Consider the following 54298-nt stretch of genomic DNA (forward strand, 5'->3'; position numbering starts at 1 on the left):
AAATATAATCCCGTCTTAATTAATAATTGTTAAACTACCTTCTCCTTCTGGGGGGTGCGGGCCGGTTCGGCCCGCACCCCTGACACCACGAGGAGTCCCGCCATGCCGCGCACCCCGAAGCACTCCCGCACCGTCCTCATCTCCGGCGCCTCCGTGGCCGGGCCCGCCCTGGCCCTCCGGCTCCACCGCCACGGCTTCACCCCCACCGTCGTCGAGCGCGCCCCCGCCCTGCGCACCGGCGGCTACAAGGTCGACATCCGCGGCACCGCGATCGAGGTCTGCCGCCGGCTCGGCGTCCTCGACGAGATCCGCGCCCACTCCACGGACATGCGCGGCGGCTCGTACGTCGACGACGCCGGCCGCACCATCGGGGAGCTGCCCGCCGACGTCTTCGGCGGACGCGTCGAGGGGGACGACGAGATCATGCGCGGCGAACTGGCCCGCATCCTCCACGAGCGCACCCGCGACGACGTCGAGTACGTCTTCGGCGACTCGATCGCCGCCCTCGACGAGGACGCCGACGGCGTGGCCGTCACCTTCGAGAGCGGCACCGTCCGCCGCTTCGACCTCGTCGTCGGCGCCGACGGCCTCCACTCGAACACCCGGCGCCTCGCCTTCGGCCCGGAGGAGCGGTACAAGCGCCACCTCGGCGCGTACATCTGCATCTTCACCGCCCCGAACCATCTGGGCCTCGACCGCTGGGAGACGTACCACGCCCTCCCCGGCAAGCTCGTCTGCGTCTACAGCTCGGCCGGCGAGGCCGACGCCAAGAACCTCTTCGTCTTCGCGTCGCCCGACGAACTCACCTACCACCACCGGGACTTCGCGGCCCAGAAGCGGCTGCTCGCCGAGGCCTTCCACGGCGACGGCTGGGAGCTCCCCCGCCTCCTCGGCCACGCGGCCGACGCCGACGACCTCTACTTCGACTCCCTCTCCCTCATCGAAATGGACCGCTGGTCCACCGGCCGGACCGTCCTCCTCGGCGACGCCGCCCACTGCGCCTCCCCCGCCTCCGGCCAGGGCACCGGCCTGGCCCTCACCGGCGCGTACGTCCTCGCGGAGGAGCTGGCCCGCGCCGACGGCGACCACACCGTCGCCTTCGCCCGCTACGAGGAGCGGATGCGGCCCGGCGTGGAGCGGAACCAGCGACTGGCGGAGGGCTTCGTCAAGGAGATGACCGTCGACCGGAAGTGGAAGATCGCCCTGCGGATGCTCATGGTCCGCACGCTGCCGAAGACGCCCTGGAAGCACCTCGTCGCGAAGAAGATCCGCGACGACATCCAGGCCGCCGCGCACGCGGTCCCCCTCGACGGCTACGACACGGACCCCTACGCCACGGACCCGTCCGCCACCGACGCGCACGCCCCCGCCCCCGCCCCGCGCCCTACCGTGGCCGCATGACCGACTTCCACCACGCCCTGCGCTCCCTGCGCGTCTGGGACACCGAGCTGCCCGCCTTCGACCCGGCGGCCGCCCCGCCCGAGCCGCTCGCGCTCTTCCACGACTGGTTCACCGACGCGGTCGCCGCCGGGCAGAGCGAACCGCACACCCTCTCCCTGGCCACCGCCGACGCCGACGGCCGGCCCGACGTGCGGATCGTGATGCTGCACGACGCCGACGCGCGCGGCTGGCACTTCGCCTCGCACGCCACCAGCGCCAAGGGCCGTCAGCTCGCCGCCCGCCCCGAGGCCGCGCTCTGCTTCTACTGGCCGGTCCGCGGCCGCCAGGTCCGGGTCAGGGGCCGGGTCGTCACCGCCTCCCCCGAGGAGGCGTACGCGGACCTCCACGCCCGCACCACCGGCGCGCTGGCCGCCGCGCTCGTCGGCCGGCAGAGCGAGGTCCTCGACTCCCCCGAGGCCCTGGCCGCGGCCGGGGCCGCCGCCTGGCGGCGCGCCGAGGCCGAACCCGACGCGGACGCCCCCACCTGGACGCTGTACGTCGTCGAACCGGCCGAGGTCGAGTTCTTCCAGGGCGACGAACGCCGCCGCCACCTCCGCCTCCGCTACCGCCGCGAGCCCGCGGCGCCCACCGGAACACCCGCCGGACCGGCCGCCGGAACCTGGGTCCGCGAGCTGCTCTGGCCCTGAAAGCGGCGCACCATGGAGAAGGAGGTGGGAGAACGATGGCTACCTACATGGACGTGCACCACGGCATGACCGGCATCACCGAGGAGCAGCTCCGCGAGGCGCACCGGGCCGACCTCGCCATCGAGAAGGACGAGGGCGTCCACTTCGAGCGGGCGTGGGCCGACCCCGCGTCGGGCACGGTCTACTGCCTGTCGACCGGCCCGTCCGCCGACGCCGTGCAGCGGATCCACGCCCGCACCGGCCACCGGGCGGACGAGATCCACGAGGTGTCCCTGAGCGTGTGAGGCGGCGCGCCGCGGCGCCCTCAGCGGGCGTCCGGCGCCCCGTACATCTCGTCGATCTCCCGTGCGAAGTCCCGCAGCACGGCCCGCCGTCTGAGCTTGAGGGACGGCGTGAGATGGCCGGAGCTCTCCGAGAACTCGGTGGTCAGGACACGGAAGGAGCGGATCGACTCGGCCCGTGAGACCAGCCGGTTGGCATCGTCCACGGCCCGCTGCACGACGGCGAGGAGCTCCTCGTCCCGGGCCAGCTCCCAGAGCGCCAGGTGGTCCTTGTGGCGCATCCGCCGCCAGTGCACCAGGCCGTCGTGGTCGAGGGTCACCAGGGCGGTGACGTACGGTCTGCCGTCGCCGACCACCATGCACTGGGAGACCAGCGGGTGGGCGCGCAGCCAGTCCTCCAGCGGGGCCGGGGCCACGTTCTTGCCGGCCGTGGTGATGAGGATGTCCTTCTTGCGGCCGGTGATCCGCAGGTAGCCGTCCTCGTCGAGGTCGCCGAGGTCCCCGGTGGGGAACCAGCCGTCGTCGGTGTACGGCACGGCCGCGCCGCGCTGGGCGTCCCAGTAGCCCGCGAAGACGTGGGCGCCCTTCAGCCAGACCTCGCCGTCGTCGGCGATCCGCACCGACGTGCCGGGCAGTGGCCAGCCGACGGTCCCGGTGCGGGGCCTGCGCGGCGGGGTGACCGTGGCCGCGGCGGTGGTCTCCGTCAGGCCGTACCCCTCGAAGACCTCGACGCCCGCGCCCGCGAAGAACTCGGCGAGCCGGGCGGCCAGCGGGGAGCCGCCGCAGATCACGTACCGCACCCGGCCGCCGAGCGCCGCCCGGATCCGGCGGAAGACGAGCGGGTCGTAGAGCGCGCGGGCGGCGCGCAGCGAGAGCGAGGGCGCGGGCTCCCGTCCGTACCGGCGGGCGATCCGGGCCGCCCGGTCGAAGGTGCCCGCCCTCCCGCCGCGTTCGGCGGTGGCGCGGGCGCTGTTGAAGACCTTCTCGAGGACGTACGGGATGGCGAGCAGGAAGGTGGGCCGGAAGGCGGCCAGGTCGGTGAGGAGTTCGTCGCCCTCCACGGAGGGGGCGTGGCCGACGCGGACCCGGGCGCGGACGCAGCCGACGGAGACCATCCGCCCGAAGACGTGGGAGAGCGGCAGGAAGAGGAGGGTGGCCGGGGGCTCCGCGTCCCCCGCGTCCTCCGCGAAGACGGGGTGGAGGAGCCGGACCGCGTTGTCGACCTCGGCGAAGAAGTTGGCGTGGGTGAGGGCGCAGCCCTTGGGGCGGCCGGTGGTGCCGGAGGTGTAGACGAGGGTGGCGAGGGTCTCGGGGGTGAGGAGCCCGCGGCGGGCGGTGACGTCCTGGTCGGTGACCCGCTTCCCGGCCTGGCGGAGCTGCTCGACGGCGCCGCTGTCGATGACCCAGAGGTGCGAGAGGCCGGGGAGTTGGCGCCGCTCGGCGGAGACGAGCCGCCCCTGGCCGGCGTCCTCGACGACCGCGCCCGCGGCGCCGGAGTCCTGGAGGATCCAGCGGGTCTGGAACGCCGAGGAGGTGGGGTAGACGGGGACGGTGACGAGCCCGGCGGCCCAGGCGGCGAAGTCGAGCAGCGTCCACTCGTAGGTGGTGCGGGCCATCAGGGCGAGCCGGTCGCCGGGCCGCAAGCCGTGGGCGACGAAGCCCTTGGCGACGGCGTGGACGTCGGCGGCGAAGCGGGCGGCGGTGACGTCCTGCCAGCCGCCGTCCGGGCCCTTGCGGGAGAAGACGACGGCTTCGGGGGCCTCGCGGGCGTTGTCGTACGGGAGGTCGGCGAGCGAGCCGCGGCGGACGCGGGGTGCGAGGGCGGGGACGGAGACCTCCCGCACCCGCCCGTCGACCAGGCGCTTGTGCGGCTCGACCGGTTCGGTCCCGGATGCGGCGGTGACGACGGACACGGGCGGCTCCTCGGTCTACGGATGAACTGAGGTCGTGCGTCGGTACGGTGCGCCCTGACGGGTTTTTGACTAACCGGTAACCTTACTGCCCGGTAAGCTCAACGGGGAGACCAGCGCTCGCTTTTCATCAGATTCCCGAGCCCGGACCAGGCGAAGTTCATCAGCGTCGCCGCCGCCTCCCGGGCCGTCACCCCGGGCGTCCCGTTGGCCCACGTCGCCAGCGACTCGGCCGAACCGACCAGCGCCTGCGCCAGCGCGGCCACGTCCCGCTCGGTGATGTCGGCGGCTCCGTGCGCCGCCCGCGCGGCCTCGCCGATCAGCCCCGCCACGAACTCGGTGATCTCGTCCCGCATCCGCGTCGCCTCCGTGGCGAACGGCTCGCCCTGCGTCCGCGCCTGCCGGCTCAGCACCGCCCAGGCGTCGGGGTGCTCCGCCGCGTACGAGAAGAAGGCGAGCAGCCCCGCCCAGAGCCGCTCGTCCGGCGGCGCGTCCGCGTCGCCGACGGCCTCGGCCACCGCCCCGAGCAGCGCCTCCGCCTCCCGCCGGATGCAGGCGGTGAACAGCTCCTCCTTGGAGTGCAGGTACAGGTAGACCAGCGGCTTCGACACCCCGGCGAGCTCGGCGATCTCGTCCATGGACGCCGTCTGGTACCCGTGCCGCGCGAAGGTCCGCACGGCCGCGTCCAGCATCTGCCGCTCCCGCACGGCCCGCGGCAGCCTCTTCGTCCCCGCCACGCCTCTCCCGCCCCCCTGCTCACAAGATCGTTCCGACAGGCCCGCAAAGCCTACGTGCCCCCCGCCCGGACGGGGGCGAGGGGCACGTGGGGCCTTGCGCGGCGGGCGCGAGGCAGGCGTGGGACGGCGCGGGGCAGGCCCGGGGCAGCGGGGTCAGGCGGTGGCCGGGACGGCGACCTTCCGCTCGGCCTCGCGGGAGTCGGTCAGCTCGTCGATCGGGGACGCCGAGGCGTTCTCGTACGCGGTGAGATCCAGGATCTTCTCGCGGGCGGAGACGATGACCGGCACCAGGGCCTGGCCCGCCACGTTCGTGGCCGTACGCATCATGTCGAGGATCGGGTCGATCGCCATCAGGAGGCCGACGCCCTCCAGGGGCAGGCCCAGGGTGGAGAGGGTCAGGGTCAGCATGACCGTGGCGCCGGTGAGGCCCGCGGTCGCGGCGGAGCCGATGACCGAGACGAAGGCGATCAGCAGGTAGTCGCCGATGCCGAGCTGGACGTCGAAGATCTGCGCGATGAAGATCGCGGCGAGCGCCGGGTAGATCGCGGCGCAGCCGTCCATCTTGGTGGTCGCGCCGAACGGGACGGCGAAGGAGGCGTACTCCTTCGGGACGCCGAGGCGCTCGGTGACCTTCTGGGTGACCGGCATGGTGCCGACCGAGGAGCGGGAGACGAAGGCCAGCTGGATGGCGGGCCAGGCGCCCTTGAAGAACTGCAGCGGGTTGACCTTGGCGACCGTGGCGAGGAGCAGCGGGTAGACGCCGAAGAGGACCAGGGCGCAGCCGATGTAGACGTCGGCGGTGAAGGTGGCGTACTTGCCGATGAGCTCCCAGCCGTAGTCGGCGATGGCGAAGCCGATGAGGCCGACGGTGCCGATCGGGGCGAGTCGGATGACCCACCACAGGGCCTTCTGGAGGAGTTCGAGGACCGACTCGGAGAAGGTGAGGATCGGCTGGGCCTTGTCGCCGAGCTTGAGGGCGGCGACGCCGGCGACGGCGGCCATGAAGACGATCTGGAGGACGTTCAGCTCGGTGAAGGGCGTGATGACGTCCGTCGGGATGATGCCGGTGAGGAAGTCGATCCAGGAGCCCTCGCGCTTGGGCAGCTTGCCGTCCTGCGGGGTGAGGCCGGTGCCGGCGCCCGGGTTGGTGATCAGGCCGATGGCGAGGCCGATGCCGACCGCGATCAGCGAGGTGATCATGAACCAGAGGAGGGTGCGGGTGGCGAGCCTGGCGGCGTTGTTCACCTTCCGCAGGTTGGTGATCGACACCAGGATCGCGAAGAAGACGAGCGGGGCGACGGCCAGCTTCAGGAGCTGGACGAAGATGTCACCCACCTGGCCGAGGGTCTCCTTCAGCCAGGAGACGTCCTGGCTGCGGGCGATCCAGCCGAGCAGGACGCCGAGGACGAGACCGGCGACGATCTGGGCCCAGAAGGGGACCTTGGGTATCCGGGACGAGGGCTTCGCCTCGTCCTGGGTCGCGGGCGCGGACGCGGACACGGGCACACTCCACAGGTGCGTATCGGGAAATACGGGGACGGGGGTGCGGCTCACACGCGCTCGGGCGCGGGCCGCTGCATGATGCCGGAATCAGAGCGCGCGGCAACAGACCGCGGACATACAGCGGCACAGATCGACGTGCAGGCGCGCCACGAGCGGGAGGCCCGCGGCTTCGGAGTGGCGCACTGCTGTCTTCATGCCGAACACGTTAACACTTGAACTTTGAGAACCTCAAAGCCCTTCTTTGAGGGGGTGGAAGGACGTTCCACCTCAGAAACACAGAAAACCCCCGGTGAGAGCCTGGGAAGCTTCCACCGGGGGCAATGATCTGTGAGGAAGCTTACGCTCCCTTTACATGTGAGCCGGAGACGACTCGGAGACGGCTCAGAGAGCGTCCTCGCGGGTGCGGTTCGCGTCGAGGCGGCCCTTCGCCCGGTCGACCTTGTCGACGATCTCGGCGCTCATGTCGTCGCGCTGCTTGCGCAGCAGGACGAAGCTGAGCGGCGCGGAGACGACGACGGAGAGGACGAGCACCCAGAGCAGGTTGGAGTCGCCGAGTCCGCGCGGGACCGCGCCGACGTAGACGAGACCCCACAGGGCGAGGAAGCATCCGGCGAAGATGCCGAGACGCATCAGCGTGTAGCGGAGCATTGCCAGCCCACTCTTTCGTTCCGAGATTTCCCGATACGGGACGGCCGTCCTCCAGTGAAGCACGGTGCGGGCCCCCCGCCGGGACCGGGTCCTTGAGCGGCCCGGCACGTAATAAGTACGATGGCCACATGACCCTTACTTTCGAGGTGGATCCGGCGGTCGACCCCGCGCTGCGCGACGGCGTCGTCGCCCTGTGGACGGACGTGACCAACGCCGGCGGCGCCGTCGGCTTCGTCGCCCCGGTGACCCCCGACGCGATCCGCCCCGCGCTGCTCAAGCACCTCACGGCGATGGCCGCGGGCGACACCCGGCTCCTCGTCGGCCGGGACGAGGACGGCCAGGTCGCCGCCACCGCGTTCCTCACCTTCAACGGCCACCGGCTGATGACCCACTGGCTGTGGGTCTACACGCTGATGGTCCACCCCGGGCACCAGGGCAAGGGGTACGGCCTGGACCTGCTGGCGGCGGTCGAGCGGGCCGTCCGCACCGCCCCCGGCTTCGAGGGGATCGAGGCCATCCGGCTCAGCTGCCGCGGCGGCCTCGGCCTGGAGGACTTCTACGCCAAGGCCGGCTACAAGGAGGTCGGGCGCATCCCGGCCGCCATCCGCGTCGCCCCGGGCGACGACCGCGACGACATCCACATGTGGCTGACCCTGAACTGACCGCCCCCCGGCACGCCCTGGGCGGCCCGACCGCTCCGGGCACGGATCGTCGGGTCCGCCCGCACCCGCCCTCCCTACGGTGGGAGGCGCCGGAAGGAAAGGACGGACGACCTCGTGCTGGAGCGCTTCAACCAGGCCCTCGACCACATCGAGGAGCACCTCCGAGGCGAGCTCGACCCGGCGGACCTCGCCCGGATCGCGACCACCTCCGAGTACCACTTCCGCCGCGTGTTCTCCGCGCTGGCGGGGATGCCGCTGTCGGAGTACGTACGCCGCCGGCGGCTCACCCTCGCCGGTGCGGAGGTGCTCGCCGGCGAGCGGACGCTCCTGGAGATCGCGGTCCGGTACGGCTACGGCTCCGGGGAGGCCTTCGCCCGCGCGTTCCGCGCGGTGCACGGGGTCGGCCCCGGCGAGGCCCGCCGCACGGAGGCGGCGCTCCACGCGCAGCCCCGGATGTCCTTCCGGCTCGTCGTCGAAGGGAGCAGCAGCATGAAGTACCGCACCGTGACGAGGGACGCGTTCCGGATCACCGGCAGCAGGGCCCGGGTCCCGCTCGTCCACGAGGGCGAGAACCCGGCGATCGCCGCCCAGATCCGCGCGCTGGGGCGGGAGAGCCTGGACCGGCTCGCGGGCCTCTCGTCCGGGGAGCCCGCCGGGCTCGTCTCGGCCGTCGTCCACCTCAGCGGGAGCCGCGAGGAAGGGGCCGAGCTCGACCACTGGTACGGCGCGGTGACCGAGGCCCGGACACCCCAGCCACCCGAGGCCGCCGAAGCGTACGAGACGCTCGACGTCCCGGCCGGCACCTGGGCCGTCTTCGAGAACGAGGGCCCGTATCCGCAGGCGCTCCAGTACCTGTGGCGGGACGTCTTCACCCAGTGGTTCCCGTCCAACCCATACGCGAGCCGCCCCGGCCCGGAGATCGTGTCGGTGCGGCCCTCGCGGGACTGGTCGACGGCGGCGGCGGAGCTGTGGATCCCGGTGGAGCACACCGGGACCTGAGGGCCCGCCCCGGTCACGGCCTCGGGCACGGCACCGGGCACGCCCCCGGGTACGGAGAAGGCCCGGCGGGGATCCCCGCCGGGCCTTCCTCCCGTATCCGTCGGGCCGTGCCTCAGACGCGCATGGGCTGCGGCGACTCGCGCCGGTCCGCGTCCGGCCCCGGGTACTCGCGGATGATCTCGTACCGGGTGTTGCGCTCGACCGGCCGGAAGCCGGCGTCCCGGATGAGTTCCAGCAGGTCCTCGCGGGTCAGCTTGTTCGGCGTGCCGTAGTTGTCGGCGTCGTGCGTGATCTTGTACTCGACGACCGAGCCGTCCATGTCGTCCGCGCCGTGCTGGAGCGCCAGCTGCGCGGTCTGGACGCCGTGCATCACCCAGAAGACCTTGACGTGCGGCACGTTGTCGAAGAGGAGCCGGGAGACCGCGAAGGTCTTCAGGGCCTCGGCGCCGGTGGCCATCGTCGTGCGCGCCTGGAGCTTGTTGCGGACCTTGCCGTCCTGCATGTCCACGAAGTCGTGCTGGTAGCGCAGCGGGATGAAGACCTGGAAGCCGCCGGTCTCGTCCTGGAGCTCGCGCAGCCGCAGCACGTGGTCGACGCGGTGGCGCGGCTCCTCGATGTGCCCGTACAGCATGGTCGAGGGGGTCTTGAGCCCCTTCTCGTGGGCGAGCCGGTGGATGCGGGACCAGTCCTCCCAGTGGGTGCGATGGTCCACGATGTGCTGGCGGACCTCCCAGTCGAAGATCTCGGCGCCGCCGCCGGTGAGGGACTCCAGGCCGGCCTCGATCAGCTCGTCGAGGATCTCGGAGGCGGAGAGCCCGGAGATCGTCTCGAAGTGGTGGATCTCGGTGGCGGTGAAGGCCTTGAGCGAGACGTTCGGGAGGGCCTTCTTCAGCTCGGAGAGCGAGCGCGGGTAGTAGCGCCAGGGCAGGTTCGGGTGGAGCCCGTTGACGATGTGCAGCTCGGTGAGGTTCTCGCTCTCCATCGCCTTCGCGAGGCGCACGGCCTCCTCGATGCGCATGGTGTACGCGTCCTTCTCGCCCGGCTTGCGCTGGAAGGAGCAGTAGGCGCAGGAGGCGGTGCACACGTTCGTCATGTTGAGGTGACGGTTGACGTTGAAGTGCACGACGTCGCCGTTCTTGCGCGTCCGGACCTCGTGGGCCAGACCGCCGAGCCACGCGAGGTCGTCGGAGTCGTACAGCGCGATGCCGTCCTCGCGGCTCAGCCGCTCACCGGCGAGCACCTTCTGCTCCAGCTCCCGCTTGAGCCCAGCGTCCATCTCCGGCCGCCTCCCATATCTCCGTGAATCAGGCTCCACCACCGTACTCCCCCGCCCTCCGGGCGCGGGGACCCCCATGGCCGCTCCGCGTCAGCCCTCCTCGGGCAGGTCCCCGACCCGGTTCTCCCACTTCGTGGAGAGCACGATCGTGGTGCGGGTGCGGGAGACGCCCTTGGTGCCGGAGAGGCGGCGGATCGTCTTCTCCAGGCCGTCGACGTCGTTGGCGCGGACCTTGAGCATGAAGGAGTCGTCGCCCGCGATGAACCAGCAGTCCTCGATCTCGGCGAGGTCCTTGAGGCGGCGGGCGACGTCCTCGTGGTCGGCGGCGTCGGAGAGCGAGATCCCGATGAGGGCGGTGACGCCGAGGCCGAGCGAGGCGGCGTCGACGGTGGCGCGGTAGCCGGTGATGACGCCGGCGGCCTCAAGGCGGTTGATGCGGTCGGTGACGGAGGGGCCGGAGAGCCCGACGAGCCGGCCGAGTTCGGCGTACGAGGCGCGGCCGTTCTCGCGCAGGGCCTGGATGAGCTGCCTGTCCACGGCGTCCATAGGTATGAAGCCTTCCATTGTCCAGCGATACCGCGAGTTTAGGTATAGAATCTAAGGTACACAGGGGTCGACACCCTGTGAATCTTTCAGCAGATCAAAGACGATCTTTCAGGAGTGGTGTTCACCGTGTACACGATCGAGATGGCCTACGCCCGTATGCGCGAGCTGCAGGACCTGGCCAACCGCTCGCGTGCCCACCAGCCGTCCGCCGCCTCGAAGCGCGCCGCCAAGAAGCGCGCCAAGAAGCGCTAATCAGCCCGGAGAGCGGCACCCAGCTCTCCCTCCCACCGGCGGTACAGCCCGTGCGGCACCCCCGCCGCGTCGAGCACCCGCCCGGCGACGAAGTCCACCAGGTCCTGGATGTGCGTCGCCCCCGCGTAGAACGCCGGAGAGGCGGGCAGCACCACGGCGCCCGCCTCGTCCAGCGCCACCATGTGCCGCAGCGTCGTCCCGTTCAGCGGGGTCTCCCGCACGGCGACCACCAGCGGCCGCCGCTCCTTCAGCGTCACGCTCGCGACCCGCTGCAGCAGGTCCTTCGAGAGCCCCAGCGCCACTCCCGCCACCGCGGCGGTCGAGGCCGGCACGATCAGCATCCCCTTCACCGGGTACGACCCCGACGACGGCCCCGCCGCCAGGTCCCCGGCCGCCCAGTACCGCACGTCGTCCAGGGCGCCCGCGACGTCGAACGCGTCCGGCTTCCCGTCCGCGCCCCGCGCCAGCCAGGTCCCCAGGTCCTCGCGCCAGTGCGCGTCCCGGAAGGAGATCCCGGTCTCGTCGAGCAGGGTCAGCCGCGACGACCGCGACACGACCAGGTCGACGCTCTCCCCCGCGGCGAGCAGCCCCCTGAGCACGGAAGCGGCGTACGGAGTGCCCGAGGCCCCGGAGACCCCCACGACCCAGGGGGTGCGCTTGCCGTCGTTCATGCCGTCGAGCCTATCCGCCGCGGGCCGGACCGGGCGTCTACGGGGTCAGCCCGCGGACCAGCAGGTCGAGCAGCGCGCACACGAACAGCGCGATCCCGATGAAACCGTTCACCGTGAAGAACGCCCGGTTCAGACGGGACAGGTCGTGCGGCTTCACGATGGAGTGCTCGTAGCAGAAGGCCGCCGCCACGATCACCAGGCCGACCCAGAAGAACGCGCCCGCCTCCGTCGCCAGCGCGTACCAGACGAGCAGTCCCGTCGTGACGACCGCGGAGCCCCGCGCCGCCCACAGGGCGGCCGGGATGCCGAAGCGGGCCGGCACCGACAGCACGCCCTGGGCCCGGTCCGCCTGTACGTCCTGGCAGGCGAAGATCAGGTCGAAGCCGCCGATCCAGACGCCGACGGCGAGCCCCAGGATCACCGCGTCCCAGGACCACTCCCCCGTCACGGCCAGCCAGGCCCCGACGGGCCCGATCGACTGGGCGAGCCCGAGGATGGCGTGCGGGAAGTTCGTGAACCGCTTGCCGTACGGATAGACGACCATCGGGACGACGGCGAGCGGCGCGAGCGCCAGGCAGAGCGGGTTCAGGAGCGCGGCGGCGCCCAGGAAGACCACGACGGCGATCCCGGCCCCGGTCCACGCGGACCGCACCGACACCGCGCCGGTCACCAGCTCGCGGCCGGCCGTGCGCGGATTGCGCGCGTCGATCTCGCGGTCGATGATCCGGTTGCAGGCCATCGCGAAGGTCCGCAGGCCCACCATGCAGACGGTGACGAGGAGGAGCGTCCACCACTGGATGTTCCGGTCCTCCTGGAACATCGCGGTGAGGGCGGCGATGTAGGCGAAGGGCAGCGCGAAGACCGAGTGCTCGATCATCACCAGCCGCAGGAACGCCTTGGTCCGTCCCGGCTGCGCGCCCGGTACCGCGGCCGTGGTCACAGCCCGTACTCCTTCCAGCGGCGGTCCACCAGGGCCGCCGTCGCCGGGTCCGACTCCACCATGTCCGGCCAGCCGCCGTCCCGGGTGTAGCCCTCCTCCGGCAGCTTCTTCGTGGCGTCGACGCCCGCCTTGCCGCCCCAGAACTGCTGGTACGAGGCGTGGTCCAGATGGTCCACCGGGCCCTCGACGACCGTCAGGTCGCGGGCGTAGTCGGTGTTCCCGAGGGCCCGCCAGGCCACCTCGTGCAGGTCGTGGACGTCGCAGTCCTTGTCGACCACGACGATCAGCTTGGTCAGCGACATCATGTGCGCGCCCCAGATGGCGTGCATGACCTTCTGCGCGTGCTTCGGGTACTTCTTGTCGATCGAGACGATCGCGCAGTTGTGGAAGCCGCCCGACTCCGGCAGGTGGTAGTCGACGATGTCCGGCACGATGATCTTCAGCAGCGGCAGGAAGAACCGCTCCGTGGCCCGGCCGAGCGGCCCGTCCTCCGTCGGCGGCCGGCCGACGACGATCGACTGGAGCAGCGGACGCTTCCGCATGGTGACGCAGTCGATCCTCAGGGCCGGGAACGGCTCCTGCGGGGTGTAGAAGCCGGTGTGGTCGCCGAAGGGGCCCTCGGGCAGCGTCTCGCCGGGCTCCAGCCAGCCCTCGACCACGACCTCGGCCTGGGCCGGGACCTGGAGCGGTACGGTCTTGCAGTCGACCATCTCGATCCGCTTGCCCTGCACGAAGCCGGCGAAGAGGTACTCGTCGATGTCGCCGGGCAGCGGCGCCGTCGAGGCGTACGTGACGGCCGGGGGGCAGCCGAAGGCGATGGCGACCGGCAGCCGCTCGCCGCGCGCCGCCGCCACCGCGTAGTGGTTGCGGCTGTCCTTGTGGATCTGCCAGTGCATGCCGATCGTGCGCTTGTCGTGGCGCTGGAGGCGGTAGAGCCCGAGGTTCCGCACGCCCGTCTCGGGGTGCTTGGTGTGGGTGAGCCCCAGGTTGAAGAAGGAGCCGCCGTCCTTCGGCCAGGTGAAGAGCGCCGGCAGCGCGTCGAGGTCGACGTCGTCGCCGGTCAGGACCACCTCCTGGACGGGGGCGTCCTTCACCTTCTTCGGCGGCACGTGGACCATCGAGCCCAGCTTGCCGAAGGCCTCGCGGACCCCGACGAAGCCGTGCGGCAGCTCCGGCTTGAGCAGGCCGCCGATCTTCTCGCTGATCTCCGCGTACGACTTCAGGCCGAGCGCCTTGAGCAGCCGCCGGTCCGTCCCGAAGACGTTCATGGCGAGCGGCATGGCGGAGCCCTTGACGTTCTCGAAGAGGAGCGCCGGGCCTCCCGCCTTGTTCACCCGGTCGACGATCTCCCCGACCTCCAGGTACGGGTCGACTTCGGCCTTGATGCGCTTGAGGTCGCCTTCGCGCTCGAGGGCCCTGAGCAGCGAGCGGAGATCGTCGTAAGCCATACGGGCAAGTATCGGTCACGGGCTACCCTTGACCTGTCACCGGGGCCGCCGAAACGCGCTCCCGCCACCGCTTCCAGGGGGCTGCTCCACATGCTCAGGGTGCTGATGTTCATCCTGCCGCTGGCGTTGCTGATCTACGCCTTCATCGACTGCCTGAACACCCCCGAGGACGAGACCAAGCACCTGCCGAAGGTGATCTGGGTGATCGTGATCCTGCTCTTCCCGATCGTCGGGTCGGTGGGCTGGATCGCGACGGGCAAGGAGCGCCGGCCGCGCCGCCCGGCCCGGGGCGGCTGGGTGGCGCCCGACGACAACCCGGAGTTCCTCAGGTCCCTGCGGGACGACCGCGGCGAGGAGCGGCCCGGGACCGATCCGGACGAGAAGCGCGGTCCCGACGAGAAGCGCGGCGACCGGAACGACCGCGACGAGGAGACCGGGGGCTGATGGAGCTGCGGCTCCTGGCCACCTTCGAGAAGGTCGCCGACGTCCTCTCCTTCACCCGGGCCGCCGCCGAGCTCGGCTACGCCCAGTCCAGCGTCACCGCCCAGGTCCGGTCGCTGGAGTCCTCCCTCGGCACCGAGCTCTTCGAGCGCCTCGGCAGCCGCATTCGTCTCACGGAGGCCGGTGAGCGCCTCCTTCCGTATGCCCGCCGGATGGCGGAGCTGGCGGAGGAGGCCCGTCAGGCCGTCGCCGCCACCGCCGAACCGGCGGGCCGGATCGCCATCGGCACCATGGAGTCCCTGACCTCCTACCGGCTGCCGCCGCTCCTGGAGTACGTCCACCACCGCTACCCGAAGGTGCGGCTCGCGCTGCGCCCCACGCTCGGCGACGCGACCCGGCGGGCGCTGCGCGCGGGCACGTACGACATCGGCTTCCTGATGGAGGCCGAGACGGAGCACGAGGGCCTGGACACCGAGGTCCTGGCCGGCGAGCCGCTGGCCCTGGTCGCCGCGCCGGGCCACCCGCTCGCCGGCCGCGCCGGGCTGGGCACCGCCGACCTCGCGGAAACCGCGCTGGTCGGCACCGAGCCGGGCTGCGCGTACCGCGACCTGTTCGAGGAGGCGCTCGCCGCCGCGGGGCCCCCGGAGGCGGGGCGGCCGGAGTTCCTGGAGTTCGGCACGATCGAGGCGAGCAAGCGGGCGGTGGCCTCGGGGCTCGGGATCGCGCTGCTGCCCCGGATCACCGTCTCCGAGGAGCTGGCGTCGGGGCAGCTGGTGGCGCTCGACTGGGAGGCGCCGTTCACGCTCTTCACGCAGCTCGCGTGGCGGCGGGGGAAGGCGCTTCCGGCGCACGTGCGACTGTTCGTGGAGCAGGCGCTGCGGCTCGCGCGAGAGTGACCTTCAGGCTCGCGAGGACGATCAGCGGTACGCCGAGCGCCTGGACGAGCCCGATGTGGTGCCCGTACACGGCCCAGTCGACGCCCATGGCGACGGCCGGGTAGACGAAGGCCAGCACGGCGATCTTCGGGGTCGGCAGCTTCGCGTAGGCGGCGTACATCATCACGTACATCAGTCCGGTGTGGACGAGCCCGAGCCCGGCGAGCCACGCCCACCCGGCGCCGAGGTCCGCCGCGGCCGACAGGTCCGCGAAGGGCAGCAGCAGCGGCACTCCGGCGGTGACCTGCACGAGCGCGATCAGATGGGGCCGTACGCCGGTGATCCGCTTGGTGACGAAGGTGGCGAGGGCGTAGAGGACGGCCGCTCCCAGCGCGTATCCGAGCCCGGCGAGGGACGCGGTGTCACCGGGCCGGACGCCGGAGACGAGCACGAGCCCGGCGAAGGCGACCGCCAGCCACCCGAGCTTCGCGCCGGAGATCCGCTCCCGGAGGAAGACCGCGCCGAGCAGCACGAGGAAGAACGGCTGCGTGTGGTAGACGACCGTGGCCAGCGAGATCGAGGTGGCCTCGTACGCCTCGAAGAGCAGCACCCAGTTGAAGACGATGAACACCCCGCCGAGCACCGCGAGCCCCAGCTTCCGCGCGGTGAGGCCGTGCCCGGTGAAGAACCCCCGCAGCAGGCTGTACGCCCCGAGCGCGGCGGCCCCGAGCAGGCAGCGGAAGAACACCACCTCGAAGGGCGAGGCGCCCGACTCGACGACGAACACGCCGAGGGTGCCCGACAGCACCATGGCGAGGGTCAGTTCGACGGTTCCCCTGGTCTCGTTTGTCATGCCGTCGACGCTACGAACGGGGGCGCCCGCCGGTCCACGGGCCAGTGGCCCGTCCTGCCGATGGGATCCATCGGCCGGGCCGATGGGTGCCGGAATAGCGTCGCGGGGCGCCGAGTTGGCAACGGAACACGACCTTTGGCGGCGCACCCACGACACCGGAGCAGACAGCCATGACCCTCGACGCCGGATCCGGCTCGGACCGCTCGTTCCTCTTCGTCCTCGGCAGCTCCCGCTCCGACGGCAACTCCGAACTCCTGGCCCGCGAGGCCGCCTCCCACCTCCCGGCCGGCGTCCCGCAGCGCTGGATCGACCTCAACCGCCTGGACCTCCCCGACTTCCAGGACGGCCGCCACGAGGACGCCGCCCGCACGCCGGGCGAGACGGAGGAGCTGCTGCGCCGGGCGACGGAGGAGGCCACCGACATCGTGATCGTCTCGCCCCTGTACTGGTACAGCCTCTCGGCCCAGACCAAGCGGTACCTCGACTACTGGTCGGGCTGGCTGAACGTGCCGGGCTCGGACTTCAAGGAGCGCATGGCGGGCGGCACGCTGTGGGGCGTGACGGCGATGGCGCACGACGAACACGTGGTCGCGGACGGCCTGGTGACCTCCCTCCACAACTCTGCGGCCTACCTCCGCATGCGCTTCGGCGGCGTCCTCACGGGCACGGCCTCCCGCGCGGGCCACATCCGCAACGACGCCCCCGCCCTGATCCGCGCCAAGACCTTCTTCGAGGGCCCGACCCCGCCGGCCCTCTTCCCCTACGAGAAGGCGGACGCGGCGGCGTGAGCTTCTCCGAGTCCTCCCAGCCGAGCGGTCAGAGACAGGTCACCTGGAGGACGTAGCCGCATTCGTAGCGTGGGACGAGAAGGAAGACGAACATCCCACCGGGGACGCGCACGTGTTCGCTCCGGGGGTTCTCCCCCTGGAACAGGGCGCCGTCGAGGTAGAGGCATTCCGCCGCTCTCACCAGTTCGTCGGCCTTCTTCTCCACTTCGGCGACGAAGGCCGGCGGGGCTCCCCCGATGACATGCTCCTCGCTGGGGTCGTACTCCCACCGCCAGCTCACCCGCCCACCGCCTCGTGAGCGGCACGGAGGATCTCCCCGGCGGCTCTGACGTGCCGGCGACTCTCCTCCGGGGTCCCCGCGGTCTGCGCCAGGTACTCGGCGCGGCGCAGCGCGCGGGCGGTGTCGGGGAACCGCTCGATCTCGATGACGGCGGCCCACTGGATCAGGAACATCCGCAGGGGAGCGATGTCGCTCTGTTCGATGGCCTCCGCCACGGCTGCTCGCTGACTGGCGTCCATCTCGGGCACCCGCTCGGGAGCCACGACCGCGAGGGCTGCGCGCAGCGCGGCGGGCGTTCGCTCGGGGCGCGGGATGAGTTCTCCGGCGTGGTCGGGCTGCGTCGTCACCATGTCCTCCAAGGGGTGCCCCGGCCAGCGTATCCAGCCGGAGGCCCGTCCGTACCGGGACCTCGCCACGGAGTACGGCGTCGCCCACCTGACCGTCCGCCGCGCCGCCCAGGTGCTGCGCGAGCGGAGCCCGGTCCTGACCGTTCACGGCAAGGGCACCTTCGTCGCCGGCCCGCTTCCGGGGGACGAGGGTCCGCACGAGGGGTGACGCCCCCGCCCAGCGGGGGAAGGCTCCCCCCATGGATCCCATGGAGCAGGAACAGGCACGGGAGTGGCTCGCCGTCGCCGTGGCCGAGGCGCGGGGCGGGCTCGCCGAGGGGGGGATTCCCATCGGGGCCGCCCTCTACGGGGCCGACGGCACCCTGCTCGGGCGCGGGCGGAACCGGCGCGTGCAGGGCGGGGACCCGTCGGCGCACGCCGAGACCGAGGCGTTCCGCGCGGCCGGGCGGCAGCGGTCGTACCGGGGGACGACCATGGTGACGACCCTGTCGCCGTGCTGGTACTGCTCCGGGCTCGTACGGCAGTTCGGGATCTCGCGGGTCGTCGTCGGGGAGGCGGAGACCTTCCGCGGCGGGCACGACTGGCTCGCGGAGCACGGTGTCGAGGTCGTGGTGCTCGACGACCCCGCATGCGTACGCCTGATGCGGGAGTTCATCGCCGACCGGCCCGCCCTGTGGAACGAGGACATCGGCGACGAGTGAGGCGCGGGCGCCGCCACGGTCCGGCAACGCCTTCACAACGGACCCGAAAAGGCGACCGCTTTGCCAACACACCCTCGATATCCTGGAGTTCACTGTGACGGGGGTGGCAGGGCGTGGACAGGGAACTGTACGGCCGCGACGCGGTGCTCGATCCGGGGGGACTCGTCGCGCGGCTCGTGGGACTCACCCGGCACGGCGCCGCGCGCGTCGCGTACGAGCACGGGGACGACCCGCCCGTGACGGTCTTCACCGGCGGACGCGGCATGGGCAAGACGGTCCTGCTCAAGGAGGTCCGCAACCGCTACAAGGGGTACACCCCGCTCGCCCTGCTCGACTGCGCGCACATCGAGCCGCCGGCCGACCACGGGCCGGGCTGGACCCCGGTGACCGGCGCGCTCGCCGAGCTCGCGGTGCAGCTGTCGCCGAAGGTGCTGGCCGCACGGCCGGTGCAGTTCCCGCGGCTCTCGCTGGGGCTCGTCGCCGTCGCCGCGCTCGGCTGGTCCAGGGAGGACGACGAGCGGGCCCGGCGCGACCTCCAGCGGCTCGGGCCGCTGCTCGCGACCGTCGACGCGACGAAGGCGGCCGCCGCGACCTGGGTGAGCCGGGTCCTCGCCAAGCTCGCCGCCACCTTCGCCGAGTCCTCCGCGCCGCTCGCCGGGCTGGTCGCCGAGGCCACGGTGGAGACGGTCCTGGAGGAGTTCTTCGGCCGCTTCCGGCAGTCCCCGGACGCCTACTACGGCGGGTACCGCAACGCCGGCGGCCGCGGCAGGGCCGGACTCCAGCAGCTCGCCGTCGACTTCGCCCGGGACGACAGGCGCCGGGAGGCGGAGGACTTCCTCGTCGGCGCGCTGGTCGAGGACCTGGTCCGCGCCTACACCGGCATCCTGCAGCGCGGCGCCCGCATCGGACGGCCCGTCGTCCTCCTCGACAACGCCCACGAGCCGCTCGGCCGACGGCTCGTCGAACCGATTCTGCGGGCGCGCGCGGGCGGCCGCCGCGACCGGGTGGTCGTCCTCGCCACCTCCCGCGTCCCCACCCACGAGGGGCTGCGGAACGCCACCCGCGCCCGGCTCCCGGAGACCGCGCACCGGGCGCCCTGCCCGCGCGACACCCGCGTCGGCTCCGGCATCCTGGCCGTCGAGCTCACCCCGCTCTCCCCCGCCCAGACGCGGGCCGTCTTCGACCGGCACGACCCGGCCGGCCGCGCACCCGCCGAGCTGGCCCGCGCCGTTCACCGGCTCACCGGCGGCCGCCCCCTCGGCGTCGCCCTCCTCGGGCGGGCCGCGGGCGAGGCGCCGCCGGAGGTCCGGGCCCGCCTCACGCCGGGCGGGCTGCTCGACCTGACCGTCGAACTGCGCGAGGACACCGCACCGGTGCCGGTCGCGCCCACCCTGCTCGCCGAGCTGTTACCCGTACGGCGCCCCGGCCCGTACGCCGTGCTGGCCGCCGCCCACGACGAGGAGTCCGCCCGGATGCTGGCCCACGCCCGGCTCCCCGGCGAGTCCCTCGACGGCGACGTCGCCCTCCGCGTACGCGACGGGCTGCGCGCCGAGAACTGGGCCGAGGGCCCGGACCACTTCGTCGCCGACCCACTCCTGCGCGCCCTGCTCCTGCACCGGCTCCGCTTCGAGGACGACGACCATCCCCAGTACGCCTCCTGGCACGCCGTCCACGAGACCCTCCACCGGCACTACGGGCCCGCCACCGGCCCGCACCGGCTCCACCACGACCTGGCCCTCGGCCGCACCGAACCCGCCGTCACCCACCTGCGGCTCACCTTCCCCGAGCGGGACGTGCTCGGCTGGCTCGGCACCCTCCGGTTCCTCGCCGCCGCCCCGTACCCGCGCGAACGGCACGGGACCGGGCCCGACCCGCGCCGGGCCGTCGCCCTCGGTCAGGGTCCCGACGGTCCGCCCGCGGGCCTCGACACCGACGCCACCGAACTCCACCTGTCCGTACGGCGCCTGCTGCACGCCGTATGGCTGCTCACCGATCCGCTCGCCCTGCCCGACGAGGACGTGGCCGACCGCCTCGCGCACGAGCTGCGCCGGCTCTCCGGCCGGCACCTCACGGGCAGCGGTCCGCTGTGGGACGCGGCCACCCACTGGCCGCGCGACATCCGCGCCTGGCGGGAGCTGTCGCTGCCGCCGGGCCGCGAGGACGGAGTCTGACGCCATGCTGGAACGGCTGCGCCGCCGCGTCTTCTGGACGCCGCGCCAGAAACTGATCACCTCGACCGTCGTGGCCGCCCTCGTGCTGGGGCTCGGCGGCTACGGCATCGCCCGCCTCGGCACCCCGGAGGACCGTTCCTGCGCGCCGGGCGTCGCCCGCCCGCAGGACAGCTCCGAGTGCGTCGGCGTCAACGGCGACGGCTACGCCTTCGGGGTCCCCGAACTCGCCGAGATCGCCGGGGCCATCGGCAGCGAGAACGCCACCCTGAAGGCCGACGAGTACGCCACGGTCGCCCTCCTCCTGCCGCTGACCTCGCCCGACCGCGGCATGCGCGAGAAGGTGCTGCACGAACTCCAGGGCGCCTACGCCTACCAGTACCGGGCCAACCACCACTCCAACAGCGAGATGCCCCGCATCCGGCTCGTCCTCGCCAACACCGGCAAGGGCAACGCCCACTGGCGGACCACCGTCGACCAGCTCCGGTCCATGACCGGCGCTCCCGACCGGCTGCGGGCCGTCTCCGGCGTCGCCACCTCCTCCTCGGAGGTACGGGAGGCGGTCGCCGCGCTCACCGCGGACGACGGGATCGCCGTCGTCGGCACCACGATCACCGCCGACGACATCGCCAACGGGCCGGGCGCCGGGCACAACCGCTTCCCCGGCCTCGCCCGCGTCTCCCCCACCAACGGCGACGAGGCCAAGGCCCTCGCCCACTTCGGCCGGGTCGACGCCGCCAAGGCCTTCCTCGTCCAGGACACCCGGACCGGCGACCACTACACCGACACCCTCAAGGCGGCCTTCGCCGCCAACCTCAAGGGCGCCCCGCACGAGCCGGCCCTCTTCACCTCGCCCGCCGACCCCACCGAGGAGGGCACCACCGCCAACACCTTCCGGCAGATCACCCACCTCATCTGCGACACCCGCGCCGAGACCGTCTTCTTCGCCGGCCGCCACACCCAGCTCCGCCAGTTCATCAACGCCCTCGGCGCCCGCGGCTGCACCGATCGCGCCTTCACCGTCCTGACCGGCGACGAGGGCTCGTACCTCGGTGCGGACGAGCGGCTGAACCGGGCCGCGCTGCGGGCGAAGCTGACCGTCCGCTACGCCGCCCTCGCCCACCCCGACGCCTGGAAGCGGGCGCCCGGCCGGACGGTCCCGGCCACGGGCGGCTCCGTCGCCGCGTACGACACCTTCCTGGAGGACATCGCGCGCGCCTCGAAGAAGCCGGTGCCGCTCGCCGACGGGCAGGCGATCGTCGCGTACGACGCGATGGCGACGGCGGTCCACGCGATCCGGCAGGCCACCCCGAAGGACGCCCGCCACCCGGAGCTCGCGGACGTCGTCACCCAGTGGCCGCAGGTGAAGGGCTCGCTGCGGGTGGAGGGCGCGAGCGGCTGGATCTGCCTGGACAACTACGGCAATCCGTACAACAAGGCGGTGCCGATCGTGGAGCTGGCCCTGGACGGCTCCCAGCGCTTCGTCCAGATCGCCTGGCCGGAGGGCCGCCCGCCCGCGGAGTCCTGCCTGCCGCCGAAGAAGGGCTGACCGGCCGGGCGTCCGGGCGGACCGGTCCACCGGCCGCCCGGGGGCCCGTGCCGGCTCAGACGCCGGCGTAGGAGTGCTTGCTGCTGACGAAGATGTTGACGCCGTAGTAGTTGAAGAGGAAGCAGCCGAAGGCGATGAGCGCGATGTACGCGGCCTTGCGCCCCTTCCAGCCGGCCGTGGCGCGCGCGTGCAGGTACGCGGCGTAGCCGACCCAGGTGATGAAGGACCAGACCTCCTTGGCGTCCCAGCCCCAGTAGCGGCCCCAGGCGTCGCCCGCCCAGATCGCGCCCGCGATGATCGTGAACGTCCACAGCGGGAAGATCGCGGCGTTGACGCGGTACGCGAACTTGTCGAGGGTCGCGGCGGCCGGCAGGCGCTCCAGGACGGAGCGGGCGAAGGCGCTCGGGGTGCCGCCCGCGGCGAGCTTGTTCTCGTACGAGTCGCGGAAGAGGTACAGCAGGGTGGCGACCGCGCCGAGGTAGAGCACCGCGCCGCAGAAGATGGCGGTGGAGACGTGGATCCACAGCCAGTACGAGTCGAGGGCGGGAACCAGCTGGTCGCTCTCGGTGTAGAGCAGGGTGGTCGCCACGCCGAGGTCGAGCAGGACCGTCGTCACCAGCGGCAGGCCGATCCAGCGCACGTTCTTCCCGGCGAGGAGGAAGGCCAGGTACACGCCGACCGCCACCGTGGAGAAGGTGGTGGAGAACTCGTACATGTTGCCCCAGGGGGCGCGCTGCACGGAGATCGCGCGGGTGACCACGCCGGCCGCCTCGATCGCGAAGGCGAGGACGGTGAGGGAGATCGCGATCCGGCCGTACAGGTCGCCCTTGACCGTGCCGCCGGCGGCGCCGGGGCCGTCCGCCACGTCACGGGTGCCCGCGGCGGAACGCGTGACGACCTTCGGCTTGTCCAGGACGGCGGTGCCGCCCGCGCCCTTGGTGCGCACGGTCACCGCGGGTGCGGCCGCCGCGGTCTCCCGGGTCAGGGCGGCGGCGGTGCGGCCGACCTTGCTGCGGCTGCCGAACACCCACTCGGCGATGTGGGCCAGGAAGGCCAGGGTGTAGACGGCCATCGAGGAGTAGACGAGCGTGTTGCTCATCTGCGCCAGGCCCTCGTTGGTCGTGGCGGCGAGGATCACTTCTCGGCCCCTTCTTCTGCTGCTTCTTCGGCAGGTTCCGGCGCCGGGGGCGCCTGTGCGGTGAGCGTGACCGCGAGCTCGGCCAGCTCCTCGGGGAGCTTGGCGGAGTCACTCCGGCCGAGCCCCGCCATCTCGACGACGGTGACGCCGTCCTTCCCCCGTACGGCCCTGACCCAGATCCGGCGCCGCTGGATGAACAGCGAACCGGTCAGGCCGGCGATCGCGGCGACGGCGCCCGCGAGGGCCAGGCCGTTGCCGGGCTGCTGCGAGATCTGGAAGCTCGCCCACTCCTTGATCTCCTTCTCGAAGGTGATCGAGCCGGCACCGTCGGGCAGGGTCATCGTCTCGCCGGGCCGCATGCGCTGGGCGACTCCGGTGCCTCCGTCGACCTTGAACTGGGTCATCTTGGAGGTGTCCAGCTGGTACACGTTCTGCGGTAGACCGGAGTTGACGCGCAGGTCGCCGTGGTAGCCGGTGAGGGCCATGACCGGGAAGTCCAGGGCGGGGAACTGGGAGAACATGCTGCCCTGCCCGGCGCCCGCGAAGGTCGGCACGAAGAAGGCCTGGAAGCCCAGCTGCTCCTTCTTGCCGTTCTTGTCGCGGTAGCCGTCCATGACCTTGATCGCGCCGGTCGAGGTGATGTTGTTGTCGATCGGCAGGAGCGGCACGGCGCCGTGGAAGACGACCTTGCCGCGGCCGTCCTTGACGGTGACGACGGGCGCGTACCCGTGGGCGATCAGGTAGACCTTCGACTCGCCGACCTTCAGCGGCTCGTTGACCCGGATGATCGCCTTGCGGTCCTTCGCGTCTCCGTCGGAGTACGTGACGGCCGCCTCGAACGTGCGCGGGGTACCGCGCTGCGGGCCGCTCTGCTCGTACGTGCCGGTGAAGGTGTCCAGGGTGAAGCTGAACGGCTCCAGCTCGTCGGTGCCGAACTGGGAGCCGGACTTGAAGTCGTCGTACTGGGTGAGCGTGTTGGAGAAGCCGTCGCCCTCGACGACCAGCTTGCCGCCCTCGGACTTGAACAGCTGGCCCCAGGCGAAGGCGACCAGCATCACGATCAGGGCGATGTGGAAGACCAGGTTCCCGGCCTCGCGGAGGTAGCCCTTCTCGGCGGCGACGGCGTCGTCGACGGCGTGGGCGCGGAAGCGGCGGCCCTTGAGGACGGCGAGCGCGGCCTCCCTGACCTCCTCGGGCGCGGCCTCGGTCCGCCAGGTCGTGTACGCGGGGAGGCGGGTGAGGCGCCCGGGGGCGCGCGGCGGCCGGGAGCGGAGCTGGCCGACGAACTGCCAGGTGCGCGGCACGATGCAGCCGATGAGGGAGACGAACAGCAGGATGTAGATCGCGGAGAACCACGCCGAGCTGTAGACGTCGAAGAGCTGGAGCTTCTCGTAGATCGGGGTGAGGGTCTCGTGGGCCCGCTTGAAGTCCGCGACCTTCATCTCGTCCGCGCTGGTCTGCGGGACGAGCGAGCCCGGGACGGCGCCGAGGGAGAGCAGGAAGAGGAGGATCAGCGCGACCCGCATGGAGGTCAGCTGCCGCCAGAACCAGCGGATCCAGCCGACGACACCGAGGGTGGGGCCGCCGACGGTCCCGTCCCGGCCCTCCTCGTGGCCCTCCTCCCGGGGCGCGGTGGACAGCTGGGCCCCGGCGTCCCCGAGGTGGTCGGGGTGCTCCGCGTCGCCCCGGTCGTCCCCGTCGCGCTTCGTGTCGGTTGTGCTCATGGAACTCAGATCCCCACCGTGAAACCGTTGGACCAGCCCTGCATCGTGGCGACCATGCTGTCCCAGGCGCCTGTGAGGAGCAGGACGCCGGTGACGATCATCATGCCGCCGCCGATCCTCATCACCCACACGTAGTGCTTCTTGACCCAGCCGAAGGCGCCGAGCGCCTTGCGGAAGGCTATGGCGGCGAGGACGAAGGGCACGCCGAGGCCCAGGCAGTACGCGAAGGCGAGCAGCGCCCCGCGTCCGGCGCTGGCCTGCTCCAGGGCGAGCGCGTTCACCGAGGCGAGGGTCGGGCCGATGCACGGCGTCCAGCCGATGCCGAAGAGCGCGCCGAGCAGCGGGGCGCCGACGAGTCCGGCGACGGGCTTGCGGTGGAAGCGGAACTCGCGCTGGGTGAACCAGGGCATGAGGCCGAGGAAGAAGACGCCCATGAGGACCATGACCACGCCGAGGACGGTGGTGAGGGTCTCGCGGTACTCCTGGAGCGTCGAGCCGAAGTAGCCGAAGAGCGCGCCGCCGGAGACGAAGACGGCGGTGAAGCCGAGGACGAAGAGGGCGGCGCCCGCGGTCATCCGGCCGCGGCGGCTCTCGGCGAGGTCGGTGCCGGTGACGCCGGTGACGTACGAGAGGTAGCCGGGGACGAGCGGCAGCACGCAGGGCGAGAAGAAGGAGACCAGGCCGCCGAGGACGGCGACGGGTACGGCGAGCAGCAGGGCGCCGCTGGTGACCGTCTCGTTCACGGGCTCACTTCTCCTTGAGGAGCGGCTCGATCATCGAACGGAGCTTGCCCTCGTCGATCGCCATGAGCGCGCGGGCGGCGATCTTGCCCTCCTTGTCGAGGACGACGGTGGAGGGGATGCCCTGGAGGCTCAGGGTGCCCTTGGGGAAGCCGAAGAGGATCAGCTTGCCCTGTGGGTCGTAGAGGCTCGGGTAGGGGACCTGGTAGTCCTCTTCGAAGGTGAGCGCCTGCTGCTTGTTGGCGTCGCGGGTGTTGAGGCCGACGAACGCCACGTCCTCGCCCTTGAGGTCGTTGGCGACCTTGGCGAAGTGCGAGGCCTCGGCGCGGCAGGGGCCGCACCAGGAGCCCCAGGCGTTGAGCACGACGACCTTGCCCTTGAGGTCGGCGACGTCGAGCCGCTCCCCGTCGAGGGTCTCGCCGGCGATCTGGTTGATCGACTCGCGCTCGCCCTTGGCGACGGTGGAGATGCCGCCCTTGCTGGTGACGTAGTTGGTGTTGCCGCCGCCGGAGGTGCCGTTGCCGTCGCCGCCGCACGCGGAGAGCGCGAGGGCGGCGGACAGCGCTCCGACGGCGACCAGGGTGCGCCGGGTGCTCTGGCTCCGCCGGGTGCGTCGGGTGCGTCGAGGGGCACGGCTAAGGCTCATGTGAAAAGTTTCGCATGGGCGTTTGGGGGATCTTGGGCACCCCCCTACGTGCCCGTAACGCCCGTTGTCAAGATCGGCTAAGCGGCGGGGGTTCCGGTGGCGGCGGGGGTGAGGAAGCCGTTCCAGCCGCCGGCCGGGTTCTGACCGACCTCCAGGGTACGGAGCTTGGCGAGGATCTTCGGGTCCTGGACGTCCAGCCAGTCGGTGAACTGGCGGAAGGAGACGAGCCTCACGTCCTTCTTCCCGGCCATGTGCTTGAGGGCCTCCTCGACGGCGTCCATGTAGATGCCGCCGTTCCACTGCTCGAAGTGGTTGCCGACGAAGAACGGCGCGCGGTTCGTCTCGTACGCCCGCCGGAAGCCGGCGACGAGGGCGTCGGTGGCCTGCTTGCGCCAGCCCGGGTAGCGGGACGGCATGCCCTTCGTCGTGTTCTGCGACTGGTTGGCGAGGATGTTGTAGTCCATGGACAGGACCTCGAAGGAGTGCCCGGGGAACGGGACGGCCTGGAGGGGCAGGTCCCAGATGCCCTGGCGCTTGACGGGCCAGACCTGGCGGCCGCCGGGCGAGCTGGCGTCGTAGCGCCAGCCGAGCCGCTTGGCGGTGGGCAGCAGGTTGTCCTGGCCGAGGAGGCAGGGGGTGCGGCCGCCGACGAGCTCCTTGGAGTAGTCGAAGGGCAGCGGGTCGAGGTCGGTCCAGCCGCTGTTGGTCTTCCACTCGGTGACGAACTTCACCGCCTGGTCGATCTCGCTCTGCCACTGCGCCGGGGTCCAGTTCCCGACGGAGCCGGAGCCGCCGCAGAAGTGCCCGTTGAAGTGGGTGCCGATCTCGTGGCCCTCGAGCCAGGCCTGGCGGACGTACTTCAGGGTGTCCTTGATGTGGTCGTCGGTGAGGTAGCCGATGTCGGAGGCGCCGACGCGGTTGTTCGGGGGGTGGTAGAGGTTCTTCTTGGACTCGGGGAGGAGGTAGATCCCGGAGAGGAAGAACGTCATGGCCGCGTCGTGGTTCTTGGCGAGTTCCAGGAAGCGGGGGAAGAGGCCGTTGCCGACCTCTCCGGCGCCGTCCCAGGAGAAGACGACGAACTGCGGCGGGGTCTGGCCGGGTTCGAGCGGGACCGGGGCGTCGGGCTGGTGGGGCTGCTTGCCGGTGTCGGCGGTGGAACCGTCACCGATGAGCTTGGCGTCGTCCTTGGTCGGGGCGGGCGTCGTGGGGTTCTGCGTCCCGGCGTCACCACCCTTGCCGGGTCCGGAAGTTCCCTTTTTGTCCCCTTCGCCTGTTCCGCACCCGGCGATTCCGAGTGCGGCGGCCGCACCGACACCCGCTCCGAGAAGGCCCCTTCGACTGATCCCGCGCATGACATCCCCATTCGCGCTGACGTATGACCGAAACGTCATCCAAACCGACAATGAGTGAGATGCGGGGATGAACACGGAGGTTCCGGTCACTCGCACAAAAATTTCAGGGCGATCGAAAGTCGTGTGTGTCTTTCGATCGCCCTGAACTGTGGAGGGCCGGGCGCCCCCTGTCCAGGGGGCGCGTCCCTCGGGCGCGCGTGGGTCGGCCGGGACGGGGTGCCCGGCCGGACCTTGGAGGGGCCGCGGGGCGGGGTCAGGCGCCGGGGCGGGGTCAGGCGCCGAAGGCCTTCGCCTTGCCCTTCACGGGCTTCGCGCCCGCCCGCAGGTGCACCGGCACCAGGTCGAGCGCGGGCTCGCTGTACCCGACCGAGACGATCCGGTCACCGCGGTACGTGAACGAGGTCAGCGAGGCGAGCGTGCACTGGCGCCGCCGCGGATCGTGCCAGAGCCGCCGCTTCTCCACGAAGCTGCGGACGATCCAGATCGGCAGCTGGTGGCTGACACAGACCGCCTCGTGGCCGCGCGCCGCGTCCTTCGCCGCGTCCAGCGCGCCCATCATCCGGACGACCTGCTCGACGTACGGCTCGCCCCAGGACGGCTGGAACGGGTTGGTCAGGTGCTTCCAGTTGCCCGGCTTGCGCAGCGCGCCGTCGCCGACGCCGAACGTCTTGCCCTCGAAGACGTTGCCCGCCTCGATGAGCCGCTCGTCGGTCGCGAGCTCCAGGTCGTGGGACGCGGCGATCGGCGTCGCCGTCTCCTGCGCCCGCTCCAGCGGGGAGGCGACGACGTACGTGATGTCCCGGCCCGCCAGGTGCTCGGCGACCCGGTCCGCCATCTGCCGGCCCAGCTCGGAGAGGTGGTAGCCGGCCCGGCGGCCGTACAGCACGCCGTCCGGGTTGTGCACCTCGCCGTGCCGCATCAGGTGGACGACGGTGACGTCGTCCGGACTCTTCGCCCCGGCCTTCTCCCTGGCGTCGCTGCGCGTCGGGTCGACGCTCGTGGGGTCGACATCCGTGGGGTCGACGCTCGCGGGATCGGCGTTCCTCGCGTCGGCGTTCCTCGCGTCGGTGCTCATGCCGTGGCCTCCGCGGCGGCGCGGGCGGCGGCCGGCAGGGCGGCGGCGATCCGCTCGACCGCGCGCTCGTCGTGCGCCGTCGACACGAACCAGGACTCGAAGGCGGACGGCGGCAGGTAGACCCCGTCGGCCAGCATCGAGTGGAAGAACGCGTTGAAGCGGAACGCCTCCTGCTTCTTCGCGTCGTCGTAGTTCCGCACCTCGTCGGCGGTGAAGAACACCGAGAACATGTTCGACGCCGTCTGGAGCCGGTGTGCCACGCCCTCCTTGGCGAGCGCGCCCGTCACCAGGCCCTGGATCTCCTTCGAGACCGCGTCGACCTTCGCGTACGCCGCGTCGTCGAGCAGCCGCAGCTGCGCGAGCCCCGCGGCCGTCGCGATCGGGTTACCGGACAGCGTGCCCGCCTGGTAGACCGGGCCGGCCGGGGCCAGGTGCCCCATGACGTCGGCGCGGCCGCCGAACGCCGCCGCCGGGAAGCCGCCGCCCATGACCTTGCCGAAGGTCATCAGGTCGGGCTTCACGCCGTCGACGCCGTACCATCCGGCCCGCGAGGTGCGGAATCCGGTCATCACCTCGTCGGAGATGTACAGCGCGCCGTTCTCCCGGCACAGGTCCGCCAGGCCCTGGTTGAAACCGGCCACCGGCGGGACGACGCCCATGTTGCCCGGCGAGGCCTCCGTGATCACGCACGCGATCTCGCCCGGGTGCGCGGCGAACGCCGCCCGGACCGCCTCCAGGTCGTTGTAGGGCAGCACGATCGTGTCGCCCGCCTGCGCGCCCGTCACGCCGGGCGTGTCGGGCAGCCCGAAGGTCGCCACGCCGGAACCGGCCGCGGCGAGCAGCGCGTCCACGTGGCCGTGGTAGCAGCCGGCGAACTTGACGACCTTGGCGCGCCCGGTGAAACCGCGGGCCAGCCGGATCGCCGACATGGTCGCCTCGGTGCCGGAGGAGACGAGCCGCACCTGTTCGACGGGCTCGATCCGGCCCACGATCTCCTCGGCGAGCGCCACCTCGCCCTCGCCGGGCGTGCCGAAGGAGGTGCCACGGGCCACCGCGGCCTGCACCGCGGCGGTCACCTCGGGGTGCGCGTGGCCGAGGATCATCGGTCCCCACGAGCAGACGAGGTCGACGTACTCGCGACCGTCCGCATCGGTGAGGTACGGACCGGTACCGGACACCATGAAACGGGGCGTTCCGCCCACGGCCCGGAAGGCGCGGACCGGTGAGTTCACGCCGCCGGGCGTCACAACGGAAGCGCGGTCGAAAAGCGTCTGTGAGACTGGGGCTTCGTATGAATACGACACAGTGATCCTGACCTGCGAGTACGACGTCTGATACGGAGGGACGGTGTGGGCACCCTGTGAATTACGCCGGGGCGTCTGTCCTCCGCGTCTGCGAAACTGGGGCGTCATAGGGATGGCTCACGGAATCCATGGTGTCAGAGGCCACGACGTTCTTGCGGACAGGTGTTTCACCGTACGAACGTGGGGGAGGTCACTGACACGATGATCGGGTTGCGCGGCGGGGTCGTGTTGCCGAGAAAAAGCAGTCGGGTGGAGATATGCATCGCGGTGGCGGACCGGGCGAGGGGACGGACGACCTGGGTCCTGGGCCTTCCCGGCGGGGGAGGCACCGGCGCCGGCGCACGGAGGAGCCGGCACCCGCGGAGAGCCGGGCGACCCCCGACCCCGTGGCGGACGCCGCTCCGACGGGCGGGGGCCGGAGCTTGGGGGTGACGTACAAGTACTTCGGCGCGCCCAACAGCGCGACGGCGGCCCAGGTCCCGATCTCGATGCGCCCGGAGGAGCTCGGCGGTGACGAGCTCGGCATGGGCGGCATGTTCACCAAGATCAAGCCGGAGACGATAGCGGCGATGGTCCTGACGGGCATCCAGGGCATGCCCCTGCACAAGGTGCCCCCGCTGGAACTGGTCGTCCTGCACCCGGACTACGCGGTGGTGAAGCTGCCGATGACGGTGGTCGACCCGCTGCGCGGCATCGGCGAGGAGTCGGTCGGCGCCGCCGCCTTCATCTGGTCCACGGTCCCGGACCGGGGCGGGCCGCGCGACGCCTTCGACGTCTACCAGCTGCTGCACGAGTGGCAGGACTTCTCCGTCCGCCTCCACGAGGCGGGACACCAGCCGTACTGCCTGGTCTGGCCCTGAGGTTCCGCGCTTCGCCACGTTTCGCGGTGCTTCGCCGTGTCTCGCCGCGTTTCGCCGCATGTCCGGCGCTCATCGATGATGAAGTACGGACAAAAGGTATGTATGCACGGGTGTGTGTGCACGGGTGTGTGCACGGGTGTGTGCACGGAGCGCGGAAGGAACCGAGGCCGTGAGCGGAGCACAAGCAGCAGGGCGGGGAGCGGTTCATGAGGGCGGGCGCCGCCCGCGCCCGGCGGGCGAGCCCCTGCAGATCGCCGAGGTCGCGGCGCGGACGGAGCTGCCCCTCCGCACCATCCGGCAGTACGAGGACAGCGGCCTGGTCGTGCCGTCCGCGGCCTCCCCGGGCGGTTTCCCGCTCTACACGGACGCGGACGTGTCCCGGCTGATGGTGATCCGCCGCATGAAGCCGCTCGGCTTCACGCTGGAGGAGACCCGCGAGCTCCTCACGGCCGTCGACCGCCTCGCCGCCGACCGGCCGGGCTCGGACACGGAGCTCACCCCGCCGGAACGCGACGCGATCGTCTCCCGCATCCGCCGCTACGAGGAGGCCGCGGCCGAACGGGTCGCCGAACTCCGCGCCCAGCTCACCCGCGCCGAGGAGTTCGCCTCCTCCCTCCGCTCCTGCCTGACGGGCGCGTAGGCACTCGGCGGGCGGGCCGGGGGTCGGGGGCGGGGGTCGGGGGTCAGGGCCTGGTCAGGGCTCGGGGGGCGGGGCCCTGGTCAGGGCTCGGGGGTCAGGGCGGTCGCCAGGTCCCGGAAGAAGCGGGCGTACGCGGCGGCGCTGGGCGGGGTCTCGGGGCTCCAGGGGGCGAGCCGGACGGCGGCCGGCAGCGCGCCGGGCACCTCGGTCGGCGGGACGGCGTTGGTCCGGTCGTCGAAGAGCACGAGGTCCGCTCCGAGTTCGGCGGCGCGCTCCCAGTCGGCCGTGAGCCAGCTCGCGCCGGTCCCGGGTCCCGGGTCGACCAGCCGGACGCCGAGTGCGGCGAGCCGGACCAGTTCGGGCCAGGCCTCTGGCCGGGCGAGGTGCACCTGGTCGGGGCCCGCCCCGGAGAGCGCGAGGACCCGGGTTCCGGCCCCGGGCCCGGTGGCCGTCGCCCTGAGCGCGGCCTCGGCGTCCGCCGGCGCGGAGCCCGGGCCCGCGGTCGGCGCCGCCGCGCCGCCCAGCGTCCCGGCCAGCTCGGCGAAGCGGTCGAGGATCGCGGTCAGGGGCGACTCGTTGCCGACCGAGAGGGCGACGAGCGGCACCCCGAGGCGCTCGGCGACCGCCTCGTCCAGCGCGTACGGACTCTTCCCGTCGTACGTCACGTCCACGACCAGCTCCGGGCGCAGCTCCCGCAGGGCGCTCTCGTCGAGGCTCCGCCCGGGTCCGAGGTACGGGACGCCCGCTTCCGCGAGCCCGCCCGCCTTGGCCGGATCCAGCCCCTCGCCGTCGTGTCCCGATCCGTACACGGCGACCGGTGTCACCCCCAGGTCGAGCAGGGCCGCCCCGGCCCGTACGTACGCGACCACGCGCTCCGGCACGCGCGCCGCCCCCGCCCGCACCCCCCTGTCGTCGCCGAACCCCCATGCCTGCGTTCCGGACATGCGACTGCCCCCTCCCCGGCCGGAATCTGCCTCTTCCGCCACCTTGGAGTGGTTCCCCGGCCCGCACAAGAGGGCCTGTCGCCCCTGTGGAGAACCGTCCCTCCGGGACTTTCGCCCTCCGGGCCCCCTGCCGAAAGTCCCCCAGGGTGGTGTTAACTGAACGCGTCGGGAGGAAGCAGTAGGAATCGTCAGCGCCGCCGTCCCCGGCGCGCCCCTGCCAGGGCGTCCCGTGTCGCGGCCCTCACGCCCTGGAGTGAGCCATGTCCTTGCCCGGCCAGTTCTCGGATCCCCGGGTCATCACGCTCTTCGGCCTCCTCGCCGTCTCCGCGACGGTGTGGCTGGCCTTCGGCCTGCGCGCCCGCGCCCGCCGCGCGGGGTCGGCCACGCCGCTGGAGCGCGTCTGGCACCCCCAGGAATCGGTCCCCCTGACCCCCGCCGAGGAGCGGGCCTTCGGCCAGGTCGCCGCCCGTCTGTCGCCGGGTTCGGCGGGCCGCCCGCGCTGAGGCCCGCGGAAGACCCGGGGGCACGGGGCCGGGGTGCCTCAGCCGGTCCAGGCGCGCGGGTCGCGCCCGGTGGTGGTGAGCAGCCGCTCGAACGCGGTGGCGTCGGCGGGCGTCTCGACGACCTCCCCGAAGACCTTCATCGAGCGGGCCATGGGCGCCATCCGCTCCACCTCCTCCAGGAGCCCGGCCACGACCGCCGGGTCCGGCTCGAAGGGACGCCCGGTGGCGCGGGCGAGGTCCCACGCGTGCACGGTGAGGTCGAGCAGGACCATCGCCCCGACCGTCCGCGCGGGCAGCTCCATGGCTCCGGTGGTGCCCTCGTCGGCGCCGGGTGCCGACCAGGCGGCGACCAGCTTCCGTGTCTCGTCCGCGAACCGCTCGCGCCACGCGGGGTCGGCGAGACGGTCGGGGGTGTCGGAGAAGTCGGCCGGCTGCTTGGCCGCGAGCGCCTGGAAGTTCACGACGACGGCGAAGAGGTGGTTGAGCAGGTCGCGGACGTCGTACTCGGCGCAGGGGGTGGGCGCGCCGAGCGAGGTGTCCTCGGTCGAGTCGATCAGGGGGTGGCGTGGGCGGCCGCGATGCGGAGCAGCTCGCCGACGCGGGGCTGGTCGGGCCGGCTGGGCTGGTTGTCGTAGGTCATGGGCTGACGCTAGGGAGCCTCCCCGCCCGCGTCTTGAAGAAACGCGCCACGCCCCCGATCCGGACCCTGATCCGCCCCTGAGACGGCCCGGAGACGGCGCGAAGAGGGCCCGGAGACGGCGCGCGGGGTCCTGGAGCGAGCGGGCCTAGCATGCGGGCATGCCCGCTGCCGCCTCCTTCCCCGCCCCCGCCTTCGGCCCGGGTCCGCGCCGGGACACCCGGGGCATCGTCGACCCGGCGGAACTGCTCGCCCGCGTCCGTTTCCGCCGCCATGCTCCGGTGGCGCCGGAGCTGCGGCCGTACCTGGAGCACTACTGGCTGATCGACTGGGAGCTCTCGGAGCCGTACGCGACCCACGTCCTCCCGCATCCGTCGGTGAACGTCGTCTTCCAGCGGTACGGCCCCGGCCCCGGGGCCTCGGCGGAGGTCGCGGGGGTCGGGCTCGGGCTGTTCACGAAGAGGTTGTCGGGCCGCGGCCGGGTCTGCGGCGTGCAGTTCCGGCCCGGCGGCTTCCGGCCGTTCGCGCCCGCGCGGCCGGTCTCGGCGTGGACGGACCGCCGGGTCCCGCTCGCCGAGGTCTTCCCGGGGGCCGACGCGGACGGGGGCGCCCTCGCGGCGGTGCTGGACCCGGACGCCGACCACGCGCGCGTGGCGGCCCTCGACGCCTTCCTCCTCGCCCGCGGTCCCGTCGTCGACCCGGTGGCCGAGCAGGCGATGGAGCTGGTGCAGCTGATCCGGACGGACCGCACGATCCGCCGGGTCGCCGCGCTCTGCGCCGCCTCCGGTCTCCCGGCCCGTTCGCTCCAGCGGCTCTTCGCGACCCACGTGGGCGTGGGCCCGAAGTGGGTCGTCCTGCGCTACCGCATCCACGAGGCGCTGGAGCGCGCCGGCTCCGCGGAGGACGGCGACACCACGGACTGGGCGGGTCTCGCGGCCGACCTGGGCTACAGCGACCAGGCCCATCTCGTACGGGACTTCACGGCGACGATCGGCCTCTCGCCGACGGCGTACGCGCGGGGCCTGTCGGTGCCCTGACCTACGGTGCGGTCATGGACGACGACACCACATCCCCGCCCGTGCGCCTGGAAGCCTGGTCCGAGGGTGACGCGGAGCTGCTGCGGGCCCTGAACTCACCGGAGTCGACGGCGCACCTCGGCGGCCAGGAGACCGAGGAGCAGCTCGCCCGGCGCCACAGGCGGTACGTGGAGCTGAGCGCGGACGGGACGGGTGCGGGGCGCATGTTCCGGATCGTTTTGCTGCCGGAGGAGACCGTGGCGGGCAGCATCGGCTTCTGGGCGCGGACCTGGGAGGGCGAGGAGGTGTACGAGACGGGCTGGTCGGTGCTGCCCGGCTTCCGGGGCCGGGGCGTGGCGACGGCAGCCACGCGCGCGGTGGCGGCCGCGGCGCGGGAGACCGGCCTGCGCCGCCGTCTGCACGCGTTCCCGTCGGTGGGGAACGCCGCGTCGAACGCGGTGTGCCGGAAGGCGGGGTTCGAGCTGGTCGGGGAGCGCGGTTTCGAGTACCCGCCGGGCCGGCCGATGCGGTGCAACGACTGGCGGCTCGACCTCGGCGGGGAGGGCCCCCTCGCGGGTCAGACCTCGTCGGGGGCGGCGATGAGCGGCCGGGTGAAGTGGAAGGCCACGATGTCGAAGCGCTCGCGCAGGTAGAAGCGGTGGGCTCCGGTGCGATGGGTGCCGGAGTCCAGGTTGAGTTCGTGGCAGTCGGCGGCGCGGGCGTGGCCCTCCAGGTGGGCGACGAGGGCGTGCCCGACGCCGGTGGAGCGCTCGGCCGCGGCGGTCACCAGGTCGTCGACGTAGAGCTTCCGCAGGGAGCTGGTGTTGTCGATGATCCGCCACCCGGCGGCGCCGACGCAGCGGCCGTCGTCGGTGTAGGCGGCGGTGAAGCGCAGGCCCTGTGCGTGGCCGCGCTCGTAGACCTCGCGGAAGAGTTCCGGGGTGAGGTGGGGGCGGAGTTCGACGAGGACCGGGAGGAGATCGGTCTCCAGCCGGGGGTCGCCGGGCGCGAGGTCGATGAGCTTCATGGCGGGACGGTATCTCAGGGTGATCTCCGGGTTGACGGCCGACGGCTCCTCGCGGATATTTATCTGCGTGACACAGATTCTTCTCTGTGCAGCATATGTCATCAGCTCTCCCACTCGAAGGGGTCCGTCATGACCGTTCTCGTCACCGGCAGCCGCGGCCGCGTCGCCACCACCCTGCTCGACCTCCTCTCCGCCGCGGGCATCAAGACCGCGGCCGGCTCCAGGAACCCCGCGGACCTCTCACCACCCGACGGGGTCGACACCGTCCGCTGCGACCTCTCCGACCCGGCGAGCTTCGACGCCGCCCTGTCCGGGGTGGACTCCGTCTTCCTGTACGCCGAGGCGTCGCACGCCGAGACGTTCGCCGAGCGCGCCCGAGCCGCCGGCGTCGGCCACGTCGTGCTGCTCTCCTCCAGCTCGGTCCTCGCACCGGACGCCGCGGAGAACCCCATCGCCGCCTCGCACCTGGCGGCCGAGCGCGCCCTGGCCGCGGCCGCCGCGGCCGGCGCGTTCGAGGCCACCCACCTCCAGCCGGGCGCCTTCGCCACCAACGCCCTGGCGTGGGCGTGGGCACTCCGTTCCGGACGACCGCTCGAACTGCCCTACCCCGGCTCCTACGGCGATCCGATCCACGAGCGGGATGTCGCGGAGGCCGCTTTCGCGGTGCTCACCGAGCCGCGGCTGCGCGGCTCCTCGTATCTGCTGACGGGCCCCGAGTCGCTGACCTTCACCGAGCAGCTGACGATCCTGTCGGCCGCGGCCGGGCGGCCCCTCCCCCACACCGCGGTCACCCCGGAGGAGTGGAAGTCCTCGGTCCGGGACGTCATGCCCGAGCCCTTCGCGGACGCGCTCCTCGCCCACTGGGCCTCCCACGACGGCCGGCCGACGCCGGTCACCTCCACCGTGGAGGAGCTGACGGGCCACCCGGCCCGCACCTTCGCCGAATGGGCCGCCGACCACGCGGACGCCTTCAGATCCTGAGGCGCAGGCCCGGCGGCCGACGGTCCCCCTGCCGCCGAATTGCCTGGCCGACGGCCCCGCCGCGGTGCCATCCTGTCCCCGTGAACGGACCGGAGATCCAGATCAGCTTCGCCCCCGGCCTGCGGCTCTTCGTCTCGGCGGAGCGACGCTCGGGGCGCACCCCCGTGACGACCGACGGCATGTCCTCGCTCGGGCACGTCGTGGAGTCCCTGGGCGTGCCCCTCACCGAGGCCGGACGCCTGCTGGTCGACGGGCGGCCGGTCGACGTCTCGCACGTCCCGGTGGCGGGCGAGACGGTCGAGGTGGAGGGAGTGACGCGGCCCCAGCCGGTGCCCGGCGCCCCGCTCCGCTTCCTGCTGGACGTCCACCTCGGCACCCTGGCCCGCCGTCTGCGCCTGCTCGGCGTCGACGCGGCCTACGAGAGCGAGGACATCGGCGACCCGGCGCTGGCCGCCCTCTCCGCCCGCGAGCAGCGCGTCATGCTCTCCCGGGACCGGGGACTGCTGCGCCGCCGCGAGCTGTGGGCCGGTGCCTACGTCTACAGCGACCGGCCCGACGACCAGCTCCGCGACGTCCTGGAGCGGTTCGCTCCGCCGCTCGCCCCCTGGACCCGGTGCACGGCGTGCAACGGCGAGCTGACCGAGGCCGACAAGGACGCGGTGCGCGAGCGCCTGGAGCAGGGCACGGAGAAGACGTACGACGTGTTCGCGCAGTGCGTGGCGTGCGGCCGCGTCTACTGGCGGGGCGCCCACCACTCACGCCTGGAGGCGATCGTCTCCGACGCCGTCCGCGAGTTCGGCGGCGCCCCGGTCCACCGGGGCTAGCGACCGGGAGGCGTCTCGTCGGTCAGGCCGTCGCGCAGCCGCTCGATCTGGACGGCGGAGACCTCGACCGTGCGTCGCATGTGGGCGATGAGCAGGGCCACCTCGGCGTCGCTGTAGGCGTCGAACATCGCGCCCCAGGTCCCGTTGAGCCGCCGCCAGAAGGCGCCGAGTTCCGCCATCCGTTCGGGCACGAGCGCCACCAGGACCCGGCGCCGGTCCGTCGTGTCCCGCTCCCGGGTGACGTACCCGGCGCGTTCCAGACGGTCGACGAGCCGGGTCGCGGAGCCGGTGGTGAGCCCGGTCAGCTCGGCGACCCGTCCGGTGGTCACCGGCTCCGTCTCCAGGCTGAGCAGGTTCAGACACTGCACGTCGGTCGGGTGGAGCCCCAGATGGTCGGCGACGGCCTGGTTGAACAGGGCGTAGGCGGCCATGTAGCGGCGGGCCTCCCCGTACAGCTCGGTCATCAGCGCCTCGCGCCGGGCGGAACTCTTCTGCGGCATGCAGAAAGTGTACGGAGCAGAGGTCAGGCGGCGTCGGCGGTCAGATAGCGCTGCACCGTCGGGCCCAGCCAGGCCACGATCTCGTCCCGCGTCATCTCCACGACCGGCGGGAGCCGCAGCACATAGCGGGCGAGCGCCATACCGAGGATCTGGGAGGCGACGAGCCCGGCCCGGCGCGGCGCGTCCTCGGGGCGGGGGCAGACACCCCGGGCGACCGGTCCGAGCTGCTCGGCGAAGATCGCCCGCATGCGCTCGGCGCCGGCCTCGTTGGTGACTCCGACCCGCAGGAGCCCGGTCAGCACCTCGTCGCGCTCCCAGCGGTCCAGGAAGTGCCCGACCAGGACCGGCCCGACGTGCCGTGCGGGCAGTCCGCCCAGGTCGGGCAGGGCCAGCTCGATGGAGGAGGCGGCGGCGAACAGCCCCTCCTTGTTGCCGTAGTAGCGCATCACCATCGACGGGTCGATCCCCGCGTCGCGCGCGATGGCCCGGATGGTGGCGCGCTCGTACCCGTCGGCGGCGAAGCGCTCGCGGGCGGCCTCCAGGATCGCGGAGCGGGTGGTGTCGGAACGGCGTGCGGTCGTCATACCAACAACTGTAGGCCAACAGACGTTGACACTCCAGCCGACCCAGGCCTACAGTTGCCAACAAGCGTTGACCAACAACCGTTGGCCGACCAAGCGGGCACCCCTCGGAGGCAGCCATGAGCACGCACCGCGCGACGGACAGCACCGCCACCACGCCCCCCGCCGACACCGACGTCCTCGTCGTGGGCGCCGGACCCACCGGACTGCTCCTCGCGGGCGACCTCGCCGCCGCCGGCATCGCCGTCACCCTCGTCGAACGCCGCCCGCCCGCCCGCGCCAACATCACCCGCGCCTTCGGCGTCCACGCCCGCACCCTCGAACAGCTCGACGCCCGCGGCCTCGCCGACGAACTCCTGGCCACCGGCACCACCCTCACCCGCATGCGCCTCTTCGGCCGGCTCGCCCTCGACCTCACCCGACTGCCGTCCCGCTTCAACCACCTGCTCATCACCCCCCAGTACGAGGTCGAGCGCCTCCTCCAGCGCCGCGCGGCCGACGCGGGCGTCACCTTCCACGACGAGACCGAACTGCGCGCGCTCCACCAGGACACCGACACCGTCACCGCCACCCTCACCGGCCCCGACGGCACCCCCCGGACCCTCCGCGCCCGCTACCTCGTCGGCACCGACGGCATCCGCAGCTCCGTCCGCTCCGCCCTCGGACTGCCCTTCCCCGGCGTCTCCGTCATCCGCTCCCTGGTCCTCGCCGACGTCCGCCTCGCCGAGGAGCCCGCCGAACAGCTCACCGTCAGCGGCAACGGCGAGACCTTCGCCTTCCTCGCCCCCTTCGGCGACGGCTGGTACCGCGTCATGGGCTGGAACCGCAACCACCAGGTCCCCGACAGCGCCCCCGTCGACCTCGACGAGGTCCGCGAGATCGCCCGCCAGGCCCTCGGCAGCGACTACGGCATGCACGACGCCCGCTGGATCTCCCGCTTCCACAGCGACGAACGCCAGGCCCCCGCCTACCGCGTCGGCCGCGTCTTCCTCGCCGGCGACGCCGCCCACGTCCACTCCCCCGCCGGCGGCCAGGGCATGAACACCGGACTCCAGGACGCCGCCAACCTCTCCTGGAAGCTCACCGCCGTCCTCCGCGGCGACGCCCCCGCCCCCGAAGAGCTCCTCGACACCTACCACTCCGAGCGCCACCCCGTCGGCGCCACCGTCCTGCGCAGCAGCGGCGCCATCGTCCGCCTCGCCATGGCCCACACCACCCTCACCCGCGCCGCCCGCACCCTCGCCGCCGGCTTCCTCGGCCACGTCCGCCCCGCCTCCGACCGCGCCCTCGGCCAGCTCAGCGGCCTCGCCGTCGCCTACGCCCCCGCCCCCGGCCAGAAGCGCCCCTCGGGCCGACGCGCCCCCGACGTCACCCTGCGCGAAGGACGCCTCCACGAGCTGCTGCGCAGCGGCCGGTTCGTCCAGATCGCCCCCGAAGGCACCCGGCCGCCCCTGCCCGCCGACGCCCCCGTCAGCCCCGAGCACCTCGTCCGGGCCACCTGGACGGACCCGACCCGCCGCACCACCGTGCTCGTCCGCCCCGACGGATACGTCTACGCCACGAGCCGATGACCTCAGAAGACGTAGGGATCACCGGTGGCGAGGACCAGCACCCGATGCCGGTCGTTCCGCGCGTTGGAGTCGAGAGCCCCGTCCCGCCACGCCGTACTGATCTCCACCGTCAACTCGTCCGGCGACCCCGCCGTCCGCAGGTCGAGCGCCAGCTCCCCCACTCCGCCGGCCACCCGCAGCTCACCCGTCCGGCAGGAGACGACCCGGTCACTGCTCCACAGACAGGCGGGCGGCAGCTCCTGCCCGCCCGCCATGGGCTCCGAGAAGGCCAGCCGGACCGTCGCCTGCGGGAGATGGGCGGGACCGTGGTTCTCGCTCACCAGCCAGACCCCGAGCCGACCGTCCCAGAGCGAGAGGTGACCGTGGTGGGACAGATCCGCCTCGACCTCCACGGCACCGGCACTTCCGCCCGCACCCATCACCACGGCGGCCGCAAGGCCGACCGCGAGCACACCGTTCCGCATGACAGACATAAGCCAAAAATACCCATGGATCGTCACATATTCTGACAACCCATCAGTCAGCGTGTCCCGATAGCATCCGCTGCTATCGACCACTTGCACGAGGAGCACGTCATGACCGGCCCCGGCACCCCCATCGCCGTCGTCACCGGAGCGAGCAGCGGCATCGGCGCCGCCACCGCCCGACAGCTGGCCGCCGCCGGCTACCGCGTGGTGCTCACCGCCCGCCGCAAGGACCGCATCGAGGCCCTGGCCGCCGAGATCAACGACGCCGGCCACCAGGCCACCGCCTACGCCCTCGACGTCACCGACCGGGCCGCCGTCGACGAGTTCGCGACCGCCTTCCGCTCCCTCGCCGTCCTCGTCAACAACGCCGGCGGCGCCCTCGGCGCCGACCCCGTCGCCACCGGCGATCCCGACGACTGGCGCCGCATGTACGAGGTCAACGTCATCGGCACCCTGAACATGACGCAGGCCCTGCTCCCCGCCCTCACCGCGAGCGGCGACGGCACGGTCGTCGTCCTCTCCTCGACCGCCGCCCACGCCACGTACGAGGGCGGCGCGGGCTACGTCGCCGCCAAGAACGGCGCCCGCGTCCTGGCCGAAACCCTCCGCCTGGAGATCGTCGGCACCCCGGTCCGCGTCATCGAGATCGCCCCCGGCATGGTCAAGACCGACGAGTTCGCCACCACCCGCTTCCGCGGCGACACCGACAAGGCGGCCAAGGTCTACGCGGGCGTCGCGGCCCCCCTCACCGCCGACGACGTCGCCGACACCATCACCTGGGCCTGCACCCGCCCCCCGCACGTCAACATCGACCTCCTGGTCGTCCGCCCCCGCGCCCAGGCCTCCAACACCAAGGTCCACCGCGAGCTGTGAACCCTTCCGGGTGAACCCTCCCGATCACCCGCACGTCAAGCGAAAAGGCGCCCTAGCGTCCAAGACAACTCCATACAGAAACGGCCCTCGGCAGGGATTGCAGTCCCGGCCGAGGGCCTCACCAGAAGGAAGACGCAACTTCCCACGGCTGAACAGGCCCTAGCGCGCCCGCGCTGTTCGACATCAGCGCCCTCACACCCGCCTCGCCGCCCTTCATGGACCTCGAGAACCCCGAATACGCCTACATGTTCGGCTTTCTGCAGGCCGACGGGCACCTGGGGCACGGGACACGCAGGCGGGGGCGCCTGCGTGTCGAGATCGGCGGGCGGGACATCGGCATTCTCCGCGAGTTCCAGCGCCTGACTCCGTACATCAGCAGCATTTCTGAACGCACGAGGTCCACGAACTTCTCGCCGAGCCATCACTCGGCCATCTGGACCCTCTGCGCTCTCGAAGCCCGCACCATCCTCAACCAGCTGGGGCTGCCGTACGGCAAGAAGTCCATGAAGATCACGCCGCCACGCGTGCCGTTCTCCCGCCCCGACTACCTTCGCGGCGTCATCGACGCGGACGGCTCGGTCGGCTTCACCGGCCAGGGCTATCCCTTCATCTCCCTCACCACGGCGAGCACCGCGATCGGCGCGTACCTCTGCCATTACGCGAAGAAGGGCACCGGCGCCGAACGCCAGATCGCGCGGAACACCCGCGACGGTATCTACAACATCCTCTACACGAAGGAAGCGGCCGTTCGTCTGGCCGAGCACCTCTACTACCCCGGTTGCCTCGCCCTGGAGCGCAAGCAAAGTGCCGCCGCCTCCCTCTCCGCGTGGGTACGTCCGCCAGGAATGAAGGTGCGGCCACCCCAAAAGCGCTGGACCGCCGACGACGACCGAATCCTGCTCGCGGCACCGGTACTAGCCGACGCGGCCGCAGAGCTCGGTCGGTCCCTTGCGAGCTGTCAGGTACGGCGGTGGCGTCTCCGCAACGGCACCGACTCGTCGGGGGCACCACACCGCTCATAACCCCGACCGGGCAGCATCCGGCTCCGCTACCGGTGCCGGATGCTGCCCGCGCGGGCGTCAGCCCTTCACACAGATGAACTGCTTGAGCTTGGCGACCACCTCGACGAGGTCCCGCTGCTGGTCCATCACCTGCTCGATCGGCTTGTAGGCGCCGGGAATCTCATCGATGACGCCGGAGTCCTTACGGCACTCCACGCCCCGGGTCTGCTCCTCCAGGTCCCGCAGGGTGAAGCGCCGCTTCGCAGCGCTCCGGCTCATCCTCCGCCCGGCGCCGTGCGAGGCGGAGTTGAACGCCTTCTCGTTCCCGAGCCCCTTCACGATGTACGAGCTGGTGCCCATCGAGCCCGGGATGATCCCGAACTCCCCACGGCCCGCCCTGATCGCTCCCTTACGTGTGACCAGCATGTCCATGCCCTCGTACCGCTCCTCCGCCACGTAGTTGTGGTGGCACGAGATCTCGTCCTCGAAGGTCACCTTCGCCTTACGGAACTCCTTGCGGATCACTTCCTTCAGAAGCGCCATCATGATCGCGCGGTTGTACTTCGCGTACTCCTGCGCCCAGTACAGATCGTTGCGGTACGCCGCCATCTGAGGCGTGTCCGAGACGAACACCGCCAGATCGCGGTCCACCAGGCCCTGGTTGTGCGGCAGCTTCTGGGCCACGCCGATGTGGTGCTCGGCGAGTTCCTTGCCGATGTTGCGGGAACCGGAGTGCAGCATCAGCCACACCGCACCTGACTGATCAAGGCAGACCTCGATCATGTGGTTTCCACTTCCGAGCGTTCCCATCTGCTGTCCGGCACGTTCTCGACGGAACTTGACCGACTCTGCGATCCCGTCGAACCGCGACCAGAAGTCGTCCCACCCCGCCGTGGGGAACCCGTACAGCCGCCCAGGGTCCACCTCCTCGCGGTGCATGCCGCGGCCCACCGGGATGGCCTGCTCGATCTTCGAGCGGAGCCGCGACAGGTCACCCGGGAGGTCGTTCGCGGTCAGCGAGGTCCTGACCGCCGACATGCCACAGCCGATGTCCACGCCCACCGCCGCCGGGCAGACCGCGTCCCGCATGGCGATCACGGAGCCGACCGTCGCGCCCTTGCCGTAGTGCACGTCCGGCATCACGGCCAGGCCCTTGATCCACGGCAGCGTCGCCACGTTCTGCAGCTGCTGCATGGCACCGCCCTCCACCGTCGAAGGGTCGGCCCACATGCGGATGGGCACCTTCGCGCCCGGTACCTCGACGTACGACATACTTCCTCAATTCCCCCGAAAAGTCTGATAACGCAAAAACCGGAGCCAAAGCCCGTACAGGTGACGGCGGACCGGCATCAACGGCTGCGTGTGCGATAGACATTGTGTCCACCAGCCGGGATCGCGCGGCAAACAGTTTTCGGGAGAGACCCCGGCGGAAGGGAGCCTGAGACCGTGCAGCGAAAGAGGTACGCCCCCGGGCGCCCCGGGCACGTCGGGACCACCGCCCGCGCCGCCGCGCTCCTCGCGCTCGGGCTCACGGCCGGCCTCACCGGCTGCTCCGCCGGCGCCGCCACCGAGGACGTCGCGGTCGACGCCAAGGCGGGCCCCGCCGCCCCCGTCGCACCGCCCGGCCGCTACCGCACGCTCTTCGAGCCCTGCGGCGCCGTCCCGCAGACCGCGCTGCGCGACCTCCTCCCCGGCGCCGCCGCCCTCCCCGACGCCGAGCGCGACAAGGCGTACCGCGGCACCGCCGCCGTCACGTACGACACGGACCGCCGCGTCGGCTGCTCCTGGAAGGCGGACACGCCCGAGGCCTCGCACCGGCTCGTCCTCGACGTCGAGCGGGTCGTGTCGTACGACCCGGTCGTCAGCGACGACGCCCGCGCCCAGGAGGTGTTCAGCGGCAAGCAGACCGCCGCCGGCATCCCGCTGGCCCCGACCACCCCCCCGACGACCGCGCCGACCGCCACCCCCTCGACGACCGCGCCGGCGACGGCCGCGCCCCCGTCGGCGCAGCTCGCAGGCAACAAGCCGACGACCACGGCGACCGGCGCCACGGCGACCGGCGCCCCGGCCACCGGCACCACGGCCACGGCCCCGTCGACGCCGACCGCGACCCCCTCCGCCACCGGCCTCGAACCCCGCGTCCTCGAAGGCCCGGGCGACATCGCGTTCCTCGACGACGCCCTAGGCGACGTCGGCGCGACCGGCCGCCAGCGGGTGATCAGCGTGGTGTTCCGCACATCGAACGTCATCGTGACCATCCGCTACGAGGTGCGGACCCCCGGCTCCGCGGAGGCCCCCGACAGCAAGGAACTGCAGGACAAGGCCCGGAATCTGGCCCGGCTGCTCGCCGAGCGGCTAGAGGAGTAGCCGACCGGCTCCGCTCCGTGAGCGGAGGGCGACCCCGTAACGTGTCGGATTACCCGCGCCGGACCGTACGACAAGCGACTGAAGGAACCATGCAGCGATCAGCCCCGCGTCTCACCCGCATACTCGCCTGCGCAGCCGTGCCCGTGATGCTCGTCGTCGCAGGCTGCTCGTCCGACTCCGACGGCGGCAGCGGCTCGGGCTCCGGGGGCGGGGAGAAGGGCTCGGCCTCCGCGACGCCGACGCCCACGCCGACCCCGACGCCGACGGTCGAGCCCGCGAAGTACGCGAAGCTCCCGGTGGTCTGCAAGTCGATCTCCGAGAAGACGGCGACCACGCTGGTGCCGAAGGCGAAGAACAAGAAGGGCACCCCGGCGGCCTCCTCGGACCTCGGCAGCCGGGGCGGCTGCTCGTGGAACGGCCTGGACGACAAGGGCGTCAAGGGTTCGCAGTACCACTGGCTCGACGTGTCGTTCTACCGCTACGAGTCGGACCCCTCCCTCGGCAGCGGCCAGGAGCGCGCGCACGAGAACCTCGCCAAGGAGATCGAGAAGCTCCGGGCGACCCCCGGCGCGAAGAAGCTCCGCACGACGACGCCGACCGGCATCGGCGACGAGGCGCAGGCCGTGGCGTACCAGGTGAACAAGACGGGCGAGGACTTCGTGTACGCCTCGATCGTCGCGCGTACGGGCAACGTGCTGGTCCTGCTCTCGTACAACGGCGCCGGTTACGCGGGCGGCCCCACGCCGACCGAGAAGTCGATCATGGAGGGGGCGGCGAAGGCCGTCAAGGAGGCCGTGGCCTCGGTGGCCACCGCCAACAAGTAGGCACAAACCCGCACGGACCGGCACGTCCGGACGGAGCCCGTTCCTCCCCAGAGGGCCGGGCTCCGTTCACATGTGCCACTCTGTGCGCGCGGGATGTCGAATGACGGGAGGGGTCGCGGGTGGCCGCGATGCAGCTGACACGCACACACCGAATACTCATCGGCCTCGTCATCGGCGGCGCCGTGATCATCGCCGGCATCGGTTTCGCCGGGTCGTACGCCGCCGTGCGTGAACTCGCGGTCACCAAGGGGTTCGGCACCTTCTCGTACTTCTTCCCGATCGGCATCGACGCGGGCATCTGTGTGCTGCTCGCCCTCGACCTGCTGCTGACGTGGATCCGCATCCCGTTCCCGCTGCTGCGCCAGACGGCGTGGCTGCTGACGGCGGCGACGATCGCGTTCAACGGCGCGGCGGCGTGGCCGGACCCGCTCGGCGTGGGCATGCACGCGGTCATCCCCGTGCTGTTCGTGGTCGCCGTCGAGGCGGCCCGTCACGCGGTGGGCCGGATCGCGGACATCACCGCCGACAAGCACATGGAGGGCGTCCGGCTGACCCGCTGGCTCCTCTCGCCCGTGCCGACGTTCCGGCTGTGGCGGCGGATGAAGCTGTGGGAGCTGCGCTCGTACGAGCAGGTGATCAAGCTGGAGCAGGAGCGGCTGATCTACCAGGCCCGGCTGCAGGCGCGGTTCGGCCGCTCGTGGCGCCGCAAGGCCCCGGTGGAGGCCCTGATGCCGCTGCGTCTCGCCCGGTACGGGGTGCCGCTCGCGGAGACGGCGGCGGCGGGTCTCGCGGCGGCGGGTGTGGAGCCCCAGCTGCTGCCGCCGCAGCCGCAGCCCGCCCAGGTGGCCCAGCCCACGCAGGTCGCCGCGGGCCAGGCGCAGGCGCAGGTCCCGGCGCTTGAAGCCCAGGCCCCCGCCCAAACCCCCGCGCACCCCCAGGCACAGTCCCAGGCCACGGTCGCGGCCCAGCCCCACCCGCACGACCAGCCGCAGCCGCAGCCCCAGCCGCAGAACCCGCCCCAGGCACAGCCCCAGGGCCCCGGCCGCCCCCCGGAGCAGCCGGTGAACCACGAGAGCCCGTGGTTCGACGCCCCGCAGGTCTCCCCGGAGTCGTACGAGGGCACGTACAACCCCCGGATCGTGGAGGGCCTCGAACCGACCCCGGTCCCGGTGCCCCAGGGCCCGGAGGACATCCCGCCGCCGGGGCCCGAGCAGTTCGTGGAGTACCCGGAGTACGTGGAGGAGGCGCCGCGCGAGCCGGTGGACGGCTTCGAGGACGTCGTCTACAAGGTCATGGAGTCGTACGTGCTCGAACACGAGCGGTTCCCGGCGGAGGACGTGCTGGCGCAGCTGGTCGCGGAGCAGTTCGGGCTCGCGGAGTTCCCCGAGACCGAGCTCGGCCTGCTGCGGCAGGCGGTCCCGGCCGCGCAGGAGCGCGTCCACCAGGCGCGGGCCGAGGTCGACACCCCGTAACCCGGCGCGACACGGCGTACGGCGAAGGGCCGCCGCCCCGGTTCCCCGGGACGGCGGCCCTTCGCCTTGTGTCCGTGCGTCAGGCGCCGAGCAGCTTGCGGACCCGGTCCGCCCCCACCGCGAGGAGCAGCGTCGGCAGGCGCGGCCCGGTCTCACGGCTCACGAGGAGCTTGTAGAGCAGGGCGAAGAAGGCGCGCTGGGCGACCTTCAGCTCGGGCGTCGGCTTGGCCTCCGGGGTGAGCCCGGCCATCACCTTCGGGACGCCGTAGACGAGGGTGGTGAGCCCGTCGAGCGACCAGTGGGAGTCGAGGCCCTCCAGGAGCAGCCGGAGCGACTCGCGGCCCTCGTCGTCCAGGGAGCCGAGGAGCGCGGTGTCGGGCTCCTCGCGGACGATGGTGCGCTGGTCGGCCGGGACCTGACTGGTGATCCAGTTCTCGGCGCGGTCGAGGCGCGGCCGGACCTCGTCGAGGGAGGTGACCGGGTTCTCGGGGTCGAGGTCGGTCAGGATCCGCAGGGTCTGCTCGTCGTGGCCCGCGGTGATGTCGACGACCGAGGCGAGCGTGCGGTACGGCAGCGGGCGCGGGGTGCGCGGCAGCTCGCCGGCCGCGGTGCGGGCGGCGCGGGTGTGCGCGGCGGCGTCGGCGGGCAGGACGGTGCCGTCGGCGACCTTGGCCTCCAGCTTGTCCCACTCGTCGTAGAGCCGCTGGATCTCCTGGTCGAAGGCGATCTTGAAGGACTGGTTGGGCCTGCGGCGGGCGTAGAGCCAGCGCAGGAGCTGGGGTTCCATGATCTCCAGGGCGTCGGCCGCGGTGGGGACACCGCCCTTGGAGGAGGACATCTTGGCCATGCCGCTGATGCCGACGAAGGCGTACATGGGGCCGATGGGCTGGACGCCGTCGAAGATGCGGACGATCTGGCCGCCGACCTGGAACGAGGAGCCGGGCGAGGAGTGGTCGACGCCTGAGGGCTCGAAGATGACGCCCTCGTAGGCCCAGCGCATGGGCCAGTCGACCTTCCAGACGAGCTTGCCGCGGTTGAACTCGCTGAGCTTGACGGTCTCGGCGAAGCCGCAGGCGGAGCAGGTGTAGCTCAGCTCGGTGGTGTCGTCGTCGTAGGCGGTGACGGTGGTGAGGTCCTTCTCGCAGCCGCCGCAGTACGGCTTGTACGGGAAGTAGCCGGCGCCGCCGCCGGAGCCGTCGTCCTCGGCGGCCGCGCCGGAACCCTCCTCGGCTTCCAGCTCGGCCTCGTCGACCGGCTTCTGGGACTGCTTCTTGGGGGCCTTCTTCGTCCGGTACTGGTCGAGGACGGCGTCGATGTCGGCGCGGTGGCGCATGGCGTGCAGGATCTGCTCGCGGTAGGCGCCGGAGGCGTACTGCTCGGTCTGGCTGATCGGGTCGTACTCGACGCCGAGCTCGGCGAGCGCCTCGACCATGGCGGCCTTGAAGTGCTCGGCCCAGTTGGGGTGGGGCGAGCCGACGGGGGCCGGGACGGAGGTCAGCGGCTTGCCGATGTGCTCCGCCCAGGAGGCGTCGATGCCCTCGACGCCGTTCGGCACCTTGCGGTAGCGGTCGTAGTCGTCCCAGGAGATCAGGTGCCTGACCTGGTGTCCGCGGCGGCGGATCTCGTCGGCGACGAGGTGCGGGGTCATGACCTCGCGGAGGTTGCCGAGGTGGATCGGGCCGGACGGGGAGAGGCCGGAGGCGACAACGACCGGTTTGCCAGGCGCACGTCGCTCCGACTCGGTGATGACCTCGTCCGCGAAACGGGAGACCCAGTCGGTCTCGGTGCTGCTCTGAGCCACGGTCGGTACGTCCTTCTTTCTTGGAGCCCTCAAAGCCTTACGCCAGCCATTCTCCCAGACGGGACGGCGCGCTCCGAGGTTGTCCACAGGGGAGAAAAACACGTTGCTCTGCCGTGGGACACTTGCACAAGCGAAACAGACCTGACGATCTCAACAGGAACGGAAGCTCATGGCCTCGGTCCCTTCTCTCGCTTCGACCGTGCAGCAGCGCCTCGCGGAAGGTCTCTCGGCAGCCCTGCCGGAGGCCGGGTCCGCCGACCCGCTGCTGCGACGAAGCGACCGGGCCGACTTCCAGGCCAACGGCATCCTGGCCCTGGCGAAGCGGCTGAAGGGCAATCCGCGCGAGCTGGCGACGAAGGTCGTCGAGGCGATTCCGGCCAATGACGTGCTCGGTGAGATCGAGGTGTCCGGCCCCGGCTTCCTGAACATCACGGTGACGGACGCGGCGATCGTCGAGACGCTCGCGGCGCGTGCCGCGGACGCGCGCCTCGGCGTGCCGTTCAACGAGGCGGCGGGCACGACGGTCATCGACTACGCCCAGCCGAACGTGGCGAAGGAGATGCACGTCGGGCACCTGCGGTCGGCGGTGATCGGTGCGGCGATGGTGGAGATCCTGGAGTTCACGGGCGAGAAGGTGGTCCGGCGGCACCACATCGGCGACTGGGGCACCCAGTTCGGCATGCTCATCCAGTACCTGATCGAGCACCCGCACGAGCTGGACCACAAGGCCGAGGGCGGTGCGGAGGTCTCCGGTGAGGAGGCCATGTCGAACCTCAACCGGCTCTACAAGGCCTCGCGCGCGCTGTTCGACGCGGACGAGGAGTTCAAGACGCGGGCGCGTGCCCGGGTCGTGGACCTGCAGGCGGGCGACGAGGAGACCCTCGCGCTGTGGCAGCGGTTCGTCGACGAGTCGAAGATCTACTTCTACTCGGTCTTCGAGAAGCTCGACATGGACGTGCGGGACCCCGACATCGTCGGTGAGTCCGGGTACAACGACATGCTGCACGAGACCTGCCGGCTCCTGGAGGAGTCGGGTGTCGCGGTCCGTTCGGAGGGTGCGCTGTGCGTGTTCTTCGAGGACGTGAAGGGCCCGGACGGCCAGCCGACCCCGCTGATCGTGCAGAAGTCGGACGGCGGTTTCGGCTACGCGGCGACGGACCTGTCGGCGATCCGGGACCGGGTGGCGAACCTGAAGGCGACGTCCCTGCTGTACGTGGTGGACGCGCGCCAGTCGCTGCACTTCAAGATGGTCTTCGAGACGGCGCGCCGGGCGGGCTGGCTGAACGAGGACGTGAAGGCCGTGCAGCTGGCGTTCGGCACGGTGCTCGGCAAGGACGGCAAGCCGTTCAAGACCCGTGAGGGCGAGACGGTGCGGCTGGTGGACCTGCTGGACGAGGCGATCGACCGTGCCTCCGCGGTGGTCCGCGAGAAGGCCCAGGACCTGACCGAGGAGGAGATCGCCGAGCGGGGCGCCCAGGTGGGCATCGGCGCGGTGAAGTACGCGGACCTGTCGACGTCGGCGGCCCGTGACTACAAGTTCGACCTGGACCAGATGGTGTCGCTGAACGGCGACACGTCGGTGTACCTGCAGTACGCGTACGCCCGTATCCAGTCGATCCTCCGCAAGGCGGGCGACGCGAAGCCGGCGGCCCACCCGGAGCTGGGGCTCGCGGCCTCGGAGCGGGCGCTGGGCCTGCACCTGGACGGCTTCGGCGAGCAGGTCGCCGAGGCGGCCGCGGAGTACGCGCCGCACAAGCTGGCCGCGTACCTGTACCAGCTGGCGTCGCTGTTCACGACGTTCTACGCGGAGTGCCCGGTGCTCAAGGCGGACACCGAGGAGCAGGTCGAGAACCGTCTGTTCCTGTGCGAGCTGACGGCCCGCACGCTGCACCGGGGCATGGCCCTGCTGGGCATCCGGACGCCCGAGCGCCTCTGACGCCCGCGGCGAGCCCCCGGTACGGACCTCCGTGCCGGGGGCTTCGCCGTCTCCGCCGTCCAGCGGTCGAGCCACCCCACCGTCCAGCCGTCCCCCGGGCTCAGCGGATGGGGTGCGACGTCCGGCCGGACACCTCGTCGATCTCGGTGTGCGCCTTCTGCAGGAGCTGCGAGGCGAGGTCCATGAGCGCCCTGGCGCCGGCGATCTCCTCGCCGACCCGCAGCTGGTCGGGATCGGAGGGGTGCCGGTTGGCGGTGCCGTGGGCGCGGAACTCGGTGCCGTCCCCCAGCCGGACCATGGCGGCCGCCCTCGTACGGTCGCCCTCCTCCTGGAACTCCATCTCCACGTGCCATCCGACGAGCGTGTGCATCATGAGGACCACCTCCGGCGAGGTACCTGTTGGCTCTCGTACCTCTCCAGGGTGCTCCGCCCCGCCGTTCCTTACCAATCGGTGCGTACCTGAGGGAAAAGTCGGTACTTGTGGGGCAGGTCGGGCCGCCGGATGATCGACGCAGAGCCGCCGGGAGCGCGGCTCGGATCCCCGACCCCACCCCTTCTGGAGCTTCGCCATGCCCGAAAACACCCCGGCGTCCCGTGTCTCCGTCCTCGGTCTCGGTCTGATGGGCACCGCGCTGGCCGCGGCGTTCCTGCGGGCCGGCCACGACGTGACCGTGTGGAACCGGTCCGCGTCCAAGACCGGCCCGCTCGTCGCGCAGGGCGCGCTGCCCGCCGCGACGCCGGCGGAGGCGGTGGACGCCGGTCCGCTGGTGGTCCTGTGCCTGCTCTCCAACGAGAACGTCGAGGAGGTGCTGGCGACGCTTCCGGAGTCCCTGGCGGGCCGGACGGTCGTGAACCTGACGAACGGCACCCCGGCGCAGGCGCGTGCGCTCGCCGAGCGGGTGTCCGCCCGCGGGGCGCGGTATCTGGACGGCGGGATCATGGCCGTCCCGCAGATGATCGGGGGCCCGCACGCGTACGTCTTCTACAGCGGTGACGAGGAGGCGTACGAGGAGCACCGCGCCACGCTGGCGGCCCTCGGCGGCACCCGCTGGACGGGCACGGACCCCGGCTTCGCGGCGCTGCACGACCTCGGTCTGCTGACGGGCATGTACGGGATGCTCATCGGCGTCGTGCAGGCGCTTGCCCTGGTCCGTACGGAGAAGATCGGCGCGGAGGAGTTCAGCGGGCCGCTGGTGGAGTGGATCACCGCGATGCTCGGCATCGTTCCGGAAATCGCCCGGGCCGTCGACACGGGCGCGCACCTCACGGACGTGTCCAGCCTCGCGGTGAACCAGGCGGCGTTCCCGAACTTCCTGGCGACCTTCGCCGAGCAGGGCGTCAGCGGGGAGCTGTTCGAGCCGTTCCAGGTCCTGCTGGACCGCTCGGTCGCCGAGGGGCACGCGGCGGACGGCCTCTCCCGCCTCGCGGAGATGCTGACCGCCACGCCCCGCGGCTGAACAGGACGGGCGCGCGAGGGGGCGTTTCGCCGACTAGCGCCCGATCTTCCGGGCGGCCTCGGTGGCCCAGTAGGTGAGGATCATCCGCGCACCGGCGCGCCGGATGCCGGTGAGGGTCTCCATGATCGCCTTGTCGCGGTCGATCCAGCCCTTCTCGGCGGCGGCCTCGACCATCGCGTACTCGCCGCTGATCTGGTACGCGGCGACGGGCACGTCCACGGCTTCGGCGACCTTCGCGAGCACGTCGAGGTAGGGCCCGGCCGGCTTGACCATCACCATGTCGGCGCCCTCCTCCAGGTCCAGGGCCAGCTCGCGCATCGACTCGCGGAGGTTGGCGGGGTCCTGCTGGTAGGTCTTGCGGTCGCCCTTGAGGGAGGAGCCGACGGCCTCGCGGAAGGGGCCGTAGAAGGCAGAGGAGTACTTCGCGGTGTACGCGAGGATGGACACGTCCTCCTTGCCGATGGTGTCCAGGGCGTCCCGGACCACTCCGACCTGGCCGTCCATCATCCCGGAGGGCCCGACGACGTGGACGCCGGCGTCGGCCTGCACCTGGGCCATCTCGGCGTACCGCTCCAGGGTGGCGTCGTTGTCGACGCGCCCTTCGGCGTCGAGGACCCCGCAGTGCCCGTGATCGGTGTACTCGTCGAGGCACAGGTCCGACATGACGATCAGGTCGTCGCCGACCTCGGCCCGCACGTCCCGGATCGCGACCTGGAGGATGCCGTCGGGGTCGGTCCCGGCCGTACCGATGCCGTCCTTCTTCGCGTCCTCGGGCACGCCGAACAGCATGATCCCGGAGACGCCGGCCTCCACGGCCTCCACGGCGGCCTTCCGGAGGGTGTCCCGCGTGTGCTGGACGACTCCGGGCATGGCACCGATCGGCACGGGCTCGCTCACGCCCTCCCGCACGAACGCGGGAAGGATCAGGTCGGCGGGGTGCAACCGCGTCTCGGCCACCATCCGTCGCATGGCAGGGTTCACCCGCAGCCGCCGCGGCCGCGCCCCGGGAAAGCTTCCGTACGAGTTCATGCCACGAGGCTACGCCCGTCACCGCGGGGCACTTGCCGACACGGTGCCGGTCCGAGGGCGCGACAGCGCCCGCCCCCGGCCTCGGAAACCGGAGGGCGCGGGCCCCGAAGGACCCGCGCCCCGAACCGCGCCCCCTACGGCTCTGCGATCCGACCGCCGCTTACGTCGTACGGCGGCGACGCGCGCCCGGGCGCCGCTCGCTCGGGCGGGTGACCGGGTCCCCGGCCTCCAGCGCGGCCTCCCGCCGCCGCAGCCCGAACTCCGCCAGCGCCTCCGCCAGCTTGTGCACGGACGGCTCGGGCGACAGCACGTCGACCCGCAGCCCGTGCTCCTCCGCCGTCTTGGCGGTGGCGGGCCCGATGCACGCGATGACGGTCACGTTGTGCGGCTTCCCCGCGATGCCGACGAGGTTCCGCACGGTCGACGAGGACGTGAAGAGCACGGCGTCGAAGCCGCCGCCCTTGATCGCCTCGCGGGTGTCCGCCGGCGGCGGCGACGCCCGTACGGTCCGGTAGGCGGTGACGTCGTCGACCTCCCACCCGAGCTCGATGAGCCCCGCGACCAGCGTCTCGGTCGCGATGTCGGCGCGCGGCAGGAAGACGCGGTCGATCGGGTCGAAGACCGGGTCGTACGGCGGCCAGTCCTCGAGCAGCCCGGCCGCGGACTGCTCGCCGCTCGGCACCAGGTCCGGCTTCACGCCGAAGTCCACCAGGGCCGCCGCGGTCTGCTCGCCGACCGCTGCGACCTTGATCCCGGCGAAGGCGCGGGCGTCGAGCCCGTACTCCTCGAACTTCTCGCGCACGGCCTTGACCGCGTTCACGGAGGTGAAGGCGATCCACTCGTACCGGCCGGTGACGAGGCCCTTGACCGCGCGCTCCATCTGCTGCGGGGTGCGCGGCGGCTCGACGGCGATGGTGGGGACCTCGTGCGGCACGGCGCCGTACGACCGCAGCTGGTCGGAGAGCGACGCGGCCTGTTCCTTGGTGCGCGGCACGAGCACCCGCCACCCGAAGAGGGGCTTGGACTCGAACCACGACAGCTGGTCC

Annotated in this window: 58 protein-coding genes (1 of these 58 cut by a window edge); 28 read left to right on the forward strand and 30 right to left on the reverse strand. The window is 72.0% G+C overall.

What is annotated here, in order from left to right; genetic code table 11:
• Positions 1-102: 102 nt before the first annotated feature.
• The 3 genes from ACWDVG_RS24010 to ACWDVG_RS24020 are packed head-to-tail and all read left to right on the forward strand — an operon-like array spanning position 103 to position 2371.
• Complete coding sequence (locus tag ACWDVG_RS24010) at positions 103-1401, forward strand: FAD-dependent monooxygenase (RefSeq protein ID WP_451701675.1); 1299 nt, start codon at positions 103-105, stop codon at positions 1399-1401.
• Positions 1398-2087, forward strand: coding sequence for a pyridoxal 5'-phosphate synthase (locus tag ACWDVG_RS24015; RefSeq protein WP_451701678.1), 690 nt, complete (start codon positions 1398-1400; stop codon positions 2085-2087). Before ACWDVG_RS24010 ends, ACWDVG_RS24015 begins: the two co-directional genes overlap by 4 nt.
• 35 nt (positions 2088-2122) lie before the next feature.
• Positions 2123-2371 (forward strand): SCO4226 family nickel-binding protein, encoded by a 249-nt coding sequence (locus tag ACWDVG_RS24020; RefSeq protein WP_451701680.1) that lies wholly within the window; start codon positions 2123-2125, stop codon positions 2369-2371.
• A 20-nt stretch (positions 2372-2391) separates the two neighbouring features.
• Here ACWDVG_RS24020 and ACWDVG_RS24025 read toward each other — a convergent pair whose 3' ends face one another.
• From ACWDVG_RS24025 to ACWDVG_RS24040, 4 genes are all read right to left on the reverse strand, one after another.
• Entirely contained in the window at positions 2392-4281 is a 1890-nt protein-coding gene (locus ACWDVG_RS24025; RefSeq protein WP_451701682.1) for an AMP-dependent synthetase/ligase, read from the reverse strand.
• Between the two features lie 98 nt (positions 4282-4379).
• Positions 4380-4970, reverse strand: coding sequence for a TetR/AcrR family transcriptional regulator (locus ACWDVG_RS24030; RefSeq protein WP_451701800.1), 591 nt, complete (start codon positions 4968-4970; stop codon positions 4380-4382).
• A 198-nt stretch (positions 4971-5168) separates the two neighbouring features.
• A complete protein-coding gene (locus ACWDVG_RS24035) occupies positions 5169-6521 on the reverse strand; it encodes a dicarboxylate/amino acid:cation symporter (protein WP_451701684.1) in 1353 nt (450 codons plus the stop codon).
• A 378-nt stretch (positions 6522-6899) separates the two neighbouring features.
• Entirely contained in the window at positions 6900-7166 is a 267-nt protein-coding gene (locus ACWDVG_RS24040; protein WP_451701686.1) for a DUF4229 domain-containing protein, read from the reverse strand.
• Between the two features lie 128 nt (positions 7167-7294).
• Between ACWDVG_RS24040 and ACWDVG_RS24045 the strand changes: the two genes are divergently transcribed.
• Positions 7295-7828, forward strand: a complete 534-nt coding sequence (locus tag ACWDVG_RS24045; RefSeq protein WP_451701687.1) for an N-acetyltransferase family protein — start codon at positions 7295-7297, stop codon at positions 7826-7828.
• A gap of 114 nt (positions 7829-7942) precedes the next feature.
• A complete protein-coding gene (locus ACWDVG_RS24050; RefSeq protein ID WP_451701689.1) occupies positions 7943-8827 on the forward strand; it encodes an AraC family transcriptional regulator in 885 nt (294 codons plus the stop codon).
• A 112-nt stretch (positions 8828-8939) separates the two neighbouring features.
• Here ACWDVG_RS24050 and mqnE read toward each other — a convergent pair whose 3' ends face one another.
• A complete protein-coding gene (mqnE, locus tag ACWDVG_RS24055) occupies positions 8940-10103 on the reverse strand; it encodes an aminofutalosine synthase MqnE (RefSeq protein ID WP_451701691.1) in 1164 nt (387 codons plus the stop codon).
• 90 nt (positions 10104-10193) lie between these two features.
• Positions 10194-10649 (reverse strand): Lrp/AsnC family transcriptional regulator, encoded by a 456-nt coding sequence (locus ACWDVG_RS24060; RefSeq protein WP_031013392.1) that lies wholly within the window; start codon positions 10647-10649, stop codon positions 10194-10196.
• Between the two features lie 114 nt (positions 10650-10763).
• Here ACWDVG_RS24060 and ACWDVG_RS24065 point away from each other — a divergent pair, with 114 nt between their 5' ends.
• Positions 10764-10901 (forward strand): hypothetical protein, encoded by a 138-nt coding sequence (locus ACWDVG_RS24065; protein WP_164875197.1) that lies wholly within the window; start codon positions 10764-10766, stop codon positions 10899-10901.
• Here the strand turns inward: ACWDVG_RS24065 and ACWDVG_RS24070 are convergent.
• From ACWDVG_RS24070 to ACWDVG_RS24080, 3 genes are read right to left on the reverse strand one after another with little or no spacing between them, the layout of a single operon-like run.
• The gene (locus ACWDVG_RS24070) at positions 10898-11572 is read right to left on the reverse strand and encodes a UbiX family flavin prenyltransferase (RefSeq protein WP_451701693.1); all 675 of its coding nucleotides are present in this window, start codon (positions 11570-11572) and stop codon (positions 10898-10900) included. The genes ACWDVG_RS24065 and ACWDVG_RS24070 overlap by 4 nt on opposite strands.
• Positions 11573-11609: 37 nt before the next feature.
• Positions 11610-12512, reverse strand: a complete 903-nt coding sequence (gene mqnP, locus ACWDVG_RS24075) for a menaquinone biosynthesis prenyltransferase MqnP (protein WP_451701695.1) — start codon at positions 12510-12512, stop codon at positions 11610-11612.
• Positions 12509-13960: a menaquinone biosynthesis decarboxylase gene (locus tag ACWDVG_RS24080; RefSeq protein ID WP_451701697.1), complete on the reverse strand. Its 1452-nt coding sequence runs from the start codon at positions 13958-13960 to the stop codon at positions 12509-12511. The genes mqnP and ACWDVG_RS24080 overlap by 4 nt, the downstream gene beginning before the upstream one ends.
• Before the next feature lie 90 nt (positions 13961-14050).
• Here ACWDVG_RS24080 and ACWDVG_RS24085 point away from each other — a divergent pair, with 90 nt between their 5' ends.
• Positions 14051-14404 (forward strand): PLD nuclease N-terminal domain-containing protein, encoded by a 354-nt coding sequence (locus tag ACWDVG_RS24085; protein ID WP_451701699.1) that lies wholly within the window; start codon positions 14051-14053, stop codon positions 14402-14404.
• Positions 14404-15297, forward strand: a complete 894-nt coding sequence (locus ACWDVG_RS24090; protein ID WP_451701701.1) for a LysR family transcriptional regulator — start codon at positions 14404-14406, stop codon at positions 15295-15297. Before ACWDVG_RS24085 ends, ACWDVG_RS24090 begins: the two co-directional genes overlap by 1 nt.
• On the opposite strand, the gene ACWDVG_RS24095 is transcribed toward ACWDVG_RS24090, so the two are convergent.
• Positions 15209-16129 (reverse strand): DMT family transporter, encoded by a 921-nt coding sequence (locus ACWDVG_RS24095; protein ID WP_451701703.1) that lies wholly within the window; start codon positions 16127-16129, stop codon positions 15209-15211. The two genes, ACWDVG_RS24090 and ACWDVG_RS24095, sit on opposite strands and share 89 nt — an antisense overlap.
• 170 nt (positions 16130-16299) lie before the next feature.
• Between ACWDVG_RS24095 and ACWDVG_RS24100 the strand changes: the two genes are divergently transcribed.
• Positions 16300-16917 (forward strand): flavodoxin family protein, encoded by a 618-nt coding sequence (locus ACWDVG_RS24100; RefSeq protein ID WP_451701705.1) that lies wholly within the window; start codon positions 16300-16302, stop codon positions 16915-16917.
• Positions 16918-16945: 28 nt separating this feature from the next.
• Here the strand turns inward: ACWDVG_RS24100 and ACWDVG_RS24105 are convergent, their stop codons facing one another.
• Positions 16946-17197: a hypothetical protein gene (locus ACWDVG_RS24105; RefSeq protein WP_451701707.1), complete on the reverse strand. Its 252-nt coding sequence runs from the start codon at positions 17195-17197 to the stop codon at positions 16946-16948.
• A complete protein-coding gene (locus tag ACWDVG_RS24110; protein WP_451701709.1) occupies positions 17194-17547 on the reverse strand; it encodes a DUF6247 family protein in 354 nt (117 codons plus the stop codon). Before ACWDVG_RS24110 ends, ACWDVG_RS24105 begins: the two co-directional genes overlap by 4 nt.
• On the opposite strand from ACWDVG_RS24110, the gene ACWDVG_RS24115 reads away from it, so the two are divergent.
• From ACWDVG_RS24115 to ACWDVG_RS24130, 4 genes are all read left to right on the forward strand, one after another.
• Positions 17546-17752 (forward strand): GntR family transcriptional regulator, encoded by a 207-nt coding sequence (locus tag ACWDVG_RS24115; RefSeq protein ID WP_451701710.1) that lies wholly within the window; start codon positions 17546-17548, stop codon positions 17750-17752. The genes ACWDVG_RS24110 and ACWDVG_RS24115 overlap by 2 nt on opposite strands.
• A 31-nt stretch (positions 17753-17783) precedes the next feature.
• Positions 17784-18245 (forward strand): nucleoside deaminase, encoded by a 462-nt coding sequence (locus ACWDVG_RS24120; protein ID WP_451701712.1) that lies wholly within the window; start codon positions 17784-17786, stop codon positions 18243-18245.
• Between the two features lie 113 nt (positions 18246-18358).
• Positions 18359-20416 carry a hypothetical protein gene (locus ACWDVG_RS24125; RefSeq protein WP_451701714.1) on the forward strand — a complete coding sequence of 686 codons (2058 nt, stop codon included), beginning with the start codon at positions 18359-18361 and terminating at the stop codon, positions 20414-20416.
• A gap of 4 nt (positions 20417-20420) precedes the next feature.
• A complete protein-coding gene (locus tag ACWDVG_RS24130; protein ID WP_451701715.1) occupies positions 20421-21962 on the forward strand; it encodes an ABC transporter substrate-binding protein in 1542 nt (513 codons plus the stop codon).
• Between the two features lie 55 nt (positions 21963-22017).
• Here the strand turns inward: ACWDVG_RS24130 and ccsB are convergent, their stop codons facing one another.
• The 7 genes from ccsB to hemL form a co-directional block, all read right to left on the reverse strand.
• Positions 22018-23100, reverse strand: a complete 1083-nt coding sequence (gene ccsB, locus ACWDVG_RS24135; protein ID WP_451701718.1) for a c-type cytochrome biogenesis protein CcsB — start codon at positions 23098-23100, stop codon at positions 22018-22020.
• Entirely contained in the window at positions 23097-24824 is a 1728-nt protein-coding gene (gene resB / locus ACWDVG_RS24140) for a cytochrome c biogenesis protein ResB (RefSeq protein WP_451701720.1), read from the reverse strand. Before resB ends, ccsB begins: the two co-directional genes overlap by 4 nt.
• A 5-nt stretch (positions 24825-24829) precedes the next feature.
• A complete protein-coding gene (locus ACWDVG_RS24145) occupies positions 24830-25567 on the reverse strand; it encodes a cytochrome c biogenesis CcdA family protein (protein ID WP_451701721.1) in 738 nt (245 codons plus the stop codon).
• A gap of 4 nt (positions 25568-25571) precedes the next feature.
• Positions 25572-26210, reverse strand: a complete 639-nt coding sequence (locus ACWDVG_RS24150) for a TlpA family protein disulfide reductase (RefSeq protein ID WP_451701723.1) — start codon at positions 26208-26210, stop codon at positions 25572-25574.
• 77 nt (positions 26211-26287) lie between these two features.
• Positions 26288-27562: a hypothetical protein gene (locus tag ACWDVG_RS24155; protein ID WP_451701725.1), complete on the reverse strand. Its 1275-nt coding sequence runs from the start codon at positions 27560-27562 to the stop codon at positions 26288-26290.
• 271 nt (positions 27563-27833) lie between these two features.
• The gene (locus ACWDVG_RS24160) at positions 27834-28481 is read right to left on the reverse strand and encodes a histidine phosphatase family protein (RefSeq protein WP_451701803.1); all 648 of its coding nucleotides are present in this window, start codon (positions 28479-28481) and stop codon (positions 27834-27836) included.
• Between the two features lie 152 nt (positions 28482-28633).
• Positions 28634-30049, reverse strand: a complete 1416-nt coding sequence (gene hemL, locus ACWDVG_RS24165) for a glutamate-1-semialdehyde 2,1-aminomutase (protein ID WP_451701727.1) — start codon at positions 30047-30049, stop codon at positions 28634-28636.
• Positions 30050-30198: 149 nt separating this feature from the next.
• On the opposite strand from hemL, the gene ACWDVG_RS24170 reads away from it, so the two are divergent.
• Together ACWDVG_RS24170 and ACWDVG_RS24175 are read left to right on the forward strand one after the other, a co-directional pair.
• A complete protein-coding gene (locus ACWDVG_RS24170; RefSeq protein WP_451701730.1) occupies positions 30199-30801 on the forward strand; it encodes a hypothetical protein in 603 nt (200 codons plus the stop codon).
• Positions 30802-31045: 244 nt separating this feature from the next.
• Positions 31046-31441, forward strand: a complete 396-nt coding sequence (locus ACWDVG_RS24175; RefSeq protein ID WP_451701805.1) for a MerR family transcriptional regulator — start codon at positions 31046-31048, stop codon at positions 31439-31441.
• An 80-nt stretch (positions 31442-31521) separates the two neighbouring features.
• On the opposite strand, the gene ACWDVG_RS24180 is transcribed toward ACWDVG_RS24175, so the two are convergent.
• Positions 31522-32385: an ABC transporter substrate-binding protein gene (locus tag ACWDVG_RS24180; RefSeq protein ID WP_451701731.1), complete on the reverse strand. Its 864-nt coding sequence runs from the start codon at positions 32383-32385 to the stop codon at positions 31522-31524.
• A 260-nt stretch (positions 32386-32645) separates the two neighbouring features.
• Here ACWDVG_RS24180 and ACWDVG_RS24185 point away from each other — a divergent pair, with 260 nt between their 5' ends.
• Complete coding sequence (locus ACWDVG_RS24185) at positions 32646-32888, forward strand: hypothetical protein (RefSeq protein WP_451701732.1); 243 nt, start codon at positions 32646-32648, stop codon at positions 32886-32888.
• 38 nt (positions 32889-32926) lie between these two features.
• Here ACWDVG_RS24185 and ACWDVG_RS24190 read toward each other — a convergent pair whose 3' ends face one another.
• Entirely contained in the window at positions 32927-33445 is a 519-nt protein-coding gene (locus ACWDVG_RS24190) for a TIGR03086 family metal-binding protein (protein ID WP_451701806.1), read from the reverse strand.
• A gap of 241 nt (positions 33446-33686) precedes the next feature.
• Between ACWDVG_RS24190 and ACWDVG_RS24195 the strand changes: the two genes are divergently transcribed.
• Both ACWDVG_RS24195 and ACWDVG_RS24200 read left to right on the forward strand, forming a co-directional pair.
• Positions 33687-34562, forward strand: coding sequence for an AraC family transcriptional regulator (locus ACWDVG_RS24195; protein WP_451701733.1), 876 nt, complete (start codon positions 33687-33689; stop codon positions 34560-34562).
• A gap of 14 nt (positions 34563-34576) precedes the next feature.
• Entirely contained in the window at positions 34577-35194 is a 618-nt protein-coding gene (locus tag ACWDVG_RS24200; protein ID WP_451701734.1) for a GNAT family N-acetyltransferase, read from the forward strand.
• Here the strand turns inward: ACWDVG_RS24200 and ACWDVG_RS24205 are convergent.
• Complete coding sequence (locus ACWDVG_RS24205) at positions 35119-35568, reverse strand: GNAT family N-acetyltransferase (protein WP_451701808.1); 450 nt, start codon at positions 35566-35568, stop codon at positions 35119-35121. The genes ACWDVG_RS24200 and ACWDVG_RS24205 overlap by 76 nt on opposite strands.
• Before the next feature lie 129 nt (positions 35569-35697).
• Between ACWDVG_RS24205 and ACWDVG_RS24210 the strand changes: the two genes are divergently transcribed.
• Both ACWDVG_RS24210 and ACWDVG_RS24215 read left to right on the forward strand, forming a co-directional pair.
• Positions 35698-36549 carry an NAD(P)H-binding protein gene (locus ACWDVG_RS24210; RefSeq protein ID WP_451701736.1) on the forward strand — a complete coding sequence of 284 codons (852 nt, stop codon included), beginning with the start codon at positions 35698-35700 and terminating at the stop codon, positions 36547-36549.
• 80 nt (positions 36550-36629) lie between these two features.
• On the forward strand, positions 36630-37373 hold the full coding sequence (locus ACWDVG_RS24215) for a Mut7-C RNAse domain-containing protein (protein ID WP_451701738.1): 744 nt from the start codon (positions 36630-36632) through the stop codon (positions 37371-37373).
• On the opposite strand, the gene ACWDVG_RS24220 is transcribed toward ACWDVG_RS24215, so the two are convergent.
• Positions 37370-37873 (reverse strand): MarR family winged helix-turn-helix transcriptional regulator, encoded by a 504-nt coding sequence (locus ACWDVG_RS24220; RefSeq protein ID WP_451701740.1) that lies wholly within the window; start codon positions 37871-37873, stop codon positions 37370-37372. The two genes, ACWDVG_RS24215 and ACWDVG_RS24220, sit on opposite strands and share 4 nt — an antisense overlap.
• A gap of 23 nt (positions 37874-37896) precedes the next feature.
• Entirely contained in the window at positions 37897-38457 is a 561-nt protein-coding gene (locus ACWDVG_RS24225; RefSeq protein ID WP_451701742.1) for a TetR/AcrR family transcriptional regulator, read from the reverse strand.
• A 116-nt stretch (positions 38458-38573) separates the two neighbouring features.
• Here ACWDVG_RS24225 and ACWDVG_RS24230 point away from each other — a divergent pair, with 116 nt between their 5' ends.
• Complete coding sequence (locus tag ACWDVG_RS24230) at positions 38574-40025, forward strand: FAD-dependent oxidoreductase (protein WP_451701744.1); 1452 nt, start codon at positions 38574-38576, stop codon at positions 40023-40025.
• 2 nt (positions 40026-40027) lie between these two features.
• Here ACWDVG_RS24230 and ACWDVG_RS24235 read toward each other — a convergent pair whose 3' ends face one another.
• Positions 40028-40498 carry a hypothetical protein gene (locus ACWDVG_RS24235; protein ID WP_451701746.1) on the reverse strand — a complete coding sequence of 157 codons (471 nt, stop codon included), beginning with the start codon at positions 40496-40498 and terminating at the stop codon, positions 40028-40030.
• Positions 40499-40600: 102 nt separating this feature from the next.
• Between ACWDVG_RS24235 and ACWDVG_RS24240 the strand changes: the two genes are divergently transcribed.
• Together ACWDVG_RS24240 and ACWDVG_RS24245 are read left to right on the forward strand one after the other, a co-directional pair.
• Positions 40601-41365 carry an SDR family NAD(P)-dependent oxidoreductase gene (locus ACWDVG_RS24240; protein ID WP_451701748.1) on the forward strand — a complete coding sequence of 255 codons (765 nt, stop codon included), beginning with the start codon at positions 40601-40603 and terminating at the stop codon, positions 41363-41365.
• Positions 41366-41580: 215 nt separating this feature from the next.
• Positions 41581-42387: a hypothetical protein gene (locus ACWDVG_RS24245; RefSeq protein WP_451701750.1), complete on the forward strand. Its 807-nt coding sequence runs from the start codon at positions 41581-41583 to the stop codon at positions 42385-42387.
• Between the two features lie 57 nt (positions 42388-42444).
• On the opposite strand, the gene ACWDVG_RS24250 is transcribed toward ACWDVG_RS24245, so the two are convergent.
• The gene (locus tag ACWDVG_RS24250; RefSeq protein WP_451701752.1) at positions 42445-43638 is read right to left on the reverse strand and encodes an RtcB family protein; all 1194 of its coding nucleotides are present in this window, start codon (positions 43636-43638) and stop codon (positions 42445-42447) included.
• A gap of 174 nt (positions 43639-43812) precedes the next feature.
• Between ACWDVG_RS24250 and ACWDVG_RS24255 the strand changes: the two genes are divergently transcribed.
• The 3 genes from ACWDVG_RS24255 (at position 43813) to ACWDVG_RS24265 (ending at position 47029) form a co-directional block, all read left to right on the forward strand.
• Positions 43813-44733 (forward strand): DUF3558 domain-containing protein, encoded by a 921-nt coding sequence (locus ACWDVG_RS24255; protein ID WP_451701753.1) that lies wholly within the window; start codon positions 43813-43815, stop codon positions 44731-44733.
• An 89-nt stretch (positions 44734-44822) separates the two neighbouring features.
• Positions 44823-45557: a DUF3558 family protein gene (locus ACWDVG_RS24260; protein ID WP_451701755.1), complete on the forward strand. Its 735-nt coding sequence runs from the start codon at positions 44823-44825 to the stop codon at positions 45555-45557.
• A 119-nt stretch (positions 45558-45676) separates the two neighbouring features.
• A complete protein-coding gene (locus ACWDVG_RS24265; RefSeq protein ID WP_451701757.1) occupies positions 45677-47029 on the forward strand; it encodes a DUF2637 domain-containing protein in 1353 nt (450 codons plus the stop codon).
• Positions 47030-47108: 79 nt separating this feature from the next.
• Here ACWDVG_RS24265 and lysS read toward each other — a convergent pair whose 3' ends face one another.
• Positions 47109-48830: a lysine--tRNA ligase gene (lysS, locus tag ACWDVG_RS24270; RefSeq protein WP_451701759.1), complete on the reverse strand. Its 1722-nt coding sequence runs from the start codon at positions 48828-48830 to the stop codon at positions 47109-47111.
• Positions 48831-48999: 169 nt separating this feature from the next.
• Between lysS and argS the strand changes: the two genes are divergently transcribed.
• Complete coding sequence (argS, locus tag ACWDVG_RS24275; RefSeq protein ID WP_451701760.1) at positions 49000-50766, forward strand: arginine--tRNA ligase; 1767 nt, start codon at positions 49000-49002, stop codon at positions 50764-50766.
• A gap of 100 nt (positions 50767-50866) precedes the next feature.
• Here the strand turns inward: argS and ACWDVG_RS24280 are convergent, their stop codons facing one another.
• On the reverse strand, positions 50867-51136 hold the full coding sequence (locus ACWDVG_RS24280; RefSeq protein ID WP_451701809.1) for a DUF1876 domain-containing protein: 270 nt from the start codon (positions 51134-51136) through the stop codon (positions 50867-50869).
• 199 nt (positions 51137-51335) lie between these two features.
• On the opposite strand from ACWDVG_RS24280, the gene ACWDVG_RS24285 reads away from it, so the two are divergent.
• Positions 51336-52223, forward strand: a complete 888-nt coding sequence (locus ACWDVG_RS24285) for an NAD(P)-dependent oxidoreductase (protein WP_451701762.1) — start codon at positions 51336-51338, stop codon at positions 52221-52223.
• Between the two features lie 33 nt (positions 52224-52256).
• Here ACWDVG_RS24285 and hemB read toward each other — a convergent pair whose 3' ends face one another.
• Together hemB and ACWDVG_RS24295 are read right to left on the reverse strand one after the other, a co-directional pair.
• The gene (gene hemB / locus ACWDVG_RS24290) at positions 52257-53252 is read right to left on the reverse strand and encodes a porphobilinogen synthase (RefSeq protein WP_451701764.1); all 996 of its coding nucleotides are present in this window, start codon (positions 53250-53252) and stop codon (positions 52257-52259) included.
• Between the two features lie 160 nt (positions 53253-53412).
• Positions 53413-54298, reverse strand: the 3' portion of a protein-coding gene (locus ACWDVG_RS24295; RefSeq protein ID WP_451701766.1) for a uroporphyrinogen-III synthase. Its footprint extends 785 nt past the window's final position; only the last 886 of its 1671 coding nucleotides appear in the window; its start codon lies beyond the right edge, outside the window — the gene reads right to left on this strand; it ends in the stop codon at positions 53413-53415.

Source organism: Streptomyces sp. NPDC003327, assembly GCF_053589515.1.

Bases quoted from the DNA above. Each gene is read 5' to 3' on its own strand.
- ACWDVG_RS24010 (WP_451701675.1), top strand. From the start codon at position 103: ATGCCGCGCACCCCGAAGCACTCCCGCACCGTCCTCATCTCCGGCGCC.
- ACWDVG_RS24015 (WP_451701678.1), top strand. From the start codon at position 1,398: ATGACCGACTTCCACCACGCCCTGCGCTCCCTGCGCGTCTGGGACACC.
- ACWDVG_RS24020 (WP_451701680.1), top strand. From the start codon at position 2,123: ATGGCTACCTACATGGACGTGCACCACGGCATGACCGGCATCACCGAG.
- ACWDVG_RS24030 (WP_451701800.1), bottom strand. From the start codon at position 4,970: ATGCTGGACGCGGCCGTGCGGACCTTCGCGCGGCACGGGTACCAGACG.
- ACWDVG_RS24040 (WP_451701686.1), bottom strand. From the start codon at position 7,166: ATGCTCCGCTACACGCTGATGCGTCTCGGCATCTTCGCCGGATGCTTC.
- ACWDVG_RS24045 (WP_451701687.1), top strand. From the start codon at position 7,295: ATGACCCTTACTTTCGAGGTGGATCCGGCGGTCGACCCCGCGCTGCGC.
- mqnE (WP_451701691.1), bottom strand. From the start codon at position 10,103: ATGGACGCTGGGCTCAAGCGGGAGCTGGAGCAGAAGGTGCTCGCCGGT.
- ACWDVG_RS24060 (WP_031013392.1), bottom strand. From the start codon at position 10,649: ATGGACGCCGTGGACAGGCAGCTCATCCAGGCCCTGCGCGAGAACGGC.
- ACWDVG_RS24070 (WP_451701693.1), bottom strand. From the start codon at position 11,572: ATGAACGACGGCAAGCGCACCCCCTGGGTCGTGGGGGTCTCCGGGGCC.
- ACWDVG_RS24080 (WP_451701697.1), bottom strand. From the start codon at position 13,960: ATGGCTTACGACGATCTCCGCTCGCTGCTCAGGGCCCTCGAGCGCGAA.
- ACWDVG_RS24085 (WP_451701699.1), top strand. From the start codon at position 14,051: ATGCTCAGGGTGCTGATGTTCATCCTGCCGCTGGCGTTGCTGATCTAC.
- ACWDVG_RS24090 (WP_451701701.1), top strand. From the start codon at position 14,404: ATGGAGCTGCGGCTCCTGGCCACCTTCGAGAAGGTCGCCGACGTCCTC.
- ACWDVG_RS24095 (WP_451701703.1), bottom strand. From the start codon at position 16,129: ATGACAAACGAGACCAGGGGAACCGTCGAACTGACCCTCGCCATGGTG.
- ACWDVG_RS24100 (WP_451701705.1), top strand. From the start codon at position 16,300: ATGACCCTCGACGCCGGATCCGGCTCGGACCGCTCGTTCCTCTTCGTC.
- ACWDVG_RS24115 (WP_451701710.1), top strand. From the start codon at position 17,546: ATGTCCTCCAAGGGGTGCCCCGGCCAGCGTATCCAGCCGGAGGCCCGT.
- ACWDVG_RS24110 (WP_451701709.1), bottom strand. From the start codon at position 17,547: ATGGTGACGACGCAGCCCGACCACGCCGGAGAACTCATCCCGCGCCCC.
- ACWDVG_RS24120 (WP_451701712.1), top strand. From the start codon at position 17,784: ATGGATCCCATGGAGCAGGAACAGGCACGGGAGTGGCTCGCCGTCGCC.
- ACWDVG_RS24130 (WP_451701715.1), top strand. From the start codon at position 20,421: ATGCTGGAACGGCTGCGCCGCCGCGTCTTCTGGACGCCGCGCCAGAAA.
- resB (WP_451701720.1), bottom strand. From the start codon at position 24,824: ATGAGCACAACCGACACGAAGCGCGACGGGGACGACCGGGGCGACGCG.
- ACWDVG_RS24150 (WP_451701723.1), bottom strand. From the start codon at position 26,210: ATGAGCCTTAGCCGTGCCCCTCGACGCACCCGACGCACCCGGCGGAGC.
- ACWDVG_RS24155 (WP_451701725.1), bottom strand. From the start codon at position 27,562: ATGCGCGGGATCAGTCGAAGGGGCCTTCTCGGAGCGGGTGTCGGTGCG.
- ACWDVG_RS24160 (WP_451701803.1), bottom strand. From the start codon at position 28,481: ATGCGGCACGGCGAGGTGCACAACCCGGACGGCGTGCTGTACGGCCGC.
- hemL (WP_451701727.1), bottom strand. From the start codon at position 30,049: ATGACGCCCCAGTTTCGCAGACGCGGAGGACAGACGCCCCGGCGTAAT.
- ACWDVG_RS24170 (WP_451701730.1), top strand. From the start codon at position 30,199: ATGCATCGCGGTGGCGGACCGGGCGAGGGGACGGACGACCTGGGTCCT.
- ACWDVG_RS24180 (WP_451701731.1), bottom strand. From the start codon at position 32,385: ATGTCCGGAACGCAGGCATGGGGGTTCGGCGACGACAGGGGGGTGCGG.
- ACWDVG_RS24185 (WP_451701732.1), top strand. From the start codon at position 32,646: ATGTCCTTGCCCGGCCAGTTCTCGGATCCCCGGGTCATCACGCTCTTC.
- ACWDVG_RS24195 (WP_451701733.1), top strand. From the start codon at position 33,687: ATGCCCGCTGCCGCCTCCTTCCCCGCCCCCGCCTTCGGCCCGGGTCCG.
- ACWDVG_RS24200 (WP_451701734.1), top strand. From the start codon at position 34,577: ATGGACGACGACACCACATCCCCGCCCGTGCGCCTGGAAGCCTGGTCC.
- ACWDVG_RS24205 (WP_451701808.1), bottom strand. From the start codon at position 35,568: ATGAAGCTCATCGACCTCGCGCCCGGCGACCCCCGGCTGGAGACCGAT.
- ACWDVG_RS24210 (WP_451701736.1), top strand. From the start codon at position 35,698: ATGACCGTTCTCGTCACCGGCAGCCGCGGCCGCGTCGCCACCACCCTG.
- ACWDVG_RS24220 (WP_451701740.1), bottom strand. From the start codon at position 37,873: ATGCCGCAGAAGAGTTCCGCCCGGCGCGAGGCGCTGATGACCGAGCTG.
- ACWDVG_RS24225 (WP_451701742.1), bottom strand. From the start codon at position 38,457: ATGACGACCGCACGCCGTTCCGACACCACCCGCTCCGCGATCCTGGAG.
- ACWDVG_RS24230 (WP_451701744.1), top strand. From the start codon at position 38,574: ATGAGCACGCACCGCGCGACGGACAGCACCGCCACCACGCCCCCCGCC.
- ACWDVG_RS24235 (WP_451701746.1), bottom strand. From the start codon at position 40,498: ATGTCTGTCATGCGGAACGGTGTGCTCGCGGTCGGCCTTGCGGCCGCC.
- ACWDVG_RS24240 (WP_451701748.1), top strand. From the start codon at position 40,601: ATGACCGGCCCCGGCACCCCCATCGCCGTCGTCACCGGAGCGAGCAGC.
- ACWDVG_RS24245 (WP_451701750.1), top strand. From the start codon at position 41,581: ATGGACCTCGAGAACCCCGAATACGCCTACATGTTCGGCTTTCTGCAG.
- ACWDVG_RS24250 (WP_451701752.1), bottom strand. From the start codon at position 43,638: ATGTCGTACGTCGAGGTACCGGGCGCGAAGGTGCCCATCCGCATGTGG.
- ACWDVG_RS24260 (WP_451701755.1), top strand. From the start codon at position 44,823: ATGCAGCGATCAGCCCCGCGTCTCACCCGCATACTCGCCTGCGCAGCC.
- argS (WP_451701760.1), top strand. From the start codon at position 49,000: ATGGCCTCGGTCCCTTCTCTCGCTTCGACCGTGCAGCAGCGCCTCGCG.
- ACWDVG_RS24280 (WP_451701809.1), bottom strand. From the start codon at position 51,136: ATGCACACGCTCGTCGGATGGCACGTGGAGATGGAGTTCCAGGAGGAG.
- ACWDVG_RS24285 (WP_451701762.1), top strand. From the start codon at position 51,336: ATGCCCGAAAACACCCCGGCGTCCCGTGTCTCCGTCCTCGGTCTCGGT.
- hemB (WP_451701764.1), bottom strand. From the start codon at position 53,252: ATGAACTCGTACGGAAGCTTTCCCGGGGCGCGGCCGCGGCGGCTGCGG.